The organism is Cupriavidus sp. 2SB (genome assembly GCF_005503625.1).
Taxonomy (GTDB): Bacteria; Pseudomonadota; Gammaproteobacteria; order Burkholderiales; family Burkholderiaceae; genus Cupriavidus.
In genome coordinates this window covers 1-57,671 of sequence record NZ_SCMX01000019.1, presented here as the reverse complement: position 1 = coordinate 57,671, position 57,671 = coordinate 1, and the positions used below count along the sequence as shown (strand labels likewise).

Sequence of the window (57,671 nt, the reverse complement as noted above, 5' to 3'; positions counted from 1 at the left end):
GCGCACCTGCGCCGCCTCCTGGAACTGGACCCAGCCAAATTCACCATAGCCCACGCCAAACAAAGGATGGTCGCGGAACATCGCCAGTGCCTGCGCCCACAATGCGCCACGCGCCGACATCTGGTTGCCGGCCTGGATTTGCGCGACGGTATCGAATAGCTGCCAGTCGAACGCACGTCCCGCTTCCTTGATGCCAGCCTGCATCGCGAGGCTTCCCACGACCAGGATCATGGCTGCGGCGATGAGTCCGGGCGCGCGATGCATCGGGCTGGAGCCGCGTGGCGTACCGCGTGCCATCGCCGCCGCAATCAGTGCATAGCCCGCGGCAAGTCCCACGTGAACCAGGCCCGTCCGCGATCCGGACAGCGCGATGCCGCTTTCAAGCAACAACGTCGCCACCAGCCAGCTCGGGAATTGGAGCCAGCCACGCGTAGCCAGCCAGATCGCCGCCACAAGCGCCAGGCCCTGAATCGTCGCCTGATGGTTCGGCTGGTTCAGGTTGCCCCACAGCCGGCGGTTCGCGGGATAGAAGTATTCGGAGACGAGTCCGAACATCTGGTCCTCCATGCGGAAGACCTGCACCCACTGCGCAAGCGTGCCAAGCAACCCCGCCACGAGCAGCGCGATAGCCAGTGCATCGACGATGCTGGCCCGACGCTCCGTGGACATCCCTCGCCCGAACTGCCATGCAGCGATCATGAGCGCCGCGCCAAGCGCCAGCACCAGCTGCGTCGTCAGCCGGCTGCCTGTGATATCGGCCATGCCCATGGCAGCCTGCGCGATCGTCACCCCGATCAGCCATAGCGGCAGCCACACAATCCACGGCAAGGCCCCACGCACACGCGGCAAGCCATCGTCCACGCGCTTCATCGCCAGCACGATCACCAGCAATACGCCAAGCGCAGCTGCAGTCCATTCGCCGTAGAACGTGGACAGCGGCAGCGTGTGCTTCGAGACAAGCAGGGGAACAGTGAACGCGACGACAATCATCGCCGCCGGGATCGTGGCTTTCTGTGCCGGCATGCGGACCAGTGGGGGAAGAAAGAAGAGGCGCCATGATAGCGCGGGAGGGGGGAGGAAGGGCAAACGCCCGGCTGGGCCGGGCGTTAAGTGAGGGGACGATACCGATTTCGATTTAGCTGCGGCGAGCTGACGCCTACTTCGTCGCCTCACAATCCCGTGACAGGAGCGATTTGACAGCATTCGACGTGCAAGCCCAAGTCACCGATCCTTGGTTCGCATTGCCCATGGTCAGTGTTACGGTCTTACCTAACAACCCCTTCGCGACCTTAGCGTCTTTGAACGTGGCCTTGATAGTACAGCCGCCTGCATCAGTGACGTCGCCACCTAGCGTCACACTCGCAACGTAGGTTCCGTTGATATCAGATGCCTTCGGGATGCCATCAACCGCCGCGGTCGCATTAGCCGGACAAGTTCCGTTGTGGGAGAAATACTCGGTGACCTGGGGCTTCTGGCCCGACGCCAGGCTAAGCGCCTCGCCAAACTGTGCGCGCGCAATGTAATCCTGATACTGCGGCACGGCGAACGCAGCCAAAATGCCGACGATCGCCACCACGATCATCAGCTCGATCAGCGTGAAGCCGCGCTGCGCGCGTTGCCGCAGGGACAATGGCCGGCGCGATGGCGAGTGGACAGGCTGGATAGTGTCGAACTTGCTTTCCATGAATGACCCTTTTCGTTTGTTGTGAAATGTCATGCACTGCCGCTTGGCTCAACTTCACGCGGCAAAGCACAAGGGGCATGATCGGCGCACGATTCGCGTCTGTAACTGACCCAAGACAATCCCAATTCGCTTACTGAAAAAGTCCGGAAACTCGCAAAACCGTGATGGATAAGACTTGTCTTTTTTGGCAGGCACGCTGGGCCCAGCCCAGACTGTCTGGACTCATCAAGGGACACAGTCCGCAGTATTCGGAAGATTCCTACGCTCTCCTTACTCGCGCGTTTTCATCACCGCCATGCGGACGAGTCCTGCGCCCCTCCTTGCTGATGTCAAACGGATCCGGCTACTCGACCCGTCTGAAAATTCGCAGAAGTCCGAGGAGGAGATGCCGTACGGTCCGACACGAAAACGGGAGCACAAAAACAAAACGGGCGACCCCTTGCGGGTCGCCCGTTTCACAAGGCTTTTTGGCTCGCGATGTTTCGTGCGATATCAGGCAGGCTGCGCGTTGCGACGCTGCAACAGCTTGCCGACCAGCACCACCAGCACCGCGCCAGCGATGCCGAACACAAGGTGGGCGTGCGGTACGTGCACTTCGAACCAGGCGGCATCCACCGGATCGCTGACCAGCATTTCGCCAGCCAGGTAGCCCAGCAGCGCGGCGCCCAGCACGATGATGATCGGGAAGCGCTCCATCACCTTCAGCAGCAGCGTGCTACCGAAGACAATCAGCGGAATCGACAGACCCAGGCCGATGATCAGCAGCATCAGCTGGCTGCCTTCCGGGCCCTTCTGCGCGGCGGCAGCCACTGCCACCACGTTGTCCAGCGACATGACCAGGTCGGCGATCAGGATGGTGCGGATCGCGGCCCAGATGTTGTCCTTGGCGTCATGGCCGTCTTCGCCGTCGTCGCCCGTCAGCAGTTGCACGCCGATGTAGACCAGCAGCACGGCGCCGACGATCTTCAGGTACGGCAGGCTCAGCAGCTTCACTGCGGCCACGGTCAGTACCACCCGCATGATGATGGCGGCGGCGCTACCCCAGAAAATGGCCTTCTTCTGCTGGGCAGGGGGCAGGTTGCGCGATGCGAGCGCGATCACCACGGCGTTATCGCCCGACAGGACGATGTTGGTCAGGATGATCGAACCCAGCGCAAGCCAGAACGTGCTGCTGGACAACAATTCCACGGCAAGACTCCTCGAATTTCAAAGTTATGTTCCGTGCCCACGGCGGACAGGTCGATGATCGGACCAGCCTCGGCCACTGCGGACATTCGGATGTCTGAGATATCAGACATGAAGATTTATCGCACGAACCTTTCGATTCGGTTTCAATGACAACGCTGTAATGTTGGGATATACCCCTATGACACGCATCGCCAGAATGACGTTGCCCCCGCCAGCAACGGCGGGGGCAACGTTTGCAGCCATCATGCCGCCCCGATCACACCGATCAAGGCAATATGTGGCAGCGAGAGATCACCCCACCGCATGCGTCTGATTCGGCACATGCGGCACGGCGTCATCGGTATGGCTTACAGCATTGCCTTCAGCAGGCGCGCCATTTCCGACGGGTTCTTGGTCACGGTGATGCCGCAGGATTCCATGATTTCCAGCTTGGCCTGTGCCGTATCGGCACCGCCCGAGATCAGCGCGCCGGCGTGGCCCATGCGCTTGCCCGGAGGCGCGGTCACGCCAGCGATGAAGCCAACCACCGGCTTCTTCATGTTTTCCTTGATCCAGTAAGCCGCGTTGGCTTCGTCCGGACCACCGATTTCACCGATCATGACCACGGCGTCCGTATCCGGATCGTCGTTGAACATCTTCATCACGTCGATGTGCTTCAGACCGTTGATCGGGTCGCCGCCGATACCGACAGCCGACGACTGGCCCAGGCCCAACGCGGTCAGCTGGCCCACGGCTTCGTACGTCAGCGTGCCCGAGCGCGACACCACGCCGATGCGGCCCTTGCGGTGGATGTGACCCGGCATGATGCCGATCTTGATTTCGTCCGGCGTGATCAGGCCCGGGCAGTTCGGTCCCAGCAGCAGGGTCTTCTTGTTCTGCTTACGCATCTTGTCCTTGACTTCCATCATGTCGCGGACGGGGATGCCTTCGGTAATGCAGACCACCAGATCCAGGTCGGCGTCGACGGCTTCCCAGATGGCGGCAGCAGCGCCTGCGGGCGGCACGTAGATGACGGACACCGTGGCACCCGTCTGCTCCTTGGCGTCCTTGACGCTGGCGTAGATGGGAATGCCTTCGAAGTCTTCGCCGGCCTTCTTCGGGTTCACGCCGGCAACGAACGCGTTCTTGCCGTTGGCATAGTCACGGCAGCCACGGGTGTGGAACTGTCCGGTCTTGCCGGTGATACCCTGGGTGATGACCTTCGTGTCCTTGTTGATCAGAATGCTCATTTGCTAGTCCTTTTAGTCGTCCCGCCCGGCCCGTCGTTCACGCTGGCCTGACGGCAACGCAGTTGTCCTTACTTGCCAGCGGCAGCGGCCACGACCTTCTGGGCAGCTTCTTCCATCGTGTCAGCCGAAATGATCGGCAGACCGGATTCGGCCAGCATCTTCTTGCCCAGGTCTTCGTTCGTGCCCTTCATGCGGACGACCAGCGGCACGCCCAGCTGAACAGCCTTCGAGGCCGAGATCACGCCTTCGGCGATCACGTCGCAGCGCATGATGCCGCCGAAGATGTTCACCAGGATGGCTTCTACGTTCGGGTTCTTCAGCATCAGCTTGAAGGCTTCAGTCACCTTCTCGGTCGTGGCACCACCGCCCACGTCCAGGAAGTTGGCCGGCTCGCCGCCGAACAGCTTGATGGTGTCCATCGTGGCCATGGCCAGGCCGGCGCCGTTCACCAGGCAGCCGATGTTGCCGTCGAGCGAGATGTAGGCCAGGTCGAACTTCGAGGCTTCGATTTCGTTGGCGTCTTCTTCGTCCAAGTCACGGTACGCAACGATTTCCGGGTGACGGAACAGTGCGTTCGAGTCGAAGTTGAACTTGGCGTCCAGAGCGATGACCTTGCCGTCGCCGGTCAGGATCAGCGGGTTGATTTCGGCCAGCGAAGCGTCGGTGTCCCAGAACGCCTTGTACAGACCTTGCAGTGCCTGGCGGGCCTGCGGCACGCTTGCGTCGGGCACGCCGATCTTGCGGGCGATGTCGTCTGCGTCCGAATCCTTCAGGCCTTCAGCCGGATCCACCAGCAGCGTGTGGATCTTTTCCGGGCTGTGGGCAGCCACTTCCTCGATGTCCATGCCGCCTTCGCTCGATGCCATCAGGGCCACCTTCTGCGACACGCGGTCCACGACCAGCGAAACGTACAGTTCCTTCTTGATGTCCGCGCCTTCTTCGATCAGCAGGCGATTGACCTTCTTGCCTTCCGGGCCGGTCTGGTGCGTCACCAGGGTCATGCCCAGGATGTTCGTGGCGTAGGTCTTGACGTCCTCGATGCTCTTGGCCACCTTCACGCCGCCGCCCTTGCCGCGGCCGCCTGCGTGGATCTGTGCCTTGACGACCCACACCGGGCCGCCGAGCTGTTCAGCCGCCTTCAGGGCCTCTTCGACCGAGAAAGCCGGGATGCCGCGCGGAACCGGCACATTGTATTTGCGCAGGATTTCCTTGCCTTGGTACTCATGGATATTCATGCGTGTTTCCTTTCGGGTAGGCGTAAAGGGATGGGAAAAATTTGGAATCGAAGGGCTTTCGCCTGTTCCTGAGCCGACCGTGACGGTCAGCCCGACGTACCGTTGGGCCGGTGGACCTGGGTCTCCCCCCCACCTGATGCCGAGGCATCGGCGCGTGACGCGCTCTGGGGGGACGACGCCACGGCGCCGGCTCTCGGTTTCGGCTGGTGACCATACCAGCGCGGGTAAAACTTGCGAACCACCTCGCCCTCGAAATGCAAGGCGTGACAGCCATGAAGCTGCATCGGCGGTTCGGGATTGGGATCGGTGCCGTCACCCTCGCCGTCGCGAATCTTGAAGACGTCGCCGGCGAAAGCCTGAATAGCGGTGGTCGGCAGCACGCCGGCCAGTTCCGTGAGATGGCTGCAACCCGCCACGCTGCCGAGCCGCTCGCGCACCGCCTTGCGGAACCCCTTCATGAGGTTCAGGCCGATCAACTGACGATAGGCGGGACCAATGGTGTCGCAGTGCGTCGGATAAGGCACCCAATCGGAACATGCCTCGGCATCGACAATATTCAGGCGCAGATCCACGGTGACGCGTAGCCACAGGTCGTGCAGCGGCTGGCCTTCGGGACGGATGCGATTGCCGGCCAGCTCGATGTCGCGCGGCTTGGTGTCGGTCAGGCGTGCTTCGATGTCCCACAGGCCGTCTTCCCGCAAATACGCCTCAGCCGTGATGGCACGGCGGTGACGCATGGCTCGATTGACGGGCGGGGAAAGCGGCATGACACCAGGGGCTGACGCGGCAGGCTGTTGTGGCAGAAATGGGGGGCGAAATTCGCGGTGGACTCCGTGGCCCGGACTACCTGGCACTCGGTCTGGCCACTCCTTGAATCTTCAACGAATCGGCCGGACGGCCGCCTTGGGCCGGAGAACTCGTGGAGTTTAACATGCCGAACCGCTTTGACCCGGAACATCCTGCGCGACAGACTGTCCGGCGTCGATTGTTGCATCGACAAAGCCGGCAAACCCGCCCCACACAAGGGAATCCGCCGCGCGGCGCGTTTCGGCGCTGCGTTGCACCAGTGGTACGACAACCGCCTTGACGTCCGCACAAATACCCCTTATGCGTACGCAGGTATGCAGGTGGCTACTCCTCGGCGTTTTCATCCCCTTCAGGGAAGTCGTCCTCGGCCCCGCGCAGGATCTTTCCGATCACCGTCCGCGAGAATCCGCGTGCCATCATGAAGCGGATCTGCTTGGCCCGCGCTTCCGGGGAGTCGGGTGGCGTGCCGAAGCGTTTGCGCCAAACCTCGGTCGCTCGCTCCAGTTCCGTATCACGCAATCGATCCTGCAGGTCGCGTAGCTGGTCGCCGCCCAGTTGGTGGGTCTTCGCTTCCTGCATGACGCGCGCGCTGCCGTATCGGGCGGCTCGCCGATGTACGAGGCTGTCGACGAACCGATCATTGGAGAGCCAGTTCTCGCGCTCCAGCGCATCCAGCAAAGCCTCTACCTGTTCGGCCGACTCGGCGTGCGGCGCCAACTTGCGAGCCAGTTCAACCCGACTGTGCTCACGACGTGACAGGTAGCCCACGGCACGGGCCTTGAGGGATAGCGGGGGACGGGGCATCGATACGGCTTGGCTTGGGTAAAACAGTCATCAGGACACATCAGAAACAAAAAAGCCGCCGCACAACCATGCGACGGCTTTCCTGCTGTCTTGCTGCAATCGGCCGGCTTAACCTTCGATTTCGGCCGGCGCCGTGGCGCCGTTGGTCAGTGCCACGCCCAGCGCCGCACGGACCTTGTTCTCGATCTCGTTGGCGATATCGGGGTTCTCGCGCAGGTATTCGCGAGCGTTGTCCTTGCCCTGACCGATCTTCTCGCCGTTGTAGCTGTACCAGGCACCCGACTTCTCGACGATCTTCGCGTCCACGCCGAGGTCGATGATTTCGCCCTGGCGCGAGATGCCCTGGCCGTACAGGATGTCGAAGAATGCCTCGCGGAACGGTGGCGAAACCTTGTTCTTGACCACCTTGACCTTGGTTTCGTTGCCGATGACCTCGTCGCCCTTCTTGATCGAGCCGATACGGCGGATGTCCAGACGCACCGAGGCGTAAAACTTCAGCGCGTTACCGCCAGTGGTGGTTTCAGGCGAACCAAACATCACACCGATCTTCATGCGGATCTGGTTGATGAAGATCACCAGGCAGTTCGTACGCTTGATGGTGCCGGTCAGCTTGCGCAGCGCCTGGCTCATCAGGCGGGCCTGCAGGCCGGGCAGCGAATCGCCCATTTCGCCTTCGATTTCGGCCTTCGGCACCAATGCGGCCACCGAGTCGATCACGATCAGGTCGATCGAGCCCGAGCGCACCAGCGCATCGGTGATTTCCAGGGCTTGCTCTCCGGTATCCGGCTGCGAAATCAGCAGGTTGCCGACGTCGACGCCGAGTTTGCCCGCGTACTGCACATCCAGCGCGTGTTCCGCGTCGATAAACGCGCAGGTGCCGCCCAGCTTCTGCATCTCGGCCACAACCTGCAGCGTCAGCGTGGTCTTGCCCGACGATTCCGGGCCATAGATTTCCACCACACGGCCGCGCGGCAGGCCACCGACACCCAGCGCGATGTCCAGGCCCAGCGAGCCGGTGGACACCACCTGGATATCCTGCTCCACGTCGCCGTCGCCCAGGCGCATGATCGAGCCTTTGCCGAACTGCTTCTCGATCTGGGAGAGCGCGGCGGCAAGCGCCTTCTGCTTCTCAGCGCTCACGCCGGCGCCGGCCTTCTTGTCGTCCATGGTCGTCCTTCAGTTCAATAGGTAGCAATTGGTGTATAAATAGGCCGCATGCGGCGCGGCGCCTGATTTTCAAGACTTTTCCGATTGATATCGGAGGAGTTTGAACCCTTTGGCGCCCTGCTCGGCCCCGCGCCCCTCCCTTTCGGAGACCGGACGCGGAATGTCGAGTACTGTATAAAAAAACAGTATGCTTGGCAAGCCCCTCCGGTACCGCAGCCGGTGGCCGGCGATGCCAGGCCATAAAAAGCTGGACAAGGGTGGAGACAACCATGCGGATTCTGATCGCCGAAGACGACGATGTACTGGCCGACGGCCTCACTCGCTCCCTGCGCCAGTCGGGCTATGCAGTGGATCATGTCGCCAATGGCGTGGAAGCCGATTCGGCGCTGTCCACGCAGACTTTCGACCTGCTGATCCTGGACCTGGGCCTGCCCCGCATGCCCGGCCTGGAGGTGCTCAAGCGGCTGCGCACGCGCGGCGCCATGCTGCCGGTGCTGATCCTGACTGCTGCCGATGGCGTGGACGAGCGCGTGAAGGGATTGGACCTCGGCGCCGACGACTACATGGCCAAGCCGTTCGCGCTGTCCGAACTGGAGGCGCGCGTGCGGGCGCTGGTGCGGCGCGGTGCCGGCGGCGGCGCCACGCTGATGCGCCATGGGCCGCTGGCCTTCGACCAGGTGGGCCGCATCGCCTATCTCAACGAGCAGATGCTGGACCTCTCCGCGCGCGAGATCGGCCTGCTGGAGATCCTGCTCACGCGTAGCGGGCGGCTGGTCTCGAAGGAGCAACTCGTCGACCATCTCTGCGAATGGGGCGAGGAAGTCAGCAACAATGCCATCGAAGTCTACGTACACCGCCTGCGCAAAAAGATCGAGGTGGGTGGCATCCGCATCGCCACAGTACGCGGGCTGGGCTACTGCCTCGAAAAATTCCAGCCGGCGCTGGCCGCTCATGATTGACCTGGCTGACGCAGCGCGTATGAGGCATGCATGAGCCGTTTGAGTCTGCTGCGATTGCCGTGGCGACGCCAGGCCGCCGACGGCGCCACCCGCAAGCCCGAACCGGCCCACCCGACACTGGCGGATGCCGCCGCCGATGACGCGGCGCTGGCCGACGCTTTGCCTCACCTCGAGGAAACCTCCGCGCATCCCGCGCCGCGCTCGCTGTTCGGTGAGATCCTCGACTGGATGCTGGCACCGCTGCTGCTGCTCTGGCCGATGAGCATCGCGGTCACGTACCTTGTAGCCAAGTCCATCGCCAACGGGCCATTCGACCGTGCGCTCGAAGCCAGCGCCATCGTGCTCTCGCAGCAGGTGCGCGAAGTGAATGGCCGCGTGACGCTGCAACTGCCGCTCTCGGCGCGCGAGATCCTGCGCGCGGACGAGACCGACAACATCTATTACCAGGTGGTGGGCCGGCGCGGTGAATACGTGGCCGGCGATCACGACCTGCCGCTGCCGCCCGAAGACGAACAGGGCCACGCTGGCCTGGTGTCGATGCGCGACGATCGCGTGGCAGGCAACGACGTGCGTGTGGCCTATACCTACGTCGATCTCAAGAACGTTGGCGGTCCGCAGCACGTGCTGATACAGGTGGCCGAAACGCTCGACAAGCGCGCACGGCTGGCCAATGAAATCATCAAGGGTGTGATCCTGCCGCAGTTCGTGATCCTGCCGCTTGCCGTGGTGCTGGTGTGGTTCGGCCTCTCGCGCGGACTCGCGCCGCTCACGGCGATCCAGCAGCGCATCCGCGCGCGCAATCCCGGTGACACAAGCCCCATCGATGAACGCGCCGCGCCTCAGGAAATCACACCACTGGTGGCATCGTTCAACGGACTGCTCGCGCAACTCGACCAGTCCGTGCAGACGCAGAAGCGTTTCATTGCCGATGCCGCGCACCAGATGAAGACGCCGCTCGCGGGGCTGCGCATGCAGGCCGAACTGGCGCAGCGCGAGCAGTCGCCCGAAGAGTTGCGGCGCTCGCTCGCGCAGATCGCCGGCAGTTCGGAACGCACGGCGCACCTCGTCACGCAGTTGCTGTCTCTCGCACGAATGGAGAACCTCGCTGGCGCCGGTGGCATGGTGCCGCTGGACCTGGCCGCACTCGCGCGCGACGTGGTGAAGGATTGGCTGCCGCAGGCATGGGCGCGCCGCATCGACCTGGGCCTGGAAGCCGACGAGCACGCGGTGCTCATCACCGGCAACCGGCTCATGCTGACCGAGATGCTGAACAACCTGCTCGACAACGCCATCCGCTACACGCCTGCCGGTGGCCACGCCACGGTACGCGTGACCACCGATGCGTTCGAGCCCTTCGCGTATCTCGATGTGGAAGACACCGGCCCTGGCATCGCGCCGGCCGAACGCGAACGCGTGATGGAGCGTTTCTACCGCGTGCTGGGCACCAATACCGAAGGCAGTGGCCTCGGACTGGCCATCGTGCGCGAGATCGTGCAGCAGCATGGCGGCGAGGTAACGATCGACGACCACGTGTATCAAACATCGCCACGGCTGGCCGGCACGCGGCTGCGCATCACGCTGCGCCGTACGCCGTCAGAGGAAGCGCTCGCATGAAAAAGCCACCGCGTGACAGGATGACGCCGCTCGAACGCAGGTCGTGGCGCCACAACGTGCGCTGGATCGTCGGGTTGCTGGCCGTATGGTTTGTCATGACGTTCGGCGTGAGCTGGTTCGCGCGCGAACTGCGCTTCGACTTCATGGGCTGGCCATTCTCGTACTGGATGGGCGCGCAGGGGGCACTGATCCTCTACGTGTTGATGGCCGCGCTCTACGCCTGGCGCATGAATCGGGCCGATGACGCATTGCATGAGCGTGAGCGCATCGAGGCAGAGGTCCGCGCGGCGTCAGTTGCATCGCCCTCGCCAGCGCCCGCCGTTCCTGACAAACCCCGCTCGGCGGATCTGCCCTCCGTGTAAGGGTTTTCGCGAACCGCCGCACGCCATGCTGCAGAGCAAGAGCGCGTTTGCGCGCAGTGCCATGCGGCACGCGCGGGAATCGCCCCGCATCGCAGCAAATTCGCCCGTTGCCGGTGGCTCGCGCCGAGTAGCGTATACCCCGACGCATTCCGCGGCGTTTGCAGAACTTCTGTCAGAACGCAGTAAGTTTCGCCTCCCACAATCGTTCCAGCTTTGGTGTATGGGCCGGCACGCGCATATGGCATGGCCCGGCACCAGGGACCATTTCGACGGAACGACGTCAAACGGAGGAGACAATAAATGGCAAACGCGCAAAACGTGGGGACGGTATCGTCCGCCAGCAATGCGCCGATGACGAAGGAAGAGAAAAAGGTCATTATGGCCTCTTCCCTCGGCACGGTTTTCGAGTGGTACGACTTTTACCTGTACGGTTCGCTGGCGGCCATCATCGCCAAGCAGTTCTTCGCGGGCCTGGACCCGACCTCGGCATTCATCTTCGCGCTGCTGGCATTCGCTGCGGGCTTCATCGTGCGACCGTTCGGCGCGCTGGTGTTCGGCCGCCTGGGTGACATGATCGGCCGCAAGTACACGTTCCTCGTCACGATCCTGATCATGGGCGTGTCGACGTTCGTCGTCGGCCTGCTGCCCGGCTATGCCACCATCGGCTGGGCGGCCCCGATCATCCTGATCCTGCTGCGCATGCTGCAGGGCCTGGCACTCGGCGGCGAGTACGGCGGCGCGGCTACCTACGTGGCCGAGCACGCTCCGCACGGCAAGCGCGGCGCCTACACCGCGTGGATCCAGACCACTGCGACGATGGGCCTGTTCCTGTCGCTGATCGTGATCCTGCTGTGCCGCGAACTGACGGGTCCGGCATTCGAAGTCTGGGGCTGGCGCATTCCGTTCCTGCTCTCGATCCTGCTGCTGGCCGTGTCGGTGTACATCCGCCTGTCCATGAGCGAATCGCCGGCCTTCCAGAAGATGAAGGCCGAGGGCAAGACCTCGAAGGCACCGCTGACCGAAGCCTTCGGCCAATGGCGTAACCTGAAGATCGTGATCCTGGCGCTGGTGGGCCTGACCGCCGGCCAGGCCGTGGTCTGGTACACGGGCCAGTTCTACGCGCTGTTCTTCCTGACCCAGGTGCTCAAGGTAGATGCCAAGACGGCCAACCTGCTGATTGCCGGCGCCCTGGTGATCGGCACGCCGTTCTTCATCTTCTTCGGCTCCCTGTCGGACAAGATCGGCCGCAAGTGGATCATCATGCTCGGTTGCGCACTGGCCGTGTGCACGTACTTCCCGCTGTTCAAGGCGCTGACGCACTACGCCAACCCGGCACTGGAACGCGCCCAGCAGTCGGCACAGATCGTGGTGACGGCAGACCCGAAGACCTGCTCGTTCCAGGGTAGCCCGATTGCCCGCGAGATCGACTTCCGCAGCTCGTGCGACATCGTCAAGCGTACGCTTGCCCAGGCATCGGCCAGCTACGAGGTGGTGGAAGCACCGGCCGGCACGGTGGCCTCGGTCAAGATCGGCGACAAGGAAATCAAGTCCTTCGACGCCAACGTGGCCGGTGGCGCGTTCGACGACGCCAGCAAGAAGCAGATCGCGGAGTTCAAGAAGGCGGTTGGCAGCGAGATGACCTCGCACGGCTACCCGACCAAGGCGGACCCCGCGCAGATGAACACGATCATGGTGCTGGTGATCCTGGTCATCCTGGTGATCTACGTGACCATGGTCTACGGACCTATCGCGGCCATGCTGGTGGAAATGTTCCCCACCCGCATCCGCTACTCGTCGATGTCCCTGCCGTACCACATCGGTAACGGCTGGTTCGGCGGCCTGCTCCCCACCATCTCCTTCGCGCTGGTGGCGCAGAACGGCAACATCTACTACGGCCTCTGGTACCCGATCGTCATCGCGGCCATCACCTTCGTGGTCGGCGCGCTGTTCGTCCGCGAGACCAAGGACGTGGATATCTACGCCAACGACTGACGGCTGGTAGTGGACGCAGAAGATTTATCGGAGGGACCGGTAACCCTCGCTCAGGATGGCTGGCCAACCAGGCCAGCCGCTCCTTCCAGGCAGACCTTCGGGTCTGCCATTTTTTTGGGCAGCTTTCCGGCCACCTGCCGAAGCTTGCAGAAAGTTGTCATGAAGGTGTTGACAGGTGCCAATCCAACGGTATAATTGCGGTCTTCGTTGGCGAATTAGCTCAGCCGGTTAGAGCGACGGAATCATAATCCGCAGGTCCGGGGTTCGAATCCCTGATTCGCCACCATCTATTAGAAAAGCCGCAGTCCTTCACGGGATTGCGGCTTTTTGCTTTGGGGGTGCGGGCTTTGGGATGCCGGCGAACGACCCGCCAGCCGTTGCGCCACCCCTTTGCCTCACGTCGTTGAGCGCTAGGCCACCAGACCCATCAGCGCTCCCAGCTTCAAACTCTTCCCCGCCAGTTCACGCTGCTCCGCCAGCACGCCTTGCAAAATCTCCCGCGTGGTATCCGGATTCGCCAGCACTACGCGGAACACGGCGATGGCGCGACCGCCCCATTGAGACGAGGTCAGTTGTGTGCGGGACACGAAGGAGTGCCCGGCCTCGCGCTGCATTTCCTGGATGTCGATGGTCAGCGCATCCAGCGCCTGCTGGATCTGCTCGCGCTTATCCGCCGGTGTCGTGGCCGAGGCCAGCGCGGCGCGCGCGGCTTCCGGCACGTAGCGGTAGGTCAGCAGGCAAAGCTGGGGCCGACTGTCGAGTTCGAAGTCGGGTTGCTGTTCGATCAGCGAGGCAAAGTATTTCGCGTTGTCGATGCCCGTTTCGATCAGCTTTGCCAGACCCTTGCGGCCCAGCAGGTGCAGGTTGGCATAGAGCATCACCGCTGCGGCGCCCCGGGACCCCTCCAGCGTATGGCGGCCCAGGTCGACCGATCCCTTCCGGACGATGTAGTTGGCGTGCTGGATGATGTCTTGCGTCCATGCGGGATCGCGGAACAGCACCATGCCGACACCCATCGGTACATAGAACTGCTTGTGGGCGTCGATGACGACGGAGTCCGCGCGCTCGATGCCGGCGAAGCGGCCCCGCTCGCGCGTGGAAAGCAGCGTGGCGCCACCCCATGCAGCATCCACATGAAAGTGGCAGCCGAACTCCTGCGCGACATCGGCCATGGCGTCGAGCGGATCGACGGCACCGGTTTCGGTCGAGCCGGCGATGCCGACGATCGCCATCGCACGGATATTGCGCTGACCAAGATCCCGCAGCGTCTCGCGAAGCAGGTCGATGCGCATGCGGCCATCGGCATCGACGCCAACGGGGATGAGGTTGTCGCGCCCGATGCCGAGAACGTCGGCCGCTTTCCGCAGCGAGTAGTGACCGCGCTCCGAAACCACGATCGCCAGCCCATCATAGCCATAGTGGCGCAGTGCCGCGGCCAGCCCTGCGCTGTGCACACCTGCAAACCCGTCGCGGGCGCGCAGCGTGTTGTTGCGGCTGGCCCAGAGCGCGGCGAGGTTCGCGGTGGTGCCGCCCGCGCAGAAAGCGCCCAGCGAGTGCTCGGCATCGTGCAGCCACCGCGCGTAGAAGTCGTCGCCCCTCCCGAAGACAAGGTTGTGCAGCATGCCAACAACCTGTCGCTCCAGCCCGGTCAGCGCGCCCGAGGTTTCGAGTTTCACCACGTTCTGGTTCAGCGCCGCCACGATCTTTGCCAGCGATGGCATAAATGACGGCAGGGAGGACGTCATATGGCCGATAAACGTCGGCGACGCCACGGGCATCACGTGCCGGAACACGTCGTGGAGCAGATGGTCTGCGTGAACCTGCGGCGCGGTGGGTTCCTCGGGCAACGCCACCGAAGCAAACTGCGCCTCGCGCGTAGTGCAGGCATCCACCGGATCGAAATCTTCGCCAGCGAAGAAATCCGCAGGATGCTCGGCAATCCGGCGTTCCAGATCTTCGAACGCGCCACGGTCCGCATCGAACCAGTGCAGCGGGCAATCGTCATCCGCGCCAATCACCTTGTCCGCGCGTGCCTCGTGCTCTGCCGTTCCACGAACGTCGTGGGAAGTCTCCGCCTTCATTTGCATCACCCAGTCATTCCATGCCGCTACGAGGGCGGCACTGATTTGACTGGGGATTATGCCGGATTGGTCAACCGGCGGGCCATCCTGCGGCAGCAATGGCCCGTCATGGTCCCGATGTCGTCCCGGACGGCCCCGCTCAGAACGCCAACTGATGCCGTCGCGAGAACTCCGCCAGATCGATCAGCGAATTGAACCCGAGCTTGGTCATGATGCTTGTCTTGTGCGAGCTGACCGTCTTGTTGCTGATGCCGAGCGCGTCCGAGATGGCCTTGTTGGAATGTCCGACCGCGAGGAATCGCAGTACCGTCAGCTCGCGGCGGCTCAGCAGCGCGCGCGGGTCGGCGGGGTTGATGGCGGCGCGGCGGATCGTCGGCAGCGACGACAGCGGGAACGACGCGTAGCCACTCATCACGGCGCGCACGGTGTCACCAAGGTTCTCCAGTCCGCCACCCTTGTCGACATAACCATGCGCGCCGCTCAGCAATGCGCGTTCCGCAGCCTGCTGTAGTGCGGAGAGCACCAGCACGCGCGTGAGCGGATAGTTGGCCACAACTTCCTCCAGCACGGCGTCGCCGGGCAGGTCCGCCATCTGGAGATCCAGCATGACGAAATCCGCCGCACGGGCGCGAAGCGTGTCCAGCGCCTCGATGCCACCGCTGGCAAAGCGAACCTCGTCGAAGCCTTCACCTTGCAGTACCGCCTGAGCGTTGCGGCGGATGGCGGGATGGGTGTCGATAACTAGAGCATTGGGCATTGCAGTTCTCCGTGAACGAACAAGCCACAGCATAGTTTTTCCGAGGGCGCGCCGGATAAGGAAACGTCTCGAATTCGTGTGGGAAAGGTCCGAGTATTTCTGCGGAAATTTCCGTCTTTGCGGAATTGTGTCGTCGAGTTCCGCATCGCCGAATTTGGGCGGGGCGCGGAGCAACCACATCGCCATCACCATGACAATCGTGAAATCCTTAAAAATTCCGATAGGATTTGATCTAAGTTACGGTGTAAGCACCCTGTACGTGCCATGCTGGTTCCAGCGGCGCCCCCAGCGCCAGTCTTTTCCCAACCAAGGAGATTGCGCCATGTCCCAGATCGTACTTGCCACCGACGGCTCCCCGTTCAGCGATGCCGCCGCGAGATTCATTGTCGACGGCAAGCTGCTGCAGCCTGGCTTTACCGTCCACGTTGTTCACGTAACGCCGGATGTCACGGGGGGAGTCCGTGCATTCGTCAACAAGGAGACGATCGATGCATGGCACAACGAGGAGAGTGGCAAGGCCATGGCCTCGGTCTGCGCGATTTTCGAAAGTGCCGGTGTACCGTTCGAGCGCCATGCGCTGCATGGCTTCGCACCCGAGAAGATCATGGGCCTCGCCAAATCCGTTGGCGCCGACGCCATTGTGATGGGCACGCATGGACGCGGATCGTTCTTCGACGCCGTACTGGGGTCGGTGGCGGGTCGCGTGCTGGCGCTGGCGCCATGCCCGGTGATCATGGTGAAGGCGGAGAAGTCCGCCCGCTGAAGAAGTGGCTTACGCCGTCGCCCAGAGCGGCGGCTCGTCCATCAGCGCGATCTGTTCGCGCAATTCCAGGATGCGATCCTGCCAGTAGCGCGCGGTGCCGAACCACGGAAACGCCGCCGGGAACGCGGGATCGCGCCAGCGGCTGGCCAGCCACGCACTGTAGTGCAGCAGCCGCAGCGTGCGCAGGGCCTCGACGAGCCATAGTTCGCGCGTATCGAATTCCGCGAAGTCCTCGTAGCCAGCCACGATATCGGCCAACTGGTCCTGCATGGCGGCACGGTCGCCCTCCAGAAGCATCCAGAGATCCTGCACTGCGGGGCCCATCCGGCTGTCGTCGAAATCCACGAAATGCGGACCCGGCGTACCGCGGCCGCGCGCATCCTCTTCATCGATCCAGAGCACGTTGCCGCGATGGCAGTCGCCATGCAGACGCAGCAGGCGTACATCGCCGGCCCGGTCGTAGCAACGGCGCACGGCATCCAGCGCGAGGTCGACGGCTGCGCGCCAGGGCGCGAGCAGTTCGGCAGGAATACAGTCGTGGGAGAGCAGGTAGTCGCGCGGCGCGATGCCGAACGATTCGATGTCGAGCGTGGGACGCGCCTGATACGGCGTGGCCGCGCCCATGGCATGGATGCGGCCAATGAAGCGGCCCAGCCATTCGCGCGTCTCGCGACGCTCAAGCGCTGGCTCGCGGCCGCCGCAGCGTGGAAACACCGCGAAGCGGAAACCTTCGTGCGTCAGCAGCGTGGTGGGCATTCCGGCGCCCTGGCTGGCGCGCAGCGCCGGCACGGCGGGAATCTCCGTATCGGCCAGTTGCTGCACGAACGCGTGTTCTTCGACAATCGCCGCGTCGCTCCATCGGCCGGGCCGATAGAACTTGGCGATGATCGGCGAGGCATCCTCGATACCGACCTGCCAGACGCGGTTCTCGTAACTGTTCAGCGCAAGCAGGCGGCCATCCGGAAAGTACCCCGCCGATTCCAGCGCATCGAGGATGCACTCCGGCGTGAGTCCCGCATACGGGACATCGTCATCGGACTGGGGCGCTTCCGGTGTCTGCATGGCGGCAGATCAGGGGGCCGGCTTGCGATTGCCGCCGAGCAGCGCAGCTTGCGGTGCCGGACGACGGTTACGGACCGGTGCCGCGCCCGCCGCATCCTGCGCAGGGCGCGGCGGCTGCGGACGGGCTTGTTGCGGACGCGGTGCGGCGGGCTTGCCGGTTGCGGCACCGCGGGCGGCGCCGTTGCCATTGCCATTGCCATTGCCATTGCGGGCGCCGGTCTGATTGCCACCCTGATTGCCGCCTTGATTCCCACCACGCGGCGCATTGCCGTTGCGACCTTCGCCACGAGCGGGCTGGGCCGCCTGACCAGCGGCGCCGCCCTGCGCGGGACGCGCCTGACGCGGGGCGTCCTGGCGCTGACCCTGCGGACGCGGGCGACGTTCGCCGCCACCGTTGCCGCCGCCATTGGCCGAGGCGCCACGCGGTGCGCCGCGCCCTTGTCCACCACCGCCGCCACCACGTTGCTGGCGACCCTTCTGGATCGGCTCGGCAGCGATGCTCGGGTCCACTTCGAAGCCCGGCAGTACCACTTGCTCGATCTGGCGCTTGATCAGCCGCTCGATATCGCGCAGCAGCCCGTGCTCATCCACACAGACCAGCGAAATCGCCTCGCCTTCGGCACCCGCGCGGCCCGTACGGCCGATACGGTGCACGTAGTCTTCCGGCACGTTCGGCAGGTCGAAGTTAACCACGTGAGGCAGTTGATCGATATCGATGCCGCGCGCCGCGATGTCGGTCGCCACCAGCAGGCGCAGTGTGCCGGCCTTGAACTCGGTCAGCGCACGCGTGCGCGCGGACTGGCTCTTGTTGCCGTGGATGGCCAGCGCGGACAGTCCGTCCTTCGTCAGTTGTTCCGCCAGGCGGTTGGCGCCGTGCTTGGTACGCGTGAAGACCAGTACCTGGTGCCAGTCGTGCCGGCTCACCAGATGCGCCAGCAGCTCGCGCTTGCGATCGCGATCCACCGGGAAGACGCGCTGCGCCACGGTCTCCGCCGTGGTGTTGCGGCGTGCCACCTCGATCGAGGCAGGGTTGTTCAGCAGGCGGTCGGCCAGTGCGCGGATATCGTCGGAGAACGTGGCCGAGAACAGCAGGTTCTGCCGCTTCGGCGGCAGCACGTTCAGCACCTTGCGGATGTCGTGGATGAAGCCCATGTCGAGCATGCGGTCGGCTTCGTCCAGCACCAGCAGTTCCACATGGCTCAGGTCGATGGTCTTTTGCGAGACGTGGTCCAGCAGGCGACCCGGCGTGGCCACGACGATATCGACGCCGCGCTTGAGCGCTTCGATCTGCGGATTGATGCCGACGCCGCCGAACATCACCATGGAGCGCAGCTTCACGTACTTGCCGTAGTTGCGCACGCTTTCTTCCACCTGCGCGGCCAGTTCACGCGTGGGGGTCAGCACCAGGGCACGCACCACGGGCCGGCCAGTGCGCGGTGCCGGGTTTTTGGCTGCGGATTCGGACAGCAGTTGCAGCATCGGCAGCGTGAAGCCCGCGGTCTTGCCGGTGCCGGTCTGGGCGCCGGCGAGGAGATCGCCTCCTTTGAGAATCGCGGGAATGGCTTGCGCCTGAATAGGGGTCGGCGTGGTGTAGCCCTGTTCGGCCACGGCACGCACCAGCTTGTCGGACAAGCCGAGTTCGGAAAAAGACATGAAAGGACGCTTCGGCCACCCGTCGCGCATGAGAAGTGCGCCAATCGTGGGGTGGCTCGGGTAGAAAACCGTACCTGAGGGTCAGGGCCGGCGGGATGGGTCGATTGCCCCCGGTTCCCGGGCTAGGAAAGGCCCGTAGTGTACCAGTGTGTGGAAACGGCTGCGCCGAAGTCTGGACGCCAGAAGGGCTGCGTTATCATTGCGGCCACCCGGCCCCCGCGGGCCGAAGCCCCCTCTTTCTGCCATGCGGTTCCGATTTCTCGAAGACCAGGAAGTCACGCTGTTCGCGGCCATCCCGGTAGGTCTGCTGGCCGGCGTGGTCACCACGCTGTTCAAGGACGCCCTCGAAGCCAGCGGACTCGTCATGTTCGGCCACGACGCCGATATCGTGTTGATCTTCGCCGGGCTGGCGCTGGCCTGGCGCGTGGTGATTCCCACGCTGGGCGGTGCCGTGGCGGGCGCCCTGCTCGTCCTGGCACAACGCGCCGCCCGCACCGAACCCCTGCCGAGCGAGTACATGGAAGCCGTGGCGCGCGGCACCGGGCGGCTGCCCATCAAGATCACGCTGCTGCGCGCGTTGTCATCGTTCTGCTCGATTGTCTCCGGCAGTTCGGTCGGCAAGGAGGGGGCGATGATTCAGTTGGCCGCGCTGACCGGCTCGGTCTTTCCGTCGGCACGCGCCGATCAAGCCACCGGCGACAGCAATATGCGCCGCATGCTGACCGCCTGCGGCGCCGCTGCCGGGCTGGCCACCGCGTACCACACGCCACTTTCCGCCGCAGTCTTCGTGGCCGAGGTGGTGTTCGGGGCACTGGCGGTGCAGCGACTGATGCCGCTGTTCCTCGCTTCGGTAGCCGGCACCATGGTCAGCCAGTGGCGCGGCGGGCTGGAGCCGCTCTATACCGGACTGCATTTCGCACCCGACATCCTGCAACCGCACCTGCTGCTGGCCGCAGCCGGCATCGGTCTCGTCGCCGGGGTGTCCGGCGCGGTCTTCATGCGCGCCAACACACTCGCCCGCAATACGTTCCGGCATGTGCCGGGCGGCCCCATCGCAAGGCTGGCGCTCGGCGGCCTGCTGGTCGGGCTGCTCGCCATGGTAGTGCCCGAAGTTGTCGGCAACGGCTACTACACGATCCGCACCATCCTGCACAACGAGCCGCTCTCGGTGGCCGTCTGGGCGGTGCTGCTGGCCAAGCTGCTGGCCACGGTCATCAGCATGGGCTCCGGCGCCGTGGGCGGTGTGTTCACACCGTCGATGTTCGTGGGCGCTGCGCTGGGCCAGATGCTCGCGATGCTGATTCCGGGCGGCACGGCCACGCCGGTGCTGCCGCTGGTCGGCATGACGGCCTTCCTGGCGGCAACAAGCCAGGCGCCGCTGATGTCCATCCTGATGGTATTCGAGATGACGCTGGCGCCCACACTGCTGCTGCCGCTGATGATCGGCGCAGTGGCGGCTTACTACACGGCGTCGCGCTGCCAGAGCCTGTCGCTCTACAGCGTGGTGGTGGAACGCGCCCAGGCAACGGCCGCCGTGGAGCGCGCTCGCGGGCTGCGGCTCGACGGGCTCTGCGACCCCACCGATACCGTGATCGACCCCGGCGCCACGCTGGCGCAGGCCGCCGACAAGTTCGCCGAAACCGGCACCCGCTATCTCTATCTGGTGGATGCCCTCGGCGCGCTGCGCGGCGCGATCTCGATCCACGCCGTGCAGCGCGCGCAACGCGACGGCGTGGCGGAAGACAGTGCCTCGCTACTGGCGCTGGGCGAACCCGATTTTCCGAGCCTGACTCCTGACTCCCGCCTGCGCGATGCCTTGGCGATCTTCTCCGACCACGGCATCAATCGGATTCCGCTGATACGTGATGCGGTCAGCCGCGAACTGCTGGGCACGGTGTCGAAGCAACGCGTGCTGCAGGAAGCGTCCTGCCTGTTCTGACCACCCCGATTGCCACCCCATCCGATGTACGGAATCCGCCACACCCGCGTGGCAGCCGCGCCTCGCTCCGGCGCACGCAAGCGGGTAGAATCGCGGGTTACCCAGCCTGCGCGATGGCCTGAAGCGTGAGGGCGTCCGACGCCGGCGGTATTCCTATAACGATTGCCGTAGTTTTTTGTCGGGAGTTTTCATGAACAAGCTGTTTGCACGACTGTCGGGTCCTGCGTGCGCCATGGCGCTGCTGTCTCTGAGCCCCGCTGGCGCGCAGGAAACCGTGTCGACGACCACCGCGCCGGTGACCACCAACTCGGTGTCCGATCTGGCCGCCGCCGGCCTCAACACCATGCCCGGCACGCCAATACGCGTGATTCCTCCGGAGGCCGGCATGGCGCGCATGGAACTGTCGCCGCCGTCGGCCACGGAGCCGCGCCGGGCCAAGCTCGACGGCAAGGTCGTGAATGTCGCTCCTGGGGTACGGATCTTCAGCACGGAAACACTGCTGGTGAATCCCGCGGCGCTCGCTGGCAAGAAGCTCAGCGTGCGCTACAAGCTCGACCTCTACGGCCAGTTGCTCACGGCCTGGGTCATGACCGATGCGGAAGTGAAGGCCTGGAAGGCCGCTCACTGACCGTTTTTTTGAATTTGCTTCAACCTGTTGCGCCCCGATGCCCCCAGGTATAACACTGAGACCGGCACCCATGAAGAAGGTATTTGTCAAAACGTACGGCTGCCAGATGAACGAGTACGACTCGGACAAGATGGTGGACGTACTGAACGCCACGCAGGGCATGGAGCCCACGAACAACGTCGAAGACGCCGACGTGATCCTGTTCAATACCTGCTCCATCCGTGAAAAGGCCCAGGAGAAAGTCTTCTCCGAACTGGGCCGCATGAAGGCGCTGAAAGCCGCCAAGCCCGGCCTGGTGATCGGCGTTGGTGGCTGCGTGGCCAGCCAGGAAGGCGCGGCCATTGTTTCGCGCGCACCGTATGTCGATGTGGTCTTCGGCCCGCAGACACTGCACCGGCTGCCCGACCTGATCAACCGTCGTCAGCAGACCGGCCTGTCGCAGGTCGATATCTCCTTCCCCGAGATCGAGAAGTTCGATTTCCTGCCGCCCGCGCGCGTCGAAGGCCCGAGCGCGTTCGTCTCGATCATGGAAGGCTGTTCGAAATATTGCAGCTACTGCGTGGTGCCTTACACGCGCGGCGAGGAAGTGTCGCGCCCGTTCGAGGACGTGCTGGCCGAAGTGGCTGGCCTGGCCGACCAGGGCGTGCGCGAAGTGACGCTGCTGGGCCAGAACGTCAACGCCTATCGCGGCGTGATGGGTGGCACGACTGAAATCGCAGATTTCGCGCTGCTGATCGAATATGTGGCCGAGATCCCCGGCATCGAGCGCATCCGCTTCACCACCAGCCATCCGAAGGAATTCACGTCGCGCCTCGTGGAACTCTACGAGCGTTGCGACAAGCTGGTGAACCATCTGCACCTACCCGTGCAGCATGCTTCGGACCGCGTGCTGATGGCGATGAAGCGCGGCTACAGCGTGCTGGAGTACAAGAGCATCATCCGCCGTCTGCGCACGATCCGGCCGCAGATGTCGATGTCGTCGGACTTCATCGTCGGCTTTCCCGGCGAGACCGATGCCGACTTCGAGAAGCTGATGGCAATGGTCGAGGAGATCGGCTACGACACCTCGTTCTCGTTCATCTTCAGCGCGCGTCCCGGCACGCCGGCCGCCAACTTGCAGGACGACACGCCACACGAGGTGAAGCTGCGCCGCCTGCAACGCCTGCAGGCCACCATCGAGGAAAACGTGGTGCGCATCAGCCATGGCATGCTTGGCAGCGTCCAGCGCATTCTGGTGGAAGGTCCGTCGCGCAAGGACCCCACCGAACTGCACGGCCGCACGGAAAACAATCGCGTGGTCAACTTCGCGCTGCCCGGTGTGCCGCAGGCCCAGCGCGACCGCATGATCGGCCAGATGGTCGACGTGAACATCACGCAGGCATTCCCGCACTCGCTTCGCGGCGAAGTGGTCGTGCGCCAGTAAGCAAGCCCACCGCGCCCATTCAGGATTCCATGAAAGTTCCGACCGCTGAATTCGTCGCCCCCAGGGACGACAACACGCGCCTGCAGAACCTGTGCGGACCGCTCGACGAGAACCTGCGCCAGATCGAGCAGGCCCTCGACGTGACCATCCAGCGCCGCGGCCACCGCATGACCGTGCGCGGCGAACGCGCGCAGGATGCGGCGCTGGCACTGGAGCGCTTCTACAACAATACAAAGGTGGAGCTGTCGGTGGACGACATCCAGCTCGGCCTCGTGGAAGCCCGCCAGATCGCGGCGCACGGTGCCTACCTGCCGGGCAACGGCGAAGGGTCCTCGGCCAGTGCCGATGACGAATCGCCGGTGCTGCAGACGCGACGCACCGGTCTGCAGGGCCGCACGGCGATGCAGCGCGAATACCTTCGCAGCATCCTGTCGCACGACCTGTCGCTCGGCATCGGGCCGGCGGGCACGGGCAAGACCTACCTGGCCGTGGCCTGCGCCGTCGATGCGCTGGAACGCGACGCGGTCAAGCGCATCGTACTGACGCGCCCGGCCGTGGAAGCGGGCGAACGTCTGGGCTTCCTGCCCGGCGACCTGGCACAGAAGGTGGACCCGTACCTGCGCCCGCTCTACGACGCGCTGTACGACCTGCTGGGTTTCGATCGCACGCAAAAGATGTTCGAGCGCCAGATGATCGAGATTGCGCCGCTTGCCTATATGCGCGGCCGCACGCTGAACCATGCGTTCATCATCCTCGACGAAGCCCAGAACACCACGCCGGAACAGATGAAGATGTTCCTGACGCGGATCGGCTTTGGTTCCAAAGCCGTGATCACCGGCGACACCACGCAGATCGACCTCCCGCGCGGCCAGAAGAGCGGCCTCGTGGAAGCGCAGCACGTGTTGCGCGATGTGCGCGGAGTGTCGTGCACCCGCTTTACCAGCATCGACGTGGTGCGCCATCCCCTGGTGGCGCGCATCGTCGAGGCTTATGACGAATATCACGCCCAGCACAAGGACGCCTGATCTTGACCAAGAAGTCCCCCAACACCCAGACCTCGAACAAGAAATCCGCCAGCCTGGTGCTGTTCGACGCCGAGGGCCGCGCGCGCAAGGCATCCGCCCATGCGCTGCGCGTCCAGCTGGCCGATGGCCGCAGCCTGACGCTGGATCTGTCGCAAGCCGAGGACGGCGTGGTGGCACTGCTCGCCGAACACACCGACCCGCATCAACAGGCTGGCCTGCTGGTTCGCCCGGACAACAGCGACGCGCTGTCGGTGGCCGTCACCGCCACGCCGATCGTGACCACCACGGGCACGCCGGCCACGCCGCCGGAAGTCGATCTCGACGTACAGCACGGACAGGCCACGGCCAAGCGCGCGGGAATGCCGAGCCGCCGCCAGATCGAAAAGTGGGTGAAATCCGCCCTGTATGAAGACGCCACGCTGACCGTGCGCTTCGTCGACGAGGAAGAAGGCCGCACGCTGAACCGCACCTATCGCGGCAAGGATTACGCCACCAACGTCCTGACCTTCGCCTATGCGGAGACCGCCGACGATCCGGTGAGCGGCGATATCGTGCTGTGCTGCCCCGTGGTGGAAGCCGAGGCCCGCGAACAGAACAAGCCGCTGGAAGCCCACTACGCACACCTGATCGTCCACGGCGTGCTGCACGCCCAGGGCTACGAGCACGACGACGACACCGACGCCGAAGAGATGGAAGCGATTGAAACGGAGACGCTGCAGGCGCTGGGGTACAGCGATCCTTATCAGCCGGTGCGGGAGATCTAAGGCGCTGACCTGCTCAGTGTTTGCTCCCCTCTCCCGCCGGGCGGGAGAGGGGCAGGGGGAGAGGGCCAGCGGTTCAAATTGCTGCAGGTCGGCAAGCAGAGCCTCCTACCCTCTCCCCCAACCCCTCTCCCACTTTGTGGGAGAGGGGAGCGTTCTCCCCGGAAGAGCCTCATACGCCACCGTCATCCCCCCGTCACGGGGCTGCAAGCCTTTTAGTGTATGCTTCAAGCGATCTCCACCACGCGCTAGCCGCGACATGAACGACCCCTATCCCAGTTCGAAATCTGCCAACTTCAAGCAGACGGATCGCCCTAGATCCCTTCTCGAACGCCTCTCCGATTTCATTTCCCCCGAGCCAGACACCCGCGCCGAATTGCTCGAAGTGTTGCAGGATGCCCACGAGCGCAACCTGATCGACGCCGATTCGCTTTCGATGATCGAGGGGGTGTTCCAGGTCTCCGAATTGACCGCACGCGACATCATGGTGCCCCGCTCCCAGATGGATGCGGTCAACGTCGCCGATGCCCCAGAAGCGTTCATTCCCTACATGCAGCAGACGGCGCACTCGCGCTTTCCGGTGTACGAAGGGAATCGCGACAACGTCATCGGCATCCTGCTGGCCAAGGATCTGCTGCGCTACTACACGGATGACACGTTCGACCTGCGCGAGGCGCTGCGCCCCGCCGTGTTCATTCCCGAGTCGAAGCGGCTGAATATCCTGCTGCGCGAGTTCCGCATCAACCGCAATCACATCGCGATCGTGGTCGACGAGTACGGCGGCGTGGCGGGCCTAGTCACCATCGAGGACGTGCTGGAACAGATCGTGGGCGATATCGAGGATGAGTTCGACCTCGACGAGGACCTGGACAAGATCCTGCCAACCGCCGACGGCGCCTGGCGCGTGCATGGCCTCACCGAGATCGAACAGTTCAACGAAGCGTTTGGCACGGCATTCCCGGACGACGATGTCGATACGGTGGGCGGACTGCTGACGAACCACGTCGGCCATGTGCCGCATCGCGGCGAAGTCATCACATTGCCACCGATCCGCTTCGAGGTCCTGCGGGCCGATGCCCGTCAGGTCCACCTGCTCCAGGTACGGCGCGAGACGCCTGCCGAAGTCGACGGCATGGCTGAGGCATGAAGCGGTTCGGCACGCCCGATGCCGTGGGTACCCGTCGCACCGAGCCAGCCAGCGGCGGCGCCAGCGCGTCGCCCTCCCACTCCCCGCACACCCCGGAAGCCTTGCAAGCCACCTCCCGCAGCAGTCAGTGGTTTCGTCTCCTGATCGCCGCCGTCCTGGGCGTGGCGCATACGCAAGCCTTCGCCCCGCATGACTGGTGGTGGCTGCAACTGCTGGCGCTATCCGGCCTGTTTGCCCTGATCGCAGGCGCACCGCGTCCGCGCGCAGCGGCGGCTACGGCCTACGCGTTCGGCCTGGGCTGGTTCCTGTCCGGTATCTGGTGGCTCTATATCAGCATGCACGTCTACGGCGAGATGCCGGCCTGGATGGCCGCATTTGCCGTGGTGCTGTTCGCTGGTTATTTGTCGATCTGGCCGGCGCTGGCGGCCGGGGTCTGGCACTGGCTCACGCAACGCAATCGTCACGGCATGCTAGCTGCGCTGGCATTTGGCGCCGCCTGGGCGCTGTCCGAATGGTTGCGCGGCGTGGTGTTCACAGGATTCCCGTGGCTTGGCAGCGGCTATCCGCATACGAATGGTCCGCTAGCAGGCTTCGCCCCGCTGTTTGGCGTCTACGGCATCACATTCCTTGCCGCGAGCCTCGCGGCCCTACTCGCTACGGGCGTTCGGGCCTGGCTGAGGCGCAGCGAAGCTGGCGCGACAACGACCGCCGGCTGGTCGGCGGGTGTGATCGTGGCAACACTGGGGGGCGGCATCGGCCTGGCGGGCATCGCCTACACCACGCCGATCGGCAAGCCACTCTCGGTACGGCTGCTGCAGGGCAACGTGGCGCAGGACATCAAGTTCGAACCCGCCGGCATCCAGCGCTCGCTGGAACTCTATCGCGACCTGATCACGGCAGCGCCGGCAGACCTTGTGGTGACGCCCGAGACCGCGTTCCCGATCATCCTCCAGGAACTGCCGATGGACATCGCCCAGGCGGTGCGCGGCTATATGGAAAAGACGGGCACCACGGTCGTGTTCGGTGCGGCCGGCGCAGATTCGCCCGTAGATTTTACAAACAGCGTATTTGCCATCGGGCCGGAACAGGAACAGCTCTATCGCTACAACAAGCACCATCTGGTGCCCTTCGGCGAGTTCATCCCGTTTGGCTTCCACTGGTTCGTGGACATGATGAAGATGCCGCTCGGAGATTTCCGACGCGGCACGCTCGACCAACCGGCTGTACCGGTGCGCGGCATCCACGTGGCGCCGAACATCTGCTACGAGGATCTGTTCGGCGAGGAAATCGCCGAGACGCTTAGGAACCAGCCCACGCCCGCCAACCTGCTGGCCAACGTGACTAACCTGGCCTGGTTCGGCGACACCATCGCGCTGGACCAGCATCTGCAGATCTCGCGCATGCGTGCGCTGGAAATGCGCCGCCCGATGCTGCGCGCCACCAATACGGGAATGACGGCCGTAGTCCGGCCGGACGGCAGCGTCCAGGCGGCCCTGCCGACTTTCGAGGTCGGTACGCTGGCGGCGGAAGTCCAGGGCATGCAGGGGCTGACGCCCTATATCCGCTGGGGCAACGTACCAGTGCTGGCCGGTTGCGTACTCGTGCTGGGCCTGGCCTTCCGCGCACGGCGTGCGCGGCGGCCGGCCTGAGGCATCCTCCGCGGACCCTCGGCTGTTTTGCTGCTTAGCTGGCCAGCGACGTTGCCATCGAGACCGCTGCGGCGGCCACCATCACGACGATGGCGACAACATAAGGCTTGCGAGAAAGAAGCGACATGACCAATCCCCAAAAATAGTTCTTCGTTCATCCCGAACCGTTTTCTTGCACCGGACATTGCCGGCCAGAATCACCCCAAATGGCGGTTCGGCTTGCAGCCGTTTGATTTGCATGCGTCGGCTGCGTAATTCCACTGTATACAAAAACGGTATCGGCACCTATGGGACGATTCTGAATCCCGGATCGGGATTTACCCGAGCCGTTGCGCAATGCCGACAATGCTCTCCATGCACGATCCGTGCCCTGCCTCACGGTTTTCCTCTCTGTTCGGGACGGGTCCGGGTCAAAAACCCGATAGAATTCGGGGTTTGGCAAACCCGTCCCGAGCCGTATCCGGAACTTGCCCGCCAGCTTCTTTTTTTGTCTCCCTATGCTGACCTTCCAACAAATGATTCTGACCCTGCAGGCCTATTGGGACCGGCAGGGTTGCGCATTGCTGCAACCGATCGATCTGGAGGTTGGCGCCGGCACGTCGCACGTGCACACCTTCCTGCGCGCCATTGGCCCGGAACCGTGGCGCGCGGCCTATGTGCAGCCGTCGCGCCGCCCCAAGGACGGCCGCTACGGTGAGAATCCGAACCGTCTGCAGCACTATTACCAGTATCAGGTAGTGCTCAAGCCTGCACCCGAGAACATCCTCGACCTGTACCTCGGCTCGCTGGAAGCCCTGGGGCTGGACCTCAAGCAGAACGACATCCGCTTTGTCGAGGACGACTGGGAGAACCCGACGCTCGGCGCCTGGGGCCTGGGCTGGGAAGTCTGGCTCAACGGCATGGAAGTGACCCAGTTCACGTACTTCCAGCAAGTGGGTGGCATCGACTGCAAGCCAATCACCGGCGAGATCACCTACGGTATCGAGCGTCTGGCCATGTACCTGCAGAAGGTCGAGAACGTCTACGACCTGGTCTGGACCGAGTGGGAAGAAAACGGCGAGACGCGCCGCCTGACCTACGGCGACGTGTACCACCAGAACGAGGTGGAGCAGTCCACCTACAACTTCGAGCACAGCAATACCGAAATCCTGTTCCGCCACTTCGCCGAGCACGAGGGCGAAGCCAAACGCCTGATGGGCGATACGGGCGAGAAGAACGAGGACGGCACGCCGAAGGCCACCGACACGCGCCTGGCCCTGCCTGCCTACGAACAGGTACTCAAGGCCGCGCACACGTTCAACCTGCTGGATGCACGCGGCGCGATCTCGGTAACGGAGCGCGCAGCCTATATCGGCCGCATCCGCAACCTGTCGCGCTCGGTGGCGCAGGCTTACTACGATTCGCGCGAGGCCCTGGGCTTCCCGATGTGCGGCAACGGGGTTCGCGCATGAAGGCCCGCATGCGCGGCATGATCGCTGTCGCCGCGTTTGCCCTGCCCGTCACCCTGCCGGCCGTCGTGCCGCTGGGAGGCAGCGCACTGGCGTCCGCTCGCACCACGGCGGCGCCGTCGCCTCAGGCGCTGTACCTGCCGGCGGACCTCGCCGCCATCTGCGAGGCCGACACGCAGACGCTGCAGCAGGCCATCGCGCGGCACTGGCGCCCGGCGCTGTCGTCGATCGACCAGTGGACGCAGCTCGTGCGCTCGTTCTCGTGCGACCTGTCGGGCTCGAAAGACCTGGGCTGGCACCGCGTGCCGCTGCGCGCCTATGAAAGCGCGATCCGTTATCCGCTGCAGTGGGTGTCGTGGGAAGAGAGCAATGGCCGCTCGCGCCGCACTGTGCGCACCTACTACTCGGCGGCGCAGTTGCCGCAGAAGATTGATTTCTGGGTGGGCGGGCGCATCGACGAGATCCGCTACGACCGTCGCGCGAACCGCATCGACGCACGCTTTCCGGCCGCCGGCACCCGCGGCGCCTCCGGCGTGGCCGCGCAGTGCGCCTACACCACGCTGCAATTCCGCCAGCAGAACGGCCTGTGGCTGCTGTCTGGCGTAGAACCGAACAACGCGCCGCGCTGCTGAGCGCGCGTCGCCCATACTTGCTGGAAACGCATTCATGTCGCAACCCATGACCGATTCGCTGCTGATCGAACTGTTCACCGAGGAACTGCCGCCCAAGGCCCTGTCGCGCCTGGGCGAGACCTTCGCACAGGGACTGGCCGATGGCCTCCGCGCACGCGACCTGCTCGACGAAGGCGCCGCCGTGACGACTTTCGCCACGCCGCGCCGCCTGGCCGCACTGGTGACCGGCGTGCGACGCACCGCACCGGACCGCGAACAGCGCGAGAAGGTATTGCCGCTGACCGTGGCGCTCGACGCAAACGGTGCGCCGACCGCCCCGCTCGCCAAGAAGCTGGCTGCACTCGCCAAGTCCATCGGCGTGGCCGAGATCGACTGGCAGACGCTGGAGCGCGCCTCCGATGGCAAGGCCGATGCGTTCTTCCATCGCTACACCGCAAAGGGTGTGTCGCTGACCGAGGGCCTGCAAGCTGCGCTCGACGATGCGTTGGGCAAGCTGCCAATCCCCAAGCTGATGAGCTACCAGCGGCCGGACGGCACCACGGTGCATTTCGTGCGTCCGGCACACAGCCTGATCGCACTGCACGGTGCGGAGATCGTGCCCGTGTCCGTGCTCGGCCTGCAGGCCAGCAACATCACCCAGGGCCATCGCTTCCTGTCGCAAGGCACGATCGAGATTCCGCACGCCGCCGAGTACGCGGGCCTGCTGGAATCGCGTGGCCGCGTAGTGGCAAGCTATGCGGACCGCCGCGAACGCATCCGCACGGCGCTGCTCAAGGAAGCCGGCGCTGATCAGGTGGTCATGCCCGATGCGCTGCTCGACGAGGTGAATTCGCTGGTCGAATGGCCGGTAGTCTACGCCTGCCACTTCGAGGAAGCTTTCCTGGCCGTGCCGCAGGAGTGCCTGATCCTGACGATGCAAACCAACCAGAAGTACTTTGCGCTGACCGATGCTGCCGGCCACTTGCGCAATCGCTTCCTGATCGTCTCGAACCTGGCGACCGACACCCCGCAATCGATCATCACCGGCAACGAGCGCGTGGTCCGTCCCCGGCTGGCCGATGCCAAGTTTTTCTTCGATCAGGATCGCAAGAAGACGCTGGCCTCGCGCGTGCCCCTGCTCGGCAACGTGGTCTATCACAACAAGATCGGCACCCAGTTGGACCGCGTGCAGCGTCTGCAACAGATCGCCGGTCACGTCGCCGATGCGATGAACGCCGCTGGCGCCCCGACCGACAAGGCTTCCGCCATGCGCGGTGCCGAGCTGGCCAAGGCCGACCTGCTGACCGACATGGTCGGTGAGTTCCCCGAACTGCAGGGCACCATGGGCACATACTACGCGCGCCATGACGACGAAGCCGACGACGTGGCACTGGCCTGCTCCGAACATTACCGTCCGCGCTTTGCCGGCGACGCACTGCCCCAAGGCAACGTCAGCACGGCCGTGGCGCTGGCCGACAAGCTCGAAACGCTGGTGGGCATCTGGGGCATCGGCCTGCAGCCGACGGGCGAGAAAGACCCGTTCGCGCTGCGCCGCCACGCGCTGGGCATCCTGCGCATGCTGATCGAGAAACCGCTGGCGGTGTCGATCGACGCGCTGCTGTCGCTGACCGCCCAGTCGTTTGCCGGCATCCCGGCCGTGAAGCCGTCGGGCGACGCCATTGCGGACTTCCTCTACGACCGCGTGCGTGGCTACCTGAAGGACAAGGGCTACACGACGAACGAGGTGGAAGCCGTGGTCAGCCTGCGGCCGCAGACGCTGCACGACGTGCTGGCCCGCATGGAAGCCGTGCGCACCTTTGCCGCACTGCCTGAAGCCGAAGCGCTGGCCGCCGCCAACAAGCGCATCACGAACATCCTGAAGAAGACCGACGAGGCCATCGGCAGCGTCGATACGGCCCTGTTCCAGGAAGCCGCCGAAGGTGCCCTGCATGACGCCATCGAGCGCGTGCGTCCGGGCGTGGAAGCGGCCTTTGCCGGTGGCGACTTCACCGCCGCGCTGCGCGACCTGGCCCAACTGCGCGATGCCGTGGACCGCTTCTTCAACGACGTCATGGTGATGGCCGAGGATCCGAAGCTGCGTGCCAACCGCCTGGCGCTGCTGGCCACGCTGCATGGCCTGGCCAACCGCGTGGCGGACATTTCGAAGCTCGCGGCGTAAGCGGACGAGGAGCGCGACATGCCACAGTCCCATCCGAAGTTCGTGATCCTCGACCGCGACGGCGTGGTCAATCTCGACAGCGACCAGTTCATCAAGACGCCCGATGAATGGGTGCCGATCGAGGGCAGCCTCGAGGCGATTGCCGCGCTGAACCAGGCGGGCTATCGCGTGGTGATCGCGAGCAACCAGTCGGGCATCGGCCGCGGCCTGTTCGAGATGAGCGCGCTCAATGCCATGCACGAAAAGATGTACAAGGCACTGGCCAGCCTCGGTGGCCGTGTCGAGGCCATTTTCTTCTGCCCGCACACTGCCGCCGACAACTGCGATTGCCGCAAGCCCAAATCCGGGCTGTACGAGCAGATCGGCGAGCGGTTCGGTATCGAACTGCGCAATGTGCCGACCGTCGGCGATTCGCTGCGCGACCTCGAAGCCGGCGTCTCGGTAGGCTGCGTGCCGCACCTGGTGCGCACCGGCAAGGGCCTGCGCACGCTGGAGAAGGGCGGCCTGCCCGCCGCCACCCGCGTGCATGACGACCTGGCCGCGTTCGCGCGCTGGCTCGTCACGGAAGGCTCCCACAAGGTTGCCGCGCCTGCGCCGCAGCCTGCCCCCTGAATTTCCGGTTCCCATCGATGCTCTTCATCCGTTCCCTGATTTTCGCGCTGTACCTGCTGATCATCACGCCGCCGTATGCGTGCGCCTGCTTCATCGTCTTCCCGTTCGTCAACGCCGAGAAACGCTTCCGCTTCGTGCGTGGCTGGCCGGTGCTTGTCATCAGTGCCGCGCGCCTGATCTGTGGCATCAATTACCGCATCGAAGGCAAGGAAAAGATGCTGGCGATGCTCGACAAGCCCGTGGTGCTGCTCTCCAAGCACCAGTCCGCCTGGGAAACCATCGCCTACATGGCGCTGATGCCCAAGCCGCTGTGCTTCGTGTTCAAGCGCGAATTGCTGTTCGTGCCCTTCTTTGGCTGGGCGCTGGGCATGCTCAAGATGGTGCACATCAACCGCAAGGACGGCACGCGTGCATTTGCATCGGCAGCACGTCAGGGTCGCGAGCGCCTCAACGAAGGGGCTTGGATCATCATGTTCCCGGAAGGCACTCGCACGCCTTCGGGCATGCAGAAGCCCCGCTACAAGAGCGGCGGTGCACGCCTGGCCGTGGAAACCGGCGCATGGGTGTTTCCGATGGCGGTCAATTCGGGCCGCTGCTGGCCGCGCAACACGTTCCTGAAGTATCCGGGCACCATCACCATCTCCGTGGGCGATGCCATTCCTTCGGCCAACAAGACGGCCGACGTACTGAACCAGGAAGCCGAGGTGTGGATCGAAGCGGAGATGCGCCGTATCGACGCCGATAGTTATCGCCGGACCGCCGGCCAGGCCACCGCATGAAGCTGCTGCGGCCCTCTCCCGAGAATCCCCAGCTGGAACTGCCGCTGGCCGACGCGCCTGGGGCGGTCGCCACGCAGGAGCCATCGCTGCCGGAGGCGCATGGCCTTGCGCAGCCCGCCCTGCAGCCCGACCACGCCACGTGGCCGCCCGCGCAGCCGAACGCGCGGATGCTGCGGGTGGGCGAGCGCATCGTTCACTACGCACTCAAGCGGTCTGCCCGCCGCACGATCGGCTTTACCGTGGACGATCGCGGGTTGTCGATCACCGCGCCACGCTGGGTCACCCTGGGCGATGTGGAATCGGCCATCCTGGAGAAGCAGCGCTGGATCTTCGCCAAACTGGGCGAATGGCGCCACCGCGAGACCCGCCGCGTGCTGCCCACCGTGCAATGGCGCGACGGTGCGTCGCTGCCCTTCCTGGGCACGCCGATCACGCTGCGGCTGGATTCGCCGGCCTCCGTTCTGATGTTCGACGCGGAGACCCGCGTGCTGCATCTGGCGCTGCCGGCCCATGCCGACGATCAGCAGATCAAGGACCGCGTGCAGGGCTGGCTCCAGGCGCAGGCGCGCCGCCTGCTGGCAGAGCGGCTCGACATCTACGCAGACAAGCTCGGCGTGCGCCACACCGGTTTCGCGCTGACCTCGGCCGCCACACGCTGGGGCAGTTGTACGGCGGACGGCAAGATCCGCCTCAACTGGCGGCTCATGCATTTCCCGCTGTCGATGATCGACTATGTGGCCGCGCACGAACTGGCACACCTCAAGGAAATGAACCACGGCCCTCGCTTCTGGGAAACCGTTGAATCCATCTTCCCCGAGTTCCGCGACGCCCGCGCCGAGCTGCGCGCCCATCCGCCGGAACTGCTGCCAACGTTCTGAGGCGTCCGGGCGCAATCTGTCGGGGGGGACTAAAATGGCGGTCTCCGCTTTGACAACGACCTCACAGAGAAGGCCCCCATGCGACTCCTCCACACCATGCTGCGCGTTGGCGACTACCAGCGCTCGATCGATTTCTACACGCGCATCCTCGGCATGCAACTGCTGCGCGAGAGCGACAACCCCGAGTACAAGTACCGCCTGGCCTTTGTCGGCTACGGCCCGGAGAGCGAAACCGCGGTGCTGGAACTGACCTACAACTACGGCGTGGACAAGTACGACCTGGGTTCCGCCTACGGCCATATCGCGCTGGAAACGCCGAACGCAGCCGATGCCTGCGAGCGCATCCGCGCCGCTGGCGGCAAGGTCACGCGCGAAGCTGGCCCCGTCAAGGGCGGCACCACTGTCATCGCCTTCGTGGAAGACCCGGACGGCTACAAGATCGAACTCATCGAACGCAATTCCACGCGCGACGCTGCCCGTCCGTAAGCGCCCGGATCCATGGGCACGCAAACAATAACAAGGCGCCCGCTGGACAGCATGGCCATCGGATTGATGGTCCTGCTGTGCGCCGCATGGGGACTCCAGCAAGTTGTGATCAAGGTCACGGCGCCCTTGATGGGCGCCGTACTCCAGGCCGGCGTCCGCTCCGCCATCGCTGCGCTGCTCGTCTTCGCGTTTGCGGCATGGCGCCGTACCCCGCTTTGGGAACATGACGGCACCCTGCGGCCCGGCATCGTCGCCGGTTTGCTGTTCGGTGCGGAGTTCTTCTGCATCTTTGTCGGACTGGGCCACACCACCGCCTCGCGTATGGCCGTGTTCCTCTACACCGCACCGATCTTCACCGCGCTGGGGCTGCACCTCTTTGTTCCGGGCGAGCATTTGCAGCGCGGCCAGTGGCTGGGCGTGGTCATGGCGTTCTGCGGCATGGTGCTGGCCTTCGCCGATGGCATCGTCTCGTCGTCAGCGCAATCGTCCACACTGCTCGGCGATGCGCTGGGCGTAGTGGCTGGGGCGCTATGGGCGGCTACAACGATCGTGGTACGCGGCAGCAAACTGTCGCACGCACCGGCCAGCAAGACGCTGCTCTATCAGTTGACGGTCTCGGCCGTGCTGCTGCTCGTGATGGCCCTGGCGGCGGGGCAAGTGCATCGCGTGGAGGTCAACGGCTTTGTGGTGGCGAGCCTGTTCTACCAGTCGGTGCTCGTGGCGTTCGCCAGCTACCTGATCTGGTTCTGGCTGCTGCGCCAGTACCTGGCCTCGCGCCTCTCGGTCTTCTCGTTCCTGACCCCGCTGTTCGGCGTGGCATTTGGTGTGCTGCTGATGCACGACCAGGTGGGCGTGAGATTCGCCGTGGCGGCGGTGCTGGTATTGGGGGGGATTGTGCTGGTGAATCGGAAGGGATAGTTGTTGGCTCCCCTCTCCCATGGAGTGGGAGAGGGGTTGAGGGTGAGCGCTGGAGGTTCTGCTTGCCGACGTGCGGCAATTTGAACTGCTTGCCCTCTCCCCCGCCCCTCTCCCGCCTTGCGGGAGAGGGCAGAACACCGAAGGGAACATCCAAGTTTTACTTCGGAAACGAGAACATCCCCAGCGCCCCACGCACTTCGTCCAGCGTCTGCTGGGTCAGTTCGCGGGCTTCTTCGGTGCCCTTCTTGAGGATGTCGAAGACGTAGCCCGGGTCCTGCGCCAGCTGCTCGCGGCGCTCGCGCATCGGACGCAGCATTTCCTGCAGGATGCCTTCCACTCGGCGCTTGAGCACCATGTCGCCCAGGCCGCCGCGTCGGTAGTGGTCCTTGAGCGCCTGCACTTCCTCGACGTTCGGATCGAACGCGTCGAGGTAGGTGAACACGACATTGCCCTCGACCTGCCCCGGGTCGGACACCTTGAGGTGGTTCGGGTCGGTGTACATCTTCTGCACGGCCTCGCGGATCTGGTCCGGCGAGGCGCCGAGCGGAATCGAGTTACCCATCGACTTGCTCATCTTGGCCTTGCCATCCACGCCCGGCAGACGGCCATGCTTCGGGATCAGCGCGGTGGCTTCGGGCAGCACGTCGCGGCCAACCTGATGGTTGATGCGGCGCACGATCTCGTTGGTCTGCTCGATCAACGGGGCCTGGTCTTCACCCACCGGCACCAGCACGGCCTTGAAACCCGTGATGTCCGCAGCCTGCGACGCCGGGTAGCACAGGAAACCCGCCGGGATGTCACGGCCAAAGCCGCGCGCCTGGATCTCTTCCTTGATCGTCGGATTGCGTTCGAGACGCGAGACCGTGACGAAGTTGAGATACATCAGGGTCAGTTCGGCCAGTGCCGGCAGGTGCGACTGCACCGTGATCGTGGTCTTGGCCGGGTCGATGCCCACGGCCAGATAATCGAGCGCGACTTCCAGCACGTTGCGGCGCACCTTCTCCGGATCGTGCGCGTTGTCGGTCATCGCCTGCGTGTCGGCCAGCAGCACGTACTGCTTGTGCGTTTCCTGCAACTGCACGCGGCTCTTCAGGGACCCTACGAAGTGACCCAGGTGAAGCGGGCCGGTGGGGCGGTCGCCGGTCAGGATGACGGGACGCGTATCGGTCTTGGTCTGTTCGGTCATGGAGCGTCGCTCAAACTTCAAATTTAGGAAAACGAAAGACGTGGTCCGGCATCAAGCCGTGCCGCTTGCGCGCGGCGCGGCGCCATTGCCGACGATGCGCGCCAGTTCCACATACTCGGATACGGCAACTTCCTCCGCACGGCGGGTCAGGTCGAAGCCCAGCGCGTCGAAGTCCACCTGGTCACGCAGGAAAGACAGCGTGTTACGCAGCACCTTGCGGCGCTGCGAGAAGGCCGCGGTCACCACATCGCCCAGCACGTTGGCGTCGCAGGCCGGATACGGCGAGCGCAGCGTGCCATCCTCGCCGCGTGGCCACGGGATCATGCGCACCACGGCCGAATCGACCTTGGGCGGCGGGTTGAACGATGCCGGCGGCACGTCCAGCACGTGTTCCATGTGGTAGCGCACCTGCAGCATGATCGACAACCGCCCGAACGCCTTGCTGCCGGGCTCTGCAACCATGCGCTCGACCACTTCCTTCTGGAGCATGAAATGCTGATCGCGCACGTGATCGGCGAAATCCATCAGGTGGAACAGCAGCGGACTCGAAATGTTGTACGGCAGGTTGCCGACGATACGCAGCGCACGGCCCGGTTCCTGCAGCTTGCCGAAGTCGAAGGCCAGCGCATCGCCGGCATGCACCGTCAGGCGGTCTTCGTAGCGGCGACGGAGCCGTTCCACGAGATCACGATCCAGCTCGACGACCTGCATCGCAGGCAGACGTTCGAGCAGCGGGTCGGTCAGCGCGCCGAGGCCCGGCCCGATCTCGACGACGATGTCGTCCGGTTGCGGATCGATCGCGTTGACGATGCCGTAGATGATGCCGTCGTCGACCAGAAAATTCTGGCCGAACCGTTTGCGGGCCACATGGCCCTGATGCACGTTTGAACGCATAGGTCAGTGCCGGCCGCTGCCGGCGGACGCGCCGTTGCCGTGGCGTCCGCTGGCGTGGCCAGCCATGTTGATGGCACATCGGATGGCTTCGATCATGCTGCCGTGCTCGGCCCGGCCGCTACCGGCCAGGTCGAGTGCGGTGCCATGGTCCACCGAGGTGCGGATGAATGGCAGGCCCAGCGTGACATTGACGCCGTGGCCGAACGTGCCGTATTTCAGGGGCGCAAGGCCCTGGTCGTGGTACATCGCCAGCACGCAGTCGGCATCGCGCAGATGGCGCGGCTGGAACAGCGTGTCGGCGGGATAGGGGCCGCGTGCATCGATATCGGCATCGGCCGCCAGCTGCAGCGCAGGCACGATGACATCGATTTCCTCGCGCCCCATATGGCCCGATTCGCCCGCATGCGGATTCAGGCCCGTCACCAGGATGCGCGGCCGGGCGATGCCGAAATGGCGGCGCAGGTCGTGGTCGACGATGCGCAGCGTATCGATCAGCATCGGCACCGTCAGCGCATCGGGCACGGCGCGCAGCGGCAGGTGGGTAGTGGCGAGCGCTACGCGCAGCATGGCGTTGTCATGCGCCGGCTGCGGACCCGCCAGCATCATCACCACGCGCGGTACGCCCGCCTGCTCGGCCAGGTATTCGGTATGGCCGGTGAACGGCACACCGGCATCGTTGATCGTACTTTTCTGAACAGGCGCCGTGATCATGGCCGCATAGCGGCCGTCGCGCAGTCCGTCGATGGCGGCATCGAGCAGCGCCAGCACGTAGCGTCCGTTGCGCGCATCGAGGTGACCCGGTTCGCAGGCCACGCCAAGCGCGATGTCCTCCACCACGACATGGCCCTCGGCGAGGCGTCGCTGCCAGGCATGAGCCACGCCCAGAGCTTCTGCACGCGCCATGAGCAGGCGTGCATCTCCAAGCACATGAAAGCGGAGGCTGCCTCCGTTGCCGCTCCCCGCCCCGTGACCGTTCCCGGCCAGCTGCAGCAGGGCACCGATGGTGATATCGGGGCCGATGCCGGCGGGCTCGCCGGTGGTGATCGCCAGGGCAGGCGTTGCGGTCAGAGAGGCAGGGTCGGGCATGGCAGGGGCCGGCGCATCAGCGCTGGCGGTTGATCCGGTATTCGACGTAGGCGGCGCTGCGCAGTTGGCGCACCCAGTCATCATAGGCGGCGCGCAGCTTCTGCTCGCGAACTTCCGCACGGGCGAAGTCGCGCTGCTTCTCCGACGATACTTCGGTCTCGCGACGGTTTTCCACCTGAATCAGGTGAACGCCAAACTGCGACACGACCGGCTCGGAAATCTCGCCCGGACGCAGCCGGTTCATCGCTTGCTCGAACTCCGGCACCAGCTCGCCAGGAGAAATCCAGCCCAGTTCGCCGCCCTGCTGGGCCGAGCCATCCTGTGAATAGCGGCGCGCCGCATCGGCAAAGTCGCCGCCGTGCGTGATCCGGTCGCGGATGGTGGACATCTGGCGCTTGGCCTCTGCCTCGGGCATGTTCGGGCCAGTGCGGATCAGGATGTGGCGCACCTGCGTCTGGGTGATGCGGTCGGCCGCGGCCTGCTGCGGCGCCGCGCCCATGCGCTTGGACGCCAGCTTCAGCACATGGAAGCCGTTGGCCGATTCCACTACCTCCGGCACTACGCTGCCCGGTTGCAGGTCGACCACGGCATTCGCGAATTGCGCCGGCAGGCGTCCAATTTCGCGGAAGCCCATCGAGCCGCCCTGCGCCGCTTCCGGCGCGTCGGAGTTGGCGCGGGCCAGCGCCGCGAAGTCGGCGTTGCTGGCCTGTGCCTGCTTGAGCAGACCCTCGGCCTTGGCCTTGAGCTGCGCCTTCTGCGCCTCGGATGCGTCCTCGGGCACGCGCACCAGGATCTGCTGCACGTCGAACTCCGTCGGGCCGGTCGCCGCGCCCTGGCCGCCGCGCGCAGCGATGAAGTTGTCGATCTCGCCGTCGTACACCTGCACCTTCGAGTCCACCTCACGCTCGCGCAGGCGGATCACCTGCACCTGCTTGCGCAGTTCGTCGCGATACTTGGTCCAGCTCATGCCGCTGGATTCCACACGCATGCGCAAGTCGCCAGCAGACATCTTGTTCTGCTGCGCCACCGATTCGATGGCTCGGTCCACTTCCTGATCCGTCACCTTGATGCCGGCGTCTTGGGCAGCCTGCGTCTGCACACGCTCCATCACCAGGCGTTCGAGCACTTCGCCCAGCAGGTCCGCACGCGGCGGAACCTGGCGATTGGCCGTGCGCAACTGGTTCTCGATCTCGTCGGCACGGTCCAGCAGTTCACGGCGCGTGATCACACTGTTGTTGACGATGGCCACGACCTCGTCCACCAATTGCGAGCGTTTCTGGCCGGACTGCGGCTGCGGCACGCCCATCTGCGGCTGGCTCGGGGCAACGGTGTTCTGCGGCGCGGACGGCTGCATGAAGATGCCCTGTGTACGCGATCCGGAGCTGGAGCCCGGGGCACGCAACTGCGCGGCCGCCGGTGCGGCCAGTGTCACGAGGACAGCCGAAACCAGCAGGCGCTGCCAGGGGTTCAGGCGGGACAACACGGAGAAAGCTTGACGTTTCATCTTGGTCCGTCATTCATAGTGATCGTACGGTGTCGTAGGCACCGGCCGCGCGGTGGCAGGCTCGTAGCCCGGCACGTTGAGGCGCAGCATGTTCAGCGGGTTGGAACCCACTTTCGACAGCCCGCGGAATTCCACCTGCACAAAGAACCGGCCGGTGTATCCATTCGTGGTGTTGCGGAAGCGCTGGTAGACGAAACGTCCCACCCAGCAATCGGCCACATATTCCATGCCCGCCAGCGCATCCACAAGCTGGTTGGCAGACTGATCGTAGGCAACCCGGCCAATACCGTAGGTGCGCTGGGTAATCGGCCACTGGGCCGACATTTCCACCTGGTCGATGGCGGTATTGTCCGTGACCGACGTCGGGCGGCGATAGCGGTAGCCCACGTTCACCACCTTGCGCGATTCCGGACGCCACGCGAACGCCACGTTGGAGTAGTTGACGCGATTATCGTCGGGGTTCCACTGGATGCCCGCATCGAGATAGTAGCCACGGAACAGCTGGATCGTCGTGGCGGCCAGCAGGTCCGAATAGCTCGGCTTGTTGTCCGTCAGCGTGCCGCCAATCTGCACGCGCTGGCCGGTGAAGTCGATCCGTTGCGCAATCGTGCCGCGGAAGCGCTCCACGCCGGTATCGGCTTCGATCAGGCGCGTGGTCAGGCCCGCCGTCAGCTTGTTGTTGTCCGCGATCCGGTCGTTACCGCTGAACGGGTTCTCGGTGAAAATCTGGCCGTAGCTGAAGTCCGACTGCACGGTGTCGAACAGCGGGAACTGGCTCTGGTCGCGGAACGGCGTGTAGACGTAGAACAGGCGCGGTTCAAGCGTCTGGGTATAGTTCACGCCGAACAACCGGCTGATGCCCGGCGCCTCGCGCTCGAACGTCATGCCGGAGTCCAGGCTGACCGTCGGGATGGCACGGCTCATCGTGTTCGCCGCGCCCGTCGTGTTCGTCCCCACGTCCATGTCGTACTGGGCCGCGTTGAAGATCACCTTCGGCGTCACGTACCAGCCCGGCCGGACGATGGGGTAGCTGATGGTCGGCTGGAAGTACGCGCGCGAACCTTCGGGCTGCTGAATGCCGGTCGACGTCAGCGGGATGCGGAACCGCGTGTAGTCGGTGTCGATCGAGACATCGAAACCGCCAAAATCATAGCGGGTGTACCTCGCGTTGAGCTGCGGTTCGCGTTCGTACGACGGCTCGCTGGGGCGTAGCGTCTGGAACTTCTGCACACGCGCCATGAACGTCCAGTAGTTCCAGCTATAGATCACGCCGCCTTCCTGCGTGTACTGGCGCAGGGTGGATTGCGAGACGGTGCGCGTCAGGTCGTCCGGATACTGGTCGTCCGATACCTTGCTCACGTTGGCGTACGCGGTCAGGCCCGGCAGTATCTGCTGGGAGTGCTGGAACGAATACGCCCAGCGATTCCGGCCTGCCTTCTTGTCGTCGGGCAGGAACTCGGCACGCAACCGGCCACTGTAGCCGTTGCCCAGATACCGGAAATCGCCACCCAGCTGCACGCCTCGCGACGACAGCAGACGCGGATAGATCGTCAGGTCGCGGTTTGGCGCAAGGTTGAAGTAGTACGGCACGGTCAGGTCGAGCCCCGACTTGGAGCTGTAGCCCATCAGCGGCGGCAGCACCCCGCTGCGGCGTTCGTCGTTCAGCGGAAACGAGAACGCCGGGGCACCCGCCACGGGCACGCCAAAGAAATGCAGTACGCCACCATAGGCCGTACCCACCTCGCGGTCGCTGTCGAGATCGAGCTTGGAGGCGCTGAAGTACCAGTCCGCGTTGTCGGGCGAACAGGTCGTGTAGGTCGCCTTCTTGAGGGTACTGCGGTCCGGATCCAGGAAATCGATGCGCTCGGCACTGCCGGCGCCGCCCGTCTGCTGGAAATAGTAATCCGGCGAGAGCATGTGGCCTTCGTTGGCCTGTATCCGCATCCGCGCCTCGGGGCCCACGGCCAGCGTGCCGCTCTGCGACATCCGCACATTGCCCGTGGCATACGCCTCGTCGGTGTCCTGGTCGTAGGTCAGCTTGTCGCCCTTGACCACGGCGCCGTCGCGGCGCAGTTCGGCGTTGCCCTCGAGTTCGACGCCTTTCTCGTTGTAGCCCGTCATCCGGTCACCGGAGATGTAGGCCGGCGCATCAGGATTGGCAGGTTTGGAACTCTGTGCCCCACCCAGCGGGCTGTTACCGGAGGTAGCAGCCTTCGGGGCTGGCTCGGCCAGGCGCGGCACCAGTTCACCTGATTCAGGCTGGGGCGCGGAGTCCGGTGCCCGCGTGAACGTCGGCGCGGAAAGATCGATGTCGGGGATCGCCGACGCCGCGCCATACTGGGCGTACGCGTGGACCGATAGGCCGGCCATGGCCAGCACGAGCGGTCGCAGGGCGCTGGCAGGCACGCGGACGCGCCGAGGCATTCCCTCTGGCGCGGGCGGTCGGGTGGCCGGATGATGCGGTGATCGTCGTTGTTCGGTCATGCAAACGGTTGTCGGTCGGCTCGGCAACGGGCGCGGGGCGGGACAGAAACAATGCGGTCCCGTACCCCGCCGGCCCAATGCCTGAGCGGGCTGCGGGGCACAAAGGCCCCTCCCGGGGGCCACCCGGCGCCCGGGTCTGGTCGGGTATTATACGGGGCATCCTATCCTCCCTTTCCGGCATGGCAGCACATATTGACGACCTGGGCCACGACCCACGCATCGAACAACTGAAATCGTGGGTAGCTGGCCTCGGCGACACATGGTCGATCGACCCGGCCTCGTGCGCCCCGGCATCCGCCGACGCGAGCTTCCGCCGCTATTTCCGCGTACGTACCGGAAACCCTGCGCACCCCACCGCCATCGTCATGGATGCGCCGCCGTCCCATGAGGATTGCCGCCCGTTCATCCACGTGGCGAAACTGTTCGGCGACGCCGGCGTGACCGTGCCCACCGTGCTGGCCCAGGACCTGGAACAGGGCTTCCTGCTGCTGGCCGATCTCGGCAACGAGACCTACCTGTCGCGCCTGGACGAGGCATCGGCCCGCCCGCTCTACGGCGACGCGGCCACGGCGCTGGTACGTATCCAGCTGGCGACGCGACCCGGCGAGCTGCCCGTCTACGACCGCGCCCTGCTGCAGCGCGAACTCGACCTGTTCCCCGAGTGGTACGTGGGCAAGCACCTCGGCGTGACACTCGACGCGCGCCAGCAGGCGGACCTGCGCGACGTCTTCGATGCGATCCTGGCCAACAACCTGGCCCAGCCGCAGGTCTACGTGCATCGCGACTACCACTCGCGCAACCTGATGGTGCTACCAGAAAACGCCAGCGTGGGCGGCAACCCAGGCATCCTCGATTTCCAGGACGCCGTGATCGGCCCCATCACCTATGACGCGGTGTCGCTCTGGCGCGATGCCTATATCGAGTGGGACGAAGAGCAGCAGCTCGACTGGTTGATCCGCTACTGGGAGCAGGCACGCCGCGCCGGCCTGCCCGTGGCCGCCGACTTCGGCGACTTCTATCGCGATTATGAGTGGATGGGCCTGCAGCGGCACCTCAAGGTGCTCGGCATATTTGCCCGCCTGTATCACCGCGACGGCAAGGACGGCTACCTGGCCAACCTGCCACTGGTGCTCAAGTACACGCGCAACGTCGCCGGCCGGTATTCCGAGCTGCGCAAGCTCGTGCGTCTCCTCGATGCCCTGGAAGGCACCGACCGCCCTACCGGCCTGACGTTCTAGGCCGTGGCAAATCCATCTGACTCACCCGGAAACACCGAGATCACGCGCAGCGGCGAGTGGTGGGCCGGCGTACGCGCGCTGGCCCCGATGCTGCTGGGCGTGGTGCCATTCGGCCTGATCTATGGGGTGCTGGCAGTCAACGCTGGCATGCCCGCCTGGCTGGCCTGTGCGATGAGCGCCGTGGTGTTTGGCGGCGCCTCGCAGATGATCCTGACGCAGCTCTGGTCCGCCGGCACGCCGGCGCTGGTGATCGCCTTCACCGTGGCAATGGTCAACCTGCGCCACGCACTGTACTCGGCCACGATCGCACCCTCGCTGGCACCGCTGCCGCGCCGCTGGAAGGCGCTGATTGCCTACCTGCTGACCGACGAGGCGTTTGCCGCGATGACGCGCCGGCTCGGCGATACTGGCCCGCGCGCGAAGTATCGCCACTGGTTCTATTTCGGTGCGGGCTTCTCGCTCTGGGCAAGCTGGCAGATTTCCACGCTGGCGGGCGTGCTCGTGGGCGCCCAGGTGCCGCGCGACTGGCCGCTCGATTTCTTCCTGCCGCTGACGTTTATCGCGATCATCGTGCCGAACCTCAAACACCGCGCACAGGTGGCCGCTGCACTGGTGGCCACGGCCCTGGCCGTCGCCTGCTACGCGATGCCGCACAAGCTCGGCATCATGGCGGCAGCACTGGGCGGCATCGCTGCGGGCATGATGCTGCTGGGTCGTGACCGCCACGGACGCGGCCAGCCCGCCAGCGCCAACCGGGAGCCTGCCGCATGAGCACGATGACACTGCTGTGGGTATTCATCGGTGCGGGCATGGCCACGTTCCTGATACGCCTGTCGTTCATTGCCGTGGAAGGCCGTGTGCGACTGCCCGCGTGGTTCCGCACTGCGCTGCAGTTCGTGCCAGCCGCGATGCTGTCGGCGCTGATCGCCCCCGACCTGCTGATGCGCGACGGCGCCCTGTACCTCAGCCCGCTGAATGCGCGCCTGGTGGCAGGCCTTGTGGCCATCGTCATTGCCGCGCGCACGCGCAGCGTGGGCTGGACGATCGCCGGCGGCATGGCCGCACTGATCGCCATGGAGACCCTGATTTGAAAGCGATGATTTTTGCCGCCGGACGCGGCGATCGCATGCGTCCGTTGACGGACACCACACCCAAGCCGCTGCTGCCCGTGGGCGGCAAACCCCTGATCGTCTGGCAGATCGAGGCATTGGCCCGCGCCGGCGTGGCCGACATCGTCATCAACCACGCGTGGCTCGGTGCCCAGCTGGAATCCGCGCTGGGCGATGGTGCGCAGTTCGGCGTGCGCATCCACTGGTCCGCCGAAGGCACGGCGCTGGAGACCGCCGGGGGCATCGCACAGGCCCTGCCGTTGCTGGCTGCCGACGAGGGCGATGGCATCTTCCTGGCCGTCTCGGGCGACATCTTCTGCGATTTCGACTACCGCACGCTGCTGTCGCGCGCACGGGACATGACCGGTGCGGAGCGCCCCGGGATGCACCTTGTCATGGTGCCCAATCCGCCCTTTCACCCGCGCGGAGATTTCGTGCTGCGGGCGGATGGCAGGCTGGCGCTGCCCGATGTCTATGGGAAGGCCAATGGCGAGGCACTGACCTTCGGCAATATCGGCCTGTACGACACGCGATTGTTCCGCGATATCTTGCCCGGCCAGAAGGTGGCGATGACACCGTACTACCGCGCAGCGATTGCCGACGGCCGCGCCAGCGGCGAGCGTTTCGACGGCCGCTGGGAAAACGTGGGCACCCCCGAGCAACTGGCCTCGCTCGACCGTGCATTGCGCGCCTGAAGCCCTCCGGGGTGCCGGTTTGCCCACATGCCAGGCACGCACGGCGAGCCGACGGGTTTAGAATCGGCACATTCCCTCAACAGACCTGTTCCGGCCTCCCGCCGGCATTCCTCCATGTCCGCACACGAATCCGCTGATTTCGCAGTTTCCGGCGCGTGCCGCGACCGCCGTGCCCGCGTGCTGCAACACCTGCGCCGCAACGGCGGCGGCGTGGCCATCGTGCCGACCGCGCCGGAAGCCATGCGCAACCGCGACAGCGACTATCCGTACCGGCACGACAGCTATTTCTATTACCTGACCGGCTTCACCGAGCCCGAGGCCGTGCTGGTGCTGGTGGCGGGCGCACCGGGCGACACTGGCGAGCAGGGCCGCGACCGCAGCATCCTGTTCTGCCGCCCCAAGCACGAGGAACGCGAGATCTGGGACGGTTTCCGCTACGGTCCCGAGGGTGCGCTCGCCGCGTTTGGATTCGACGAGGCCTATTCGGTCGAAGAGATCGACAAGCTGCTGCCGCCGCTGCTTGCCAATCGCGCGCAGCTCGCCTATCCGCTGGCCGCGAATACCGAGATCGACATCAACGTGCGCCGCTGGCTCGATGCGGTGCGCATGCAGGGCCGCGCCGGTGTCTCGGCACCTTCGGTCGCCGTCGATGTGCGCACGCTGCTCGACGAGATGCGCCTGTTCAAGGATGCCGGCGAAGTGGCCACCATGCGCCGCGCCGCCGAGATCTCCGCCCAGGCCCACGTGCGCGCCATGCAGACGTCCCGCGCCGGCCTGCGCGAGTACCACCTCGAAGCCGAGCTGCTGTATGAATTTCGTCGTCACGGCGCGCAGAGCGTGGCGTACAACTCGATCGTCGCCACGGGCGCCAATGCCTGCGTGCTGCACTACCGCGCCGGCCCGGCGGAACTGCGCGACGGCGACCTGTGCCTGATCGATGCGGGCTGCGAGTTCGATGGCTACGCATCGGACATCACGCGCACGTTCCCGGTCTCGGGACGCTTCACGCCGGCCCAGCGCGAACTGTACGACCTCGTGCTGGCCGCGCAGGAAGCGGCCATTGCCGAGACGCGCGCCGGCGTGCCGTACAACGTGCCGCACGACGCGGCCGTGAAGGTGCTGGCGCAGGGCATGCTCGATACGGGCCTGCTCGACCGCAACAAGGAAGGCACGCTCGACGACGTGCTGGCCAGCGGCAGCTATCGCCGCTTCTACATGCACCGCACGGGCCACTGGCTCGGCATGGACGTGCACGATGTGGGCGAGTACCGCGTGCCCGGCCCATTGCCTGCCGGCCAGGAAGGCGAGCGCCCGTGGCGCCCGCTGGAGGCCGGCATGGTGTTGACCATCGAGCCGGGCATCTATGTGCGCCCGGCCGAAGACGTGCCCGAACGCTACTGGCATATCGGCATCCGTATCGAGGATGACGCCGTGGTGACGGCGGGCGAATGTGAACTGATCACGCGCGGGGTGCCTGTGAAGGCAGACGAAATCGAGGCACTGATGCGCGGCAACGGAGGACCGTCGCGATGAAGGCATTGTTGAGCAAACTGTTCGGTGTGGGGACCACGCGGCATCGCAGCACCGTGCAACACGTGGACCCGAACGAACCGTTCGTCGTGAACCTGCATGACGACCGCGTGGTCGTGCATCGCCCCGATGGTCAGCGCGAGGAACTGGCATGGGACGCACTGGAGCGCGTGGTCATCCGCGTCTCGGACCGCGAACCCTGGGCTGGCAAGCCGTGGCTGATCCTGGCCGGCGACGCCGAAAGCCAGCAGGGCTGCGTGGTGCCGATGGCCGCGGCAAACTTTGACGCGCTGCTGCAGCGACTGCGGCAACTGCCCGGTTTCCACGAGCAGAAATTAGAGAACGCGCTGCGCGATGCCGAGGCCGGCAAGAAGCGCACCGACGCCAATCTCTGGAAGCGCGGCGAAGCGGCACAAGCCGAGACCGCGCCGGCACAGGAGGCAGCCAGCCATGACACAGCAGGGCAACCCTGATCTGCAAGGTAGCGCGGCGGCAACAACGGCGCCGCGCGACATCGTCATCGTCGGCAGTGGCCCCGTGGGGCTGGCCCTGGCCGGGCAACTGCTGCGCTGCACGCCGTTCCGCATCACGCTGATCGATGCCGCCACGCCCGCACGCGCGGCGCGCGATCCGCGTGCCATTGCGCTGTCGCACGGCAGCCGCCAGTTGCTCGAACAGATTGGCGCATGGCCGGTGCCGGCGCAGGCCATCGAACACATCCACGTTTCGCAGCGGGGGCGCTTTGGCCACCTGAAACTGCACCGCGACGACTACGACGTGCCCGCGCTCGGCTACGTGGTCAAGTATGGCGACCTGTGCCAGACGCTGGAACGTGCGCTGGCTCGCGCGGCCGACGCGGCACCGGGTCGCCTGGAACGCGTGTTCGAAACCCGCATCGACAATATCGGACCCGATGGCGACGACGCCGTCACCCTGACCGGCACAGCCCACGCCGATCACGATGGCCTGCCGGTGCGTTACGCCGCCCGGCTGGCGATTCAGGCCGAGGGGGGTCTGTTCCATCAGCAGGCCCAGCGGCTGGCGCGGGGCACCGAAACTACGCGGCGGCGCGACTATGGTCAGACGGCCATCATCGGCCATGTGACGTGTACACAGCCGCAGCCCGGATGGGCCTGGGAGCGATTCACCGAGGAAGGTCCGCTGGCCCTTCTGCCGCATGAGGAGCATGGCGCTTCGGGCTACGCGCTGGTGTGGTGTTGCGCGCCGGAAGAGGCACAGCGGCGACTGGCACTGTCAGATGAGGAGTTTGCCGAGGAACTGGGCCGCGCCTTTGGCACACGCATGGGCCGTTTCGCGCTCGCCGGCAAGCGCCACGCCTTCCCGCTCGGCCTGAACGCGGCGCCTGTGACGGTCAGTGGCCGGGTTGTCGCAGTCGGCAATGCGGCGCAGACGTTGCATCCGGTGGCCGGCCAAGGTCTGAATCTGGGATTGCGCGATGCCTTCGCGCTGGCCGATTCCCTGCGCGCCGGCTGCACGCCCGAAGCTTTGCAGGCGTTTGCCAGCCGTCATCGTGTAGATCGGGCCATGACCATCGGTATCACGGACTTTCTGCCGCGCGTATTCGGCGTGGGCGGGCCGCTTGCTGCGCATGCACGCGGTGCATCGCTGGCCGCTTTGGCCTGTCTGGCGCCGATCAAGCACTCGTTGGCGCGCCACATGATGTTTGGCGCGCGCCGCTAGGCACCGTTCGACGGTCGTTAGACGGCCGCCTCCATGATATTTGCTCATTTATTGAGCAATAGCGCCGGATTAGCGGTAAAATCCCGGCCTCGCACATGACCCCGACTTGGCCGGCCCACAGGGCCGGCAGGGGCATGTTTTCGCTCCCCATTCGCCTGTCACTCAGGTCCAACGCCCCAGCCCGACACCGTGCAGATCGGTCCGCATACCCTTCGAAACAACCTCTTTGTCGCCCCGATGGCCGGGGTGACCGACCGGCCATTCCGGCAGCTGTGCAAGCAGCTCGGGGCGGGTTACGCGGTGTCGGAGATGGTGGCGTCCAATGCACAGCTCTGGAAGAGCGAGAAGACCATGCGCCGCGCCAATCACGCCGGCGAGGTGGAACCGATCTCCGTGCAGATTGCCGGCGCGGAGCCATCGATGATGGCCGAGGCGGCCCGCTACAACGTGGATCGCGGCGCGCAGATCATCGATATCAACATGGGCTGCCCGGCGAAGAAGGTCTGCAACGTGGCGGCCGGTTCCGCGCTGCTGCAGAACGAGCCGCTCGTGGTGCGCATCGTCGAAGCCGTGGTGGGCGCCGTGGGCGACCGCGTGCCGGTTACGCTGAAGATCCGCACCGGCTGGGACCGCGAGCACAAGAATGCCCCGCGCGTGGCACGCATGGCCGAGGATGCCGGTATCAGCATGCTGACGATCCACGGCCGCACGCGCGCCGACCTGTACCACGGCGACGCCGAGTACGAGACCATCGCCGCCGTGAAGGCCGCGCTGAAGATCCCGGTGGTGGCCAACGGCGATATCACGACGCCGCAGAAAGCCAAGCATGTGCTGGCCGTGACCGGCGCCGATGCCATCATGATCGGCCGTGCCGCACAGGGCCGCCCGTGGCTGTTCCGCGAGATCGAGCACTACCTGAAGACGGGCGAACTGCTGCCATCGCCCGAGGTGGCCGAGATCCGCGCGATCATGAACCACCACCTGGAAGATCACTACGCGTTCTACGGCGAATTCACGGGCGTGCGCACCGCGCGCAAGCACATCGCCTGGTACACGCGGGGGCTGAAGGGCGCGAATCTGTTCCGGCACAAGATGAACACGCTGGAAACTACCGCCGCGCAACTGGAAGCGGTCAACGCGTTCTTCGACGAACAGGCGGCGATTTCCGATCGACTGATCTATATCGACGAGAATGCCGGTGATAGCGCGGGCGCGACGGACGAAGAAAAAGAACTGAACAACAACAAGAAACGGGAACTGCTTGCCGCATGAGCCGCAATGCCATCGACCAATGTATCCGGGACAGCCTGGATACGTACTTTCGCGACCTGGACGGCGAAGAGCCGTCCAACATGTACAACATGGTGCTGGAGGCCGTCGAGCGGCCCCTGCTGGAAGCCGTGATGCTGCGCGCCGAGCGCAACCAGTCACTGGCGGCCGCATATCTCGGCATCAACCGCAACACCCTCCGCAAGAAGTTGCAGCAACACGGATTACTTTGAAGCGTCTCCCCCAGCCATGATCAAGCAAGCACTCCTCTCCGTTTCCGACAAGACCGGCATCGTCGAATTCGCGCGTGAACTGAACGCGCTCGGCGTCACGCTGCTTTCCACCGGCGGCACCGCCAAGCTGCTGGCCGATGCCGGCCTGCCGGTCACGGAAGTGGCCGACTACACCGGCTTCCCTGAAATGCTCGACGGCCGCGTGAAGACGCTGCACCCGAAGGTCCACGGCGGCATTCTGGCCCGCCGCGACCTGCCCGAGCACATGGCTGCCCTGGCCGAGCACAAGATCCCGACGATCGACCTGCTGGTGGTGAACCTGTACCCGTTCCAGCAGACCGTGGCCAAGGATGACTGCACGCTGCCGGACGCCATCGAGAACATCGACATCGGCGGCCCGACCATGCTGCGCTCGGCGGCCAAGAACCACCGCGACGTGACCGTGATCGTCGATCCCGTCGACTACGCCGTGGTGCTCGACGAAATGCGCGCCAACGCCAACAGCGTGGGCTACGACACCAACTTCCGCCTGGCCACCAAGGTGTTCGCGCACACGGCCCAGTACGACGGCGCGATCACCAACTACCTGACCAGCCTCGGCGCCGACAAGTCGCACCAGGGCCGCAGCAGCTACCCGCAGACCCTGAACCTGGCCTTCGAGAAGGTGCAGGAAATGCGCTACGGCGAGAACCCGCACCAGTCGGCCGCCTTCTATCGCGACCTCAAGGCTGTGGACGGTGCACTGGCCAACTACGTGCAACTGCAGGGCAAGGAACTGTCGTACAACAACATCGCCGATGCGGACGCCGCATGGGAATGCGTGAAGTCGTTCGAATCCACCGCCGGCGCCGCGTGCGTGATCATCAAGCACGCCAACCCGTGCGGCGTGGCCATTGGCGCCAATGCGCTGGAAGCCTACGACAAGGCGTTCAAGACCGATTCGACTTCGGCCTTCGGCGGCATCATCGCCTTCAACGTGGAACTGGACGAAGCCGCTGCACAAGCCGTGGCGAAGCAGTTCGTGGAAGTGCTGATCGCCCCGTCGTTCAGCACCGCTGCGCGCAACGTGTTTGCGGCCAAGCAGAACGTGCGCCTGCTGGAAATCCCGCTCGGCCGTGGCATGAACCAGTATGACCTGAAGCGCGTGGGCGGTGGCCTGCTGGTGCAGGGTCCGGATGCACGCAACGTGCAGCCGTCCGAACTCCGCGTGGTGACGCGCCGCCATCCGACGCCGAAGGAAATGGACGATCTGATGTTCGCCTGGCGCGTGGCCAAGTTCGTGAAGTCGAACGCCATCGTATTCTGCGGCAACGGCATGACGCTGGGCGTCGGCGCCGGCCAGATGAGCCGCGTGGACTCGGCCCGCATCGCCAGCATCAAGGCACAGAACGCCGGCTTGACGCTGGCCGGTTCGGCGGTGGCATCTGATGCATTCTTCCCGTTCCGTGACGGTCTGGACGTGGTGGTGGATGCCGGCGCCAGCGTGGTGATCCAGCCGGGTGGCTCGATGCGCGACGATGAAGTGATTGCTGCAGCTGATGAACGCGGGATTGCGATGGTGCTGACTGGCACGCGGCATTTCCGGCATTAAGACGTAGGCAAGGTCCGGCGCACTGGCGCTGGACACGCCTGCCCTCTCCCCCGGCCCCTCTCCCGCTTGCGGGAGAGGGGAGCAAACCAAAGGGAGAGGGAGCCCCTCTCGCGGCGTAATCCTCTACACTACGCCCATCCTCTTCCCTCCCCCGCTTCATGCGTATCCTCGGTATCGATCCCGGTTTGCGGACCACTGGCTTTGGCGTGCTGGAGAAGCACGGCAACAAGCTGGCCTATGTGGCATCGGGCACGATCCGCAGCAATGGCGACGAAAGCCTGCCGGAGCGTCTGAAGACGCTCTATGACGGGATTGCCGAGGTGGCGCGCACCTATGCGCCGGACTGCGCGGCTATCGAGAAGGTGTTCGTCAACGTCAATCCACAGTCGACGCTGATGCTGGGGCAGGCACGCGGTGCGGCAATTTGCGGACTCGTTGGACAGGGTCTGCCGGTATTCGAGTACACCGCTCTGCAATTGAAGGTGGCCGTGGTCGGCTATGGCCGTGCCAACAAGGAGCAGGTGCAGGAAATGGTGATGCGCCTGCTGGCGCTGTCGGGACGCCCGAGCAGCGATGCGGCCGATGCGCTCGGCGTGGCAATCTGCCATGCCAACGGCAGCAACACACTCGGCACGCTGGCCAACATGGCGCCAGAACTGGCCCGCAAGGGCATGCGCGTCAGGCGCGGACGGCTGGTGGGCTGACGACGGCTCAGGCTGTCCGTCAGGCTTACAATCGGGGCCTTGACCATGCAGGAAGCCCCCGGATGTCGTCTCTCTCGTCGCTCTTCTCGCTTCGTCTTTCACTGGCCGTCGCAACTGCCGCACTGATTGCCGGTTGCGCCACGGCTCCGCAAGCACCACGCACCGTTGCCCCAGCAGCCCCCACTCCTGTCTCTCCACCTACTGCCGCCGAGCCGGCCCCGAAGCCCCTTGTCATCGGCCATCGTGGCGCCAGTGCGCTGCGGCCCGAGCACACGCTGGCCTCGTACCAGAAGGCCATCGACGATGGTGCCGACATCATCGAGCCCGATCTCGTCGCCACGAAGGATGGGGTACTGGTGGCGCGCCACGAGAACGACATCACGGGCACGACCAACGTGGCCGAACTGCCGCAGTTTGCCGACCGCCGCCGCATCAAGGTCATCGACGGCGAACGGATCGACGGCTGGTTCACCGAAGACTTCACCCTTGCCGAGTTGAAGTCGATGCGCGCGCGGGAACGCATCCCGAAGCTGCGCCCCTACAACGCCAAGCTCGACGGCCAGTTCGAAGTCCCCACGTTCGACGAGATCCTCAAACTCGTGGAACAGGCGGCTGCCCGGCGTGGCAGCCCGATTGGCATCTATCCCGAACTGAAACATCCAAGCTACTTCCGCGGCATCGGCCTGCCGCTCGAAGAAAAACTCGCCGCAGCGCTGCAGGGCAATGCCTATGCGAAGACCGCGCCGGTGTACGTGCAATCGTTCGAAGTCGGCCCGCTGCGTACGATGAAGCGATTGCTTGGCGCGTCGATGCCGAACCTCAGGGTCGTGCAGTTGATCGGCAATCCGCGCAATCGTCCCGCTGACTGGCGACTGGCGGGCGACAGCCGCACCTATGCGTCGATGCTGACGCCGCTGGGCCTGCGCGAAGTGGCCACATATGCCAACGGCATCGGCCCCGAGAAAAGCCTGGTCATTCCGCGCGACGCACAAGGCAACCTCGCCGCGCCCACGGCGCTGGTCACGCATGCGCACGCGGCCGGGCTTATCGTGCATCCCTACACGTTCCGCCCCGAGAACAGTTTCCTGCCGAAATCCCTGCGCGCGCCCGGCGGCGATGCCACGCGCAACCCGGCCGGCATGGAGCGCGAAGTACAGGCATTCGTGGCAGCCGGGGTAGATGGCTTCTTCACGGATGACCCCGCGCTGGGCCGCAAGGCCATCGACGGACGATAACCCCCGCAAGGCGCGCTACAGATACCAGATACACTTGCGGCCAATCTTTCCTTTGTACCCATCATGATCGGACGCATCGCCGGCACCCTGCTTGAGAAGAACCCCCCGCATCTGCTGGTCGACTGCCACGGCGTCGGCTACGAGATCGATGTGCCGATGAGCACGTTCTACAACCTGCCCGCCGTCGGACAGCCCGTGACGCTGCTCACGCAGCAGATCATCCGCGAGGACGCGCACCTGCTGTTCGGCTTCGGCACGGCTACCGAGCGCAACACGTTCCGCGAACTGATCAAGATCACCGGCATCGGCGCACGCATGGCGCTGGCCGTGTTGTCAGGTCTGTCAGTGCCGGAACTGGCGCAGGCGATCACGGTGCAGGAAACGGGTCGGCTGACCAAGATCCCCGGCATCGGCAAGAAGACAGCCGAACGGCTGCTGCTCGAACTGAAAGGCAAGCTCGGTGCGGAACTGGGCCATGCGCCGGGTGCGACGCCGGTGTCCGACAACGCGTCCGATATCCTCAACGCCCTGCTGGCACTCGGCTACTCCGAGAAAGAGGCGGCACTGGCCGTCAAGCAGGTGCCTGCGGGCACGGGCGTGTCCGAAGGCATCAAGCTCGCGCTCAAGGCACTGTCCAAGGGTTGATGGCCGGAATCCGCCGCGCCCGCAGCGTAGAATGGCGCCATCCCGCATCTGACTTGCCATGATCGAAACCGATAAGCTGACCGGTGACCGCCCGCCCGAGCGCGTCATTGCCGCCACCCCCGCCTCGAAACAGGAAGAGGCGTTCGAGCGCGCCCTGCGTCCGAAGCTGCTCGACGAGTACGTGGGCCAGGAGAAAGTGCGCGGCCAGCTCGACATCTTCATGCACGCGGCCCGCAAGCGCCAGGAGGCGCTGGACCACGTGCTGCTGTTCGGCCCGCCGGGCCTTGGCAAGACCACGCTGGCCCACATCGTCGCCCGCGAAATGGGCGTGAACCTGCGCCAAACCTCCGGCCCGGTGCTGGAGCGTCCGGGTGACCTGGCCGCCCTGCTGACCAACCTCGAAGCCAACGACGTCCTCTTCATCGACGAAATCCATCGCCTGTCCCCGGTGGTGGAGGAAATCCTGTATCCGGCGCTCGAGGACTACCAGATCGACATCATGATCGGCGAAGGCCCTGCGGCCCGCTCCGTGAAGCTCGACCTGCAGCCGTTCACGCTGGTGGGCGCCACCACCCGCGCGGGCATGCTGACCAATCCGCTGCGCGATCGCTTTGGTATCGTGGCGCGGCTGGAGTTCTACACGCCCGAAGAACTGTCGCGCATCGTGACGCGCTCGGCGCATCTGCTCAACGCCGTGATCGAACCGGCCGGCGCACTGGAAATCGCGCGCCGCGCCCGGGGCACGCCCCGTATCGCCAACCGCCTGCTGCGCCGCGTGCGCGACTACGCCGAGGTGAAAAGCGACGGCACCATCACGCGCGAACTGGCCGATGCCGCGCTGGCGATGCTCGACGTGGACACGGTCGGTTTCGACCTGATGGACCGCAAGCTGCTGGAAGCCGTGCTGCACAAGTTCGATGGTGGCCCGGTGGGCGTGGACAACCTGGCCGCCGCCATCGGCGAGGCCCGCGACACCATCGAGGATGTGCTGGAGCCGTACATGATCCAGCAGGGATACCTGCAGCGCACGCCGCGCGGACGGGTGGCCACGGCGGCGGCCTATCGCCACTTCGGGCTGCCCTCGCCCCAGTCGTCACGCGACGGCGAGATTTTCGACGCCCCCTGAGGCGGTCTTGCATGCTGCCGGGTGGGCCGGCAGCCTACTGCTGCGCGCGCAGAATCCCCCATTTAAACGTTTTCGGGAACCATTAGAAATTTTTTCGAAGTGGATTGCCCCGCTATGCCCGCTTGTCCACAATGACTGCACCCGTTTTTACAAAAACGCGCCATGCGCGATAAGGACAGTCATGAAACAGCGAGCCAGCCGTAGTCTCTCCATGCTTTCCGCCGCAGCCTGCCTGGCCTTCACCATGGCCGGTGCTGCCCACGCGCAAAAACCGTCGACGACACCCGCGCCAATCGGCATCGCCGAAGAGGCCGTAGTCAGCGGCAAGGTCGTGGAAGTCGATCCGGACGCCAAGGGCATCCTCGTGCAGGGTCCGCGCGGCAACCTGGTGGCGCTGGTGGCGGGCGACGAAGCCAAGAACATCGGCAATGTCAAGAAGGGCGATATCGTCACGCTGACACGTGCTGCCGCCGTGGTCGCCGGGGTGGAGCCAGTGGGCAGCAAGGACACGGCCCTCATGGAACAGGTGGAGCGCACCTCCCGCGCCGCCGAAGGCGGCAAACCCGGCGTGATGCGCGAGATCACCACCACGGTGACCGCCGAGATCACCAACGTGGACGCTGCCAAGCGCACCATCACCTTCCGTGGCCCGCGCGAGACCCTGCGCACCGTCAAGGTCAGGGACCCCAATATCGATCTGGCCGGCATCAAGAAGGGCCAGATGGCCAAGATCGTCGTGAAGGAAGTCGTGGCCATCACCGTCAAGTCACCGAACGCCAGCTGATCCGCATGACGTGGCGGCCGGTTGCCGCCGACGCAGCACTTGTCCCACAGAGGAGAACAGGAAAATGGATCGACGTCAGTTTGTGACCCGCGTCGCCGGGTCGGGCCTGCTTGTGGCCACCGCCGGCTTTGCCGCCGGCTGCACGACCACGGGTCCCAGCACACCCACGGATGTAGCGGCGCGGCGCAAGGAGATCGATGAAGGCGCCGACGGCGCGCTGAATCGCCTCTACGCTTCGACGAGCAGTGCGAGGGATCTCGGCAACCGGGCACAGGGCATTCTGGTATTCCCGCGCGTGCTGGCGGGTGGCCTCGTGATCGGAGGCGAGTATGGCGATGGCGCGTTGCGCAGCAAGGGCGCGACGCAGGGCTACTACCGCACGATCTCGGGCACCATCGGCCTGACGGCTGGCGGCCAGTCGCGCTCGGTCATCATCATGTTCATGACACCGGAGGCGTACAACAAGTTCGTGCAGTCCAAGGGCTGGACCATTGGCGCAGATGCCAGCGTGGCCCTGGCCAAGATCGGTGCCAATGGCACCATCGACACCGTCACCATGCAGCAGCCGGTCATCGCCTTCGTGCAGACCAACGCGGGCCTGATGTTCGATGTGTCGCTGAACGGCTCGAAGATCAGCAAGCTCGATCTCTAGCCCCGTCGCCCTGCGGGGCAGCCTTGTGCAAGCGAAATCGCCCGGCTCCGGCCGGGCGTTCTGTTTTGGGCACGACCGTGGCGACGCGCTCGTGGCGCCACTGGCATAAGGACCAGACACAACCGCACGACACAAGTGCCGCCCCCGCCCCTCCCCACACCCCTT

General features: G+C 64.9%; 53 protein-coding genes and 1 tRNA gene (1 of these 54 running past the window's edge). 37 read left to right on the top strand and 17 right to left on the bottom strand.

The window, feature by feature from the left end; all coding sequences use genetic code 11:
• The 8 genes from FFS21_RS11570 to recA all read right to left on the bottom strand — a co-directional run.
• A protein-coding gene (locus FFS21_RS11570; protein ID WP_137924985.1) for a PglL family O-oligosaccharyltransferase crosses the window boundary here: on the bottom strand, positions 1–1,023 show its 5' portion. 780 nt of this gene lie to the left of the window's left edge; the window shows 1,023 of its 1,803 coding nt (coding positions 1–1,023); the start codon lies at positions 1,021–1,023; its stop codon lies beyond the left edge, outside the window.
• 133 nt (positions 1,024–1,156) lie between these two features.
• Entirely contained in the window at positions 1,157–1,684 is a 528-nt protein-coding gene (locus FFS21_RS11565; protein ID WP_137924984.1) for a pilin, read from the bottom strand.
• A gap of 492 nt (positions 1,685–2,176) precedes the next feature.
• Positions 2,177–2,872 carry a TerC family protein gene (locus tag FFS21_RS11560; RefSeq protein WP_137924983.1) on the bottom strand — a complete coding sequence of 232 codons (696 nt, stop codon included), beginning with the start codon at positions 2,870–2,872 and terminating at the stop codon, positions 2,177–2,179.
• 347 nt (positions 2,873–3,219) lie between these two features.
• Positions 3,220–4,101 carry a succinate--CoA ligase subunit alpha gene (gene sucD, locus FFS21_RS11555; protein WP_130391006.1) on the bottom strand — a complete coding sequence of 294 codons (882 nt, stop codon included), beginning with the start codon at positions 4,099–4,101 and terminating at the stop codon, positions 3,220–3,222.
• A 68-nt stretch (positions 4,102–4,169) separates the two neighbouring features.
• Entirely contained in the window at positions 4,170–5,336 is a 1,167-nt protein-coding gene (sucC, locus tag FFS21_RS11550; RefSeq protein WP_130391007.1) for an ADP-forming succinate--CoA ligase subunit beta, read from the bottom strand.
• 86 nt (positions 5,337–5,422) lie between these two features.
• Positions 5,423–6,103 carry a DUF2889 domain-containing protein gene (locus FFS21_RS11545; protein ID WP_137924982.1) on the bottom strand — a complete coding sequence of 227 codons (681 nt, stop codon included), beginning with the start codon at positions 6,101–6,103 and terminating at the stop codon, positions 5,423–5,425.
• Between the two features lie 364 nt (positions 6,104–6,467).
• Complete coding sequence (gene recX / locus FFS21_RS11540) at positions 6,468–6,947, bottom strand: recombination regulator RecX (RefSeq protein WP_137924981.1); 480 nt, start codon at positions 6,945–6,947, stop codon at positions 6,468–6,470.
• 108 nt (positions 6,948–7,055) lie between these two features.
• Positions 7,056–8,114 carry a recombinase RecA gene (gene recA, locus FFS21_RS11535; protein WP_137924980.1) on the bottom strand — a complete coding sequence of 353 codons (1,059 nt, stop codon included), beginning with the start codon at positions 8,112–8,114 and terminating at the stop codon, positions 7,056–7,058.
• Between the two features lie 269 nt (positions 8,115–8,383).
• On the opposite strand from recA, the gene FFS21_RS11530 reads away from it, so the two are divergent.
• The 5 genes from FFS21_RS11530 to FFS21_RS11510 all read left to right on the top strand — a co-directional run bounded on the left by FFS21_RS11530 (position 8,384) and on the right by FFS21_RS11510 (position 13,327).
• Positions 8,384–9,073 carry a response regulator gene (locus FFS21_RS11530; protein ID WP_137924979.1) on the top strand — a complete coding sequence of 230 codons (690 nt, stop codon included), beginning with the start codon at positions 8,384–8,386 and terminating at the stop codon, positions 9,071–9,073.
• A 39-nt stretch (positions 9,074–9,112) separates the two neighbouring features.
• Positions 9,113–10,687, top strand: a complete 1,575-nt coding sequence (locus FFS21_RS11525) for a sensor histidine kinase (protein WP_137925015.1) — start codon at positions 9,113–9,115, stop codon at positions 10,685–10,687.
• On the top strand, positions 10,684–11,049 hold the full coding sequence (locus FFS21_RS11520; RefSeq protein WP_137924978.1) for a DUF4212 domain-containing protein: 366 nt from the start codon (positions 10,684–10,686) through the stop codon (positions 11,047–11,049). Before FFS21_RS11525 ends, FFS21_RS11520 begins: the two co-directional genes overlap by 4 nt.
• Before the next feature lie 300 nt (positions 11,050–11,349).
• On the top strand, positions 11,350–13,041 hold the full coding sequence (locus FFS21_RS11515; protein WP_137924977.1) for an MFS transporter: 1,692 nt from the start codon (positions 11,350–11,352) through the stop codon (positions 13,039–13,041).
• A gap of 209 nt (positions 13,042–13,250) precedes the next feature.
• Positions 13,251–13,327, top strand: a tRNA-Met gene (locus tag FFS21_RS11510).
• A gap of 124 nt (positions 13,328–13,451) precedes the next feature.
• Here the strand turns inward: FFS21_RS11510 and panP are convergent.
• Together panP and FFS21_RS11500 are read right to left on the bottom strand one after the other, a co-directional pair.
• Entirely contained in the window at positions 13,452–15,128 is a 1,677-nt protein-coding gene (gene panP / locus FFS21_RS11505) for a pyridoxal-dependent aspartate 1-decarboxylase PanP (RefSeq protein WP_237380023.1), read from the bottom strand.
• A gap of 133 nt (positions 15,129–15,261) precedes the next feature.
• On the bottom strand, positions 15,262–15,879 hold the full coding sequence (locus FFS21_RS11500) for a response regulator transcription factor (RefSeq protein WP_137924975.1): 618 nt from the start codon (positions 15,877–15,879) through the stop codon (positions 15,262–15,264).
• A 322-nt stretch (positions 15,880–16,201) separates the two neighbouring features.
• Between FFS21_RS11500 and FFS21_RS11495 the strand changes: the two genes are divergently transcribed.
• Positions 16,202–16,642 carry a universal stress protein gene (locus FFS21_RS11495; protein ID WP_137924974.1) on the top strand — a complete coding sequence of 147 codons (441 nt, stop codon included), beginning with the start codon at positions 16,202–16,204 and terminating at the stop codon, positions 16,640–16,642.
• 9 nt (positions 16,643–16,651) lie between these two features.
• On the opposite strand, the gene FFS21_RS11490 is transcribed toward FFS21_RS11495, so the two are convergent.
• Entirely contained in the window at positions 16,652–17,704 is a 1,053-nt protein-coding gene (locus FFS21_RS11490) for a serine/threonine protein kinase (RefSeq protein ID WP_137924973.1), read from the bottom strand.
• Between the two features lie 9 nt (positions 17,705–17,713).
• On the bottom strand, positions 17,714–19,357 hold the full coding sequence (locus FFS21_RS11485) for a DEAD/DEAH box helicase (RefSeq protein WP_137924972.1): 1,644 nt from the start codon (positions 19,355–19,357) through the stop codon (positions 17,714–17,716).
• 244 nt (positions 19,358–19,601) lie between these two features.
• Between FFS21_RS11485 and FFS21_RS11480 the strand changes: the two genes are divergently transcribed.
• The 15 genes from FFS21_RS11480 to FFS21_RS11410 all read left to right on the top strand — a co-directional run bounded on the left by FFS21_RS11480 (position 19,602) and on the right by FFS21_RS11410 (position 35,840).
• Entirely contained in the window at positions 19,602–21,296 is a 1,695-nt protein-coding gene (locus FFS21_RS11480) for a ClcB-like voltage-gated chloride channel protein (RefSeq protein WP_137924971.1), read from the top strand.
• Between the two features lie 190 nt (positions 21,297–21,486).
• Positions 21,487–21,924: a hypothetical protein gene (locus FFS21_RS11475; RefSeq protein ID WP_137924970.1), complete on the top strand. Its 438-nt coding sequence runs from the start codon at positions 21,487–21,489 to the stop codon at positions 21,922–21,924.
• Between the two features lie 70 nt (positions 21,925–21,994).
• Complete coding sequence (gene miaB / locus FFS21_RS11470; protein WP_137924969.1) at positions 21,995–23,347, top strand: tRNA (N6-isopentenyl adenosine(37)-C2)-methylthiotransferase MiaB; 1,353 nt, start codon at positions 21,995–21,997, stop codon at positions 23,345–23,347.
• A gap of 29 nt (positions 23,348–23,376) precedes the next feature.
• Positions 23,377–24,372: a PhoH family protein gene (locus FFS21_RS11465; protein ID WP_137924968.1), complete on the top strand. Its 996-nt coding sequence runs from the start codon at positions 23,377–23,379 to the stop codon at positions 24,370–24,372.
• Positions 24,373–24,374: 2 nt separating this feature from the next.
• Positions 24,375–25,136, top strand: a complete 762-nt coding sequence (gene ybeY / locus FFS21_RS11460; RefSeq protein ID WP_137924967.1) for an rRNA maturation RNase YbeY — start codon at positions 24,375–24,377, stop codon at positions 25,134–25,136.
• Between the two features lie 256 nt (positions 25,137–25,392).
• The gene (locus FFS21_RS11455) at positions 25,393–26,280 is read left to right on the top strand and encodes a CorC family transporter (RefSeq protein ID WP_137924966.1); all 888 of its coding nucleotides are present in this window, start codon (positions 25,393–25,395) and stop codon (positions 26,278–26,280) included.
• Complete coding sequence (gene lnt / locus FFS21_RS11450; protein WP_137924965.1) at positions 26,277–27,929, top strand: apolipoprotein N-acyltransferase; 1,653 nt, start codon at positions 26,277–26,279, stop codon at positions 27,927–27,929. The genes FFS21_RS11455 and lnt overlap by 4 nt, the downstream gene beginning before the upstream one ends.
• Before the next feature lie 497 nt (positions 27,930–28,426).
• Positions 28,427–29,380 carry a glycine--tRNA ligase subunit alpha gene (glyQ, locus tag FFS21_RS11445; RefSeq protein ID WP_137924964.1) on the top strand — a complete coding sequence of 318 codons (954 nt, stop codon included), beginning with the start codon at positions 28,427–28,429 and terminating at the stop codon, positions 29,378–29,380.
• The gene (locus FFS21_RS11440) at positions 29,377–30,009 is read left to right on the top strand and encodes a hypothetical protein (RefSeq protein ID WP_137924963.1); all 633 of its coding nucleotides are present in this window, start codon (positions 29,377–29,379) and stop codon (positions 30,007–30,009) included. Before glyQ ends, FFS21_RS11440 begins: the two co-directional genes overlap by 4 nt.
• 34 nt (positions 30,010–30,043) lie before the next feature.
• Complete coding sequence (gene glyS / locus FFS21_RS11435; protein ID WP_137924962.1) at positions 30,044–32,167, top strand: glycine--tRNA ligase subunit beta; 2,124 nt, start codon at positions 30,044–30,046, stop codon at positions 32,165–32,167.
• An 18-nt stretch (positions 32,168–32,185) separates the two neighbouring features.
• Complete coding sequence (gene gmhB, locus FFS21_RS11430; RefSeq protein ID WP_137924961.1) at positions 32,186–32,779, top strand: D-glycero-beta-D-manno-heptose 1,7-bisphosphate 7-phosphatase; 594 nt, start codon at positions 32,186–32,188, stop codon at positions 32,777–32,779.
• 17 nt (positions 32,780–32,796) lie between these two features.
• Entirely contained in the window at positions 32,797–33,558 is a 762-nt protein-coding gene (locus FFS21_RS11425; RefSeq protein WP_137924960.1) for a lysophospholipid acyltransferase family protein, read from the top strand.
• The gene (locus FFS21_RS11420; RefSeq protein ID WP_137924959.1) at positions 33,555–34,436 is read left to right on the top strand and encodes a M48 family metallopeptidase; all 882 of its coding nucleotides are present in this window, start codon (positions 33,555–33,557) and stop codon (positions 34,434–34,436) included. Before FFS21_RS11425 ends, FFS21_RS11420 begins: the two co-directional genes overlap by 4 nt.
• Positions 34,437–34,514: 78 nt before the next feature.
• Entirely contained in the window at positions 34,515–34,922 is a 408-nt protein-coding gene (gene gloA, locus FFS21_RS11415) for a lactoylglutathione lyase (RefSeq protein WP_137924958.1), read from the top strand.
• Positions 34,923–34,934: 12 nt separating this feature from the next.
• Positions 34,935–35,840, top strand: coding sequence for a DMT family transporter (locus FFS21_RS11410; RefSeq protein ID WP_137924957.1), 906 nt, complete (start codon positions 34,935–34,937; stop codon positions 35,838–35,840).
• 157 nt (positions 35,841–35,997) lie between these two features.
• Here FFS21_RS11410 and trpS read toward each other — a convergent pair whose 3' ends face one another.
• The 5 genes from trpS to FFS21_RS11385 are packed head-to-tail and all read right to left on the bottom strand — an operon-like array spanning position 35,998 to position 42,994.
• Complete coding sequence (gene trpS, locus FFS21_RS11405) at positions 35,998–37,026, bottom strand: tryptophan--tRNA ligase (protein WP_137924956.1); 1,029 nt, start codon at positions 37,024–37,026, stop codon at positions 35,998–36,000.
• A 51-nt stretch (positions 37,027–37,077) separates the two neighbouring features.
• Positions 37,078–37,920: a 16S rRNA (adenine(1518)-N(6)/adenine(1519)-N(6))-dimethyltransferase RsmA gene (gene rsmA / locus FFS21_RS11400; protein ID WP_137924955.1), complete on the bottom strand. Its 843-nt coding sequence runs from the start codon at positions 37,918–37,920 to the stop codon at positions 37,078–37,080.
• Between the two features lie 3 nt (positions 37,921–37,923).
• On the bottom strand, positions 37,924–39,006 hold the full coding sequence (gene pdxA / locus FFS21_RS11395) for a 4-hydroxythreonine-4-phosphate dehydrogenase PdxA (protein WP_137924954.1): 1,083 nt from the start codon (positions 39,004–39,006) through the stop codon (positions 37,924–37,926).
• 16 nt (positions 39,007–39,022) lie between these two features.
• Positions 39,023–40,510, bottom strand: a complete 1,488-nt coding sequence (locus tag FFS21_RS11390; RefSeq protein ID WP_137924953.1) for a peptidylprolyl isomerase — start codon at positions 40,508–40,510, stop codon at positions 39,023–39,025.
• 9 nt (positions 40,511–40,519) lie between these two features.
• The gene (locus FFS21_RS11385; protein ID WP_137924952.1) at positions 40,520–42,994 is read right to left on the bottom strand and encodes an LPS-assembly protein LptD; all 2,475 of its coding nucleotides are present in this window, start codon (positions 42,992–42,994) and stop codon (positions 40,520–40,522) included.
• Positions 42,995–43,173: 179 nt separating this feature from the next.
• On the opposite strand from FFS21_RS11385, the gene FFS21_RS11380 reads away from it, so the two are divergent.
• From FFS21_RS11380 to FFS21_RS11300, 16 genes are all read left to right on the top strand, one after another.
• Positions 43,174–44,232 (top strand): aminoglycoside phosphotransferase family protein, encoded by a 1,059-nt coding sequence (locus FFS21_RS11380; RefSeq protein WP_137924951.1) that lies wholly within the window; start codon positions 43,174–43,176, stop codon positions 44,230–44,232.
• A gap of 3 nt (positions 44,233–44,235) precedes the next feature.
• Positions 44,236–45,003, top strand: coding sequence for an AzlC family ABC transporter permease (locus FFS21_RS11375; RefSeq protein ID WP_137924950.1), 768 nt, complete (start codon positions 44,236–44,238; stop codon positions 45,001–45,003).
• Positions 45,000–45,323 (top strand): AzlD domain-containing protein, encoded by a 324-nt coding sequence (locus FFS21_RS11370; RefSeq protein WP_137924949.1) that lies wholly within the window; start codon positions 45,000–45,002, stop codon positions 45,321–45,323. The genes FFS21_RS11375 and FFS21_RS11370 overlap by 4 nt, the downstream gene beginning before the upstream one ends.
• Positions 45,320–46,036 (top strand): N-acetylmuramate alpha-1-phosphate uridylyltransferase MurU, encoded by a 717-nt coding sequence (murU, locus tag FFS21_RS11365; RefSeq protein ID WP_137924948.1) that lies wholly within the window; start codon positions 45,320–45,322, stop codon positions 46,034–46,036. Before FFS21_RS11370 ends, murU begins: the two co-directional genes overlap by 4 nt.
• Before the next feature lie 114 nt (positions 46,037–46,150).
• The gene (locus FFS21_RS11360) at positions 46,151–47,569 is read left to right on the top strand and encodes an aminopeptidase P N-terminal domain-containing protein (RefSeq protein ID WP_137924947.1); all 1,419 of its coding nucleotides are present in this window, start codon (positions 46,151–46,153) and stop codon (positions 47,567–47,569) included.
• The gene (locus FFS21_RS11355) at positions 47,566–48,039 is read left to right on the top strand and encodes a hypothetical protein (protein ID WP_137924946.1); all 474 of its coding nucleotides are present in this window, start codon (positions 47,566–47,568) and stop codon (positions 48,037–48,039) included. Before FFS21_RS11360 ends, FFS21_RS11355 begins: the two co-directional genes overlap by 4 nt.
• On the top strand, positions 48,017–49,267 hold the full coding sequence (locus FFS21_RS11350) for a UbiH/UbiF/VisC/COQ6 family ubiquinone biosynthesis hydroxylase (protein ID WP_137924945.1): 1,251 nt from the start codon (positions 48,017–48,019) through the stop codon (positions 49,265–49,267). Before FFS21_RS11355 ends, FFS21_RS11350 begins: the two co-directional genes overlap by 23 nt.
• A gap of 189 nt (positions 49,268–49,456) precedes the next feature.
• Positions 49,457–50,539, top strand: coding sequence for a tRNA dihydrouridine synthase DusB (dusB, locus tag FFS21_RS11345; RefSeq protein ID WP_137924944.1), 1,083 nt, complete (start codon positions 49,457–49,459; stop codon positions 50,537–50,539).
• The gene (locus tag FFS21_RS11340; RefSeq protein WP_066739474.1) at positions 50,536–50,769 is read left to right on the top strand and encodes a Fis family transcriptional regulator; all 234 of its coding nucleotides are present in this window, start codon (positions 50,536–50,538) and stop codon (positions 50,767–50,769) included. Before dusB ends, FFS21_RS11340 begins: the two co-directional genes overlap by 4 nt.
• Before the next feature lie 16 nt (positions 50,770–50,785).
• Positions 50,786–52,360, top strand: a complete 1,575-nt coding sequence (purH, locus tag FFS21_RS11335) for a bifunctional phosphoribosylaminoimidazolecarboxamide formyltransferase/IMP cyclohydrolase (protein ID WP_137924943.1) — start codon at positions 50,786–50,788, stop codon at positions 52,358–52,360.
• Positions 52,361–52,518: 158 nt separating this feature from the next.
• Complete coding sequence (gene ruvC / locus FFS21_RS11325; RefSeq protein ID WP_137924942.1) at positions 52,519–53,064, top strand: crossover junction endodeoxyribonuclease RuvC; 546 nt, start codon at positions 52,519–52,521, stop codon at positions 53,062–53,064.
• 62 nt (positions 53,065–53,126) lie between these two features.
• Positions 53,127–54,299, top strand: coding sequence for a glycerophosphodiester phosphodiesterase (locus FFS21_RS11320; protein ID WP_137924941.1), 1,173 nt, complete (start codon positions 53,127–53,129; stop codon positions 54,297–54,299).
• Positions 54,300–54,362: 63 nt separating this feature from the next.
• Positions 54,363–54,944 (top strand): Holliday junction branch migration protein RuvA, encoded by a 582-nt coding sequence (gene ruvA, locus FFS21_RS11315; RefSeq protein ID WP_137924940.1) that lies wholly within the window; start codon positions 54,363–54,365, stop codon positions 54,942–54,944.
• 58 nt (positions 54,945–55,002) lie between these two features.
• Positions 55,003–56,070, top strand: a complete 1,068-nt coding sequence (gene ruvB / locus FFS21_RS11310; RefSeq protein ID WP_137924939.1) for a Holliday junction branch migration DNA helicase RuvB — start codon at positions 55,003–55,005, stop codon at positions 56,068–56,070.
• 181 nt (positions 56,071–56,251) lie between these two features.
• Positions 56,252–56,854: a hypothetical protein gene (locus FFS21_RS11305; RefSeq protein WP_137924938.1), complete on the top strand. Its 603-nt coding sequence runs from the start codon at positions 56,252–56,254 to the stop codon at positions 56,852–56,854.
• A 64-nt stretch (positions 56,855–56,918) separates the two neighbouring features.
• Positions 56,919–57,506 carry a BPSL1445 family SYLF domain-containing lipoprotein gene (locus tag FFS21_RS11300; RefSeq protein ID WP_137924937.1) on the top strand — a complete coding sequence of 196 codons (588 nt, stop codon included), beginning with the start codon at positions 56,919–56,921 and terminating at the stop codon, positions 57,504–57,506.
• Positions 57,507–57,671: the final 165 nt, after the last annotated feature.

Coding starts and splice junctions, on each gene's coding strand:
- FFS21_RS11485 (WP_137924972.1), bottom strand. CDS start 19,357: ATGTCTTTTTCCGAACTCGGCTTGTCCGACAAGCTGGTGCGTGCCGTG.
- FFS21_RS11370 (WP_137924949.1), top strand. CDS start 45,000: ATGAGCACGATGACACTGCTGTGGGTATTCATCGGTGCGGGCATGGCC.
- FFS21_RS11515 (WP_137924977.1), top strand. CDS start 11,350: ATGGCAAACGCGCAAAACGTGGGGACGGTATCGTCCGCCAGCAATGCG.
- ruvC (WP_137924942.1), top strand. CDS start 52,519: ATGCGTATCCTCGGTATCGATCCCGGTTTGCGGACCACTGGCTTTGGC.
- FFS21_RS11440 (WP_137924963.1), top strand. CDS start 29,377: ATGAAGGCCCGCATGCGCGGCATGATCGCTGTCGCCGCGTTTGCCCTG.
- panP (WP_237380023.1), bottom strand. CDS start 15,128: ATGCAAATGAAGGCGGAGACTTCCCACGACGTTCGTGGAACGGCAGAG.
- FFS21_RS11340 (WP_066739474.1), top strand. CDS start 50,536: ATGAGCCGCAATGCCATCGACCAATGTATCCGGGACAGCCTGGATACG.
- FFS21_RS11420 (WP_137924959.1), top strand. CDS start 33,555: ATGAAGCTGCTGCGGCCCTCTCCCGAGAATCCCCAGCTGGAACTGCCG.
- FFS21_RS11545 (WP_137924982.1), bottom strand. CDS start 6,103: ATGCCGCTTTCCCCGCCCGTCAATCGAGCCATGCGTCACCGCCGTGCC.
- FFS21_RS11300 (WP_137924937.1), top strand. CDS start 56,919: ATGGATCGACGTCAGTTTGTGACCCGCGTCGCCGGGTCGGGCCTGCTT.
- FFS21_RS11305 (WP_137924938.1), top strand. CDS start 56,252: ATGAAACAGCGAGCCAGCCGTAGTCTCTCCATGCTTTCCGCCGCAGCC.
- lnt (WP_137924965.1), top strand. CDS start 26,277: ATGAAGCGGTTCGGCACGCCCGATGCCGTGGGTACCCGTCGCACCGAG.
- FFS21_RS11390 (WP_137924953.1), bottom strand. CDS start 40,510: ATGAAACGTCAAGCTTTCTCCGTGTTGTCCCGCCTGAACCCCTGGCAG.
- FFS21_RS11500 (WP_137924975.1), bottom strand. CDS start 15,879: ATGCCCAATGCTCTAGTTATCGACACCCATCCCGCCATCCGCCGCAAC.
- FFS21_RS11480 (WP_137924971.1), top strand. CDS start 19,602: ATGCGGTTCCGATTTCTCGAAGACCAGGAAGTCACGCTGTTCGCGGCC.
- purH (WP_137924943.1), top strand. CDS start 50,786: ATGATCAAGCAAGCACTCCTCTCCGTTTCCGACAAGACCGGCATCGTC.
- rsmA (WP_137924955.1), bottom strand. CDS start 37,920: ATGCGTTCAAACGTGCATCAGGGCCATGTGGCCCGCAAACGGTTCGGC.
- FFS21_RS11410 (WP_137924957.1), top strand. CDS start 34,935: ATGGGCACGCAAACAATAACAAGGCGCCCGCTGGACAGCATGGCCATC.
- FFS21_RS11385 (WP_137924952.1), bottom strand. CDS start 42,994: ATGACCGAACAACGACGATCACCGCATCATCCGGCCACCCGACCGCCC.
- sucD (WP_130391006.1), bottom strand. CDS start 4,101: ATGAGCATTCTGATCAACAAGGACACGAAGGTCATCACCCAGGGTATC.
- FFS21_RS11355 (WP_137924946.1), top strand. CDS start 47,566: ATGAAGGCATTGTTGAGCAAACTGTTCGGTGTGGGGACCACGCGGCAT.
- FFS21_RS11360 (WP_137924947.1), top strand. CDS start 46,151: ATGTCCGCACACGAATCCGCTGATTTCGCAGTTTCCGGCGCGTGCCGC.
- pdxA (WP_137924954.1), bottom strand. CDS start 39,006: ATGCCCGACCCTGCCTCTCTGACCGCAACGCCTGCCCTGGCGATCACC.
- FFS21_RS11455 (WP_137924966.1), top strand. CDS start 25,393: ATGAACGACCCCTATCCCAGTTCGAAATCTGCCAACTTCAAGCAGACG.
- FFS21_RS11350 (WP_137924945.1), top strand. CDS start 48,017: ATGACACAGCAGGGCAACCCTGATCTGCAAGGTAGCGCGGCGGCAACA.
- FFS21_RS11380 (WP_137924951.1), top strand. CDS start 43,174: ATGGCAGCACATATTGACGACCTGGGCCACGACCCACGCATCGAACAA.
- FFS21_RS11530 (WP_137924979.1), top strand. CDS start 8,384: ATGCGGATTCTGATCGCCGAAGACGACGATGTACTGGCCGACGGCCTC.
- FFS21_RS11465 (WP_137924968.1), top strand. CDS start 23,377: ATGAAAGTTCCGACCGCTGAATTCGTCGCCCCCAGGGACGACAACACG.
- glyS (WP_137924962.1), top strand. CDS start 30,044: ATGTCGCAACCCATGACCGATTCGCTGCTGATCGAACTGTTCACCGAG.
- recX (WP_137924981.1), bottom strand. CDS start 6,947: ATGCCCCGTCCCCCGCTATCCCTCAAGGCCCGTGCCGTGGGCTACCTG.
- FFS21_RS11490 (WP_137924973.1), bottom strand. CDS start 17,704: ATGCAGACACCGGAAGCGCCCCAGTCCGATGACGATGTCCCGTATGCG.
- gloA (WP_137924958.1), top strand. CDS start 34,515: ATGCGACTCCTCCACACCATGCTGCGCGTTGGCGACTACCAGCGCTCG.
- miaB (WP_137924969.1), top strand. CDS start 21,995: ATGAAGAAGGTATTTGTCAAAACGTACGGCTGCCAGATGAACGAGTAC.
- FFS21_RS11475 (WP_137924970.1), top strand. CDS start 21,487: ATGAACAAGCTGTTTGCACGACTGTCGGGTCCTGCGTGCGCCATGGCG.
- glyQ (WP_137924964.1), top strand. CDS start 28,427: ATGCTGACCTTCCAACAAATGATTCTGACCCTGCAGGCCTATTGGGAC.
- recA (WP_137924980.1), bottom strand. CDS start 8,114: ATGGACGACAAGAAGGCCGGCGCCGGCGTGAGCGCTGAGAAGCAGAAG.
- sucC (WP_130391007.1), bottom strand. CDS start 5,336: ATGAATATCCATGAGTACCAAGGCAAGGAAATCCTGCGCAAATACAAT.
- FFS21_RS11425 (WP_137924960.1), top strand. CDS start 32,797: ATGCTCTTCATCCGTTCCCTGATTTTCGCGCTGTACCTGCTGATCATC.
- trpS (WP_137924956.1), bottom strand. CDS start 37,026: ATGACCGAACAGACCAAGACCGATACGCGTCCCGTCATCCTGACCGGC.
- FFS21_RS11565 (WP_137924984.1), bottom strand. CDS start 1,684: ATGGAAAGCAAGTTCGACACTATCCAGCCTGTCCACTCGCCATCGCGC.
- ruvB (WP_137924939.1), top strand. CDS start 55,003: ATGATCGAAACCGATAAGCTGACCGGTGACCGCCCGCCCGAGCGCGTC.
- gmhB (WP_137924961.1), top strand. CDS start 32,186: ATGCCACAGTCCCATCCGAAGTTCGTGATCCTCGACCGCGACGGCGTG.
- FFS21_RS11495 (WP_137924974.1), top strand. CDS start 16,202: ATGTCCCAGATCGTACTTGCCACCGACGGCTCCCCGTTCAGCGATGCC.
- ruvA (WP_137924940.1), top strand. CDS start 54,363: ATGATCGGACGCATCGCCGGCACCCTGCTTGAGAAGAACCCCCCGCAT.
- FFS21_RS11320 (WP_137924941.1), top strand. CDS start 53,127: ATGTCGTCTCTCTCGTCGCTCTTCTCGCTTCGTCTTTCACTGGCCGTC.
- FFS21_RS11520 (WP_137924978.1), top strand. CDS start 10,684: ATGAAAAAGCCACCGCGTGACAGGATGACGCCGCTCGAACGCAGGTCG.